At 48.3% G+C, this 57,671-nt stretch carries 56 protein-coding genes, 3 tRNA genes and 1 other RNA gene (1 of these 60 running past the window's edge); 21 read left to right on the top strand and 39 right to left on the bottom strand.

Annotated elements, in window-relative coordinates; genetic code table 11:
* Positions 1-451 carry the 5' end (the start) of a BCCT family transporter gene (locus BZG78_RS08460; protein ID WP_077660941.1) on the bottom strand. 1,187 nt of this gene lie to the left of the window's left edge, so only the first 451 of its 1,638 coding nucleotides appear in the window; the start codon lies at positions 449-451; its stop codon lies off the left edge, out of view.
* Positions 452-1,061: 610 nt separating this feature from the next.
* Here BZG78_RS08460 and BZG78_RS08455 point away from each other — a divergent pair.
* Both BZG78_RS08455 and yjjG read left to right on the top strand, forming a co-directional pair.
* Complete coding sequence (locus tag BZG78_RS08455) at positions 1,062-2,285, top strand: NupC/NupG family nucleoside CNT transporter (RefSeq protein WP_021022502.1); 1,224 nt, start codon at positions 1,062-1,064, stop codon at positions 2,283-2,285.
* Between the two features lie 122 nt (positions 2,286-2,407).
* Positions 2,408-3,079, top strand: coding sequence for a pyrimidine 5'-nucleotidase (gene yjjG, locus BZG78_RS08450; RefSeq protein WP_077660940.1), 672 nt, complete (start codon positions 2,408-2,410; stop codon positions 3,077-3,079).
* 128 nt (positions 3,080-3,207) lie between these two features.
* Here the strand turns inward: yjjG and BZG78_RS08445 are convergent, their stop codons facing one another.
* Positions 3,208-3,513 carry a hypothetical protein gene (locus tag BZG78_RS08445; RefSeq protein WP_021022504.1) on the bottom strand — a complete coding sequence of 102 codons (306 nt, stop codon included), beginning with the start codon at positions 3,511-3,513 and terminating at the stop codon, positions 3,208-3,210.
* Between the two features lie 499 nt (positions 3,514-4,012).
* Here BZG78_RS08445 and BZG78_RS08440 point away from each other — a divergent pair, with 499 nt between their 5' ends.
* Entirely contained in the window at positions 4,013-4,453 is a 441-nt protein-coding gene (locus BZG78_RS08440) for a fasciclin domain-containing protein (protein ID WP_242413004.1), read from the top strand.
* A gap of 98 nt (positions 4,454-4,551) precedes the next feature.
* On the opposite strand, the gene choV is transcribed toward BZG78_RS08440, so the two are convergent.
* The 9 genes from choV to BZG78_RS08395 form a co-directional block, all read right to left on the bottom strand.
* Entirely contained in the window at positions 4,552-5,754 is a 1,203-nt protein-coding gene (gene choV, locus BZG78_RS08435) for a choline ABC transporter ATP-binding protein (protein ID WP_077660938.1), read from the bottom strand.
* A gap of 9 nt (positions 5,755-5,763) precedes the next feature.
* Complete coding sequence (choW, locus tag BZG78_RS08430; RefSeq protein ID WP_021022506.1) at positions 5,764-6,606, bottom strand: choline ABC transporter permease subunit; 843 nt, start codon at positions 6,604-6,606, stop codon at positions 5,764-5,766.
* Positions 6,607-6,660: 54 nt separating this feature from the next.
* Positions 6,661-7,620, bottom strand: a complete 960-nt coding sequence (locus BZG78_RS08425; RefSeq protein ID WP_077660937.1) for a choline ABC transporter substrate-binding protein — start codon at positions 7,618-7,620, stop codon at positions 6,661-6,663.
* A gap of 44 nt (positions 7,621-7,664) precedes the next feature.
* Entirely contained in the window at positions 7,665-9,365 is a 1,701-nt protein-coding gene (gene betA / locus BZG78_RS08420; protein ID WP_077660936.1) for a choline dehydrogenase, read from the bottom strand.
* A 20-nt stretch (positions 9,366-9,385) separates the two neighbouring features.
* Positions 9,386-10,846 carry a betaine-aldehyde dehydrogenase gene (gene betB, locus BZG78_RS08415; RefSeq protein WP_021022509.1) on the bottom strand — a complete coding sequence of 487 codons (1,461 nt, stop codon included), beginning with the start codon at positions 10,844-10,846 and terminating at the stop codon, positions 9,386-9,388.
* Between the two features lie 53 nt (positions 10,847-10,899).
* On the bottom strand, positions 10,900-11,502 hold the full coding sequence (betI, locus tag BZG78_RS08410) for a transcriptional regulator BetI (protein WP_021022510.1): 603 nt from the start codon (positions 11,500-11,502) through the stop codon (positions 10,900-10,902).
* Positions 11,503-12,125: 623 nt separating this feature from the next.
* A complete protein-coding gene (cydB, locus tag BZG78_RS08405) occupies positions 12,126-13,118 on the bottom strand; it encodes a cytochrome d ubiquinol oxidase subunit II (RefSeq protein WP_101494530.1) in 993 nt (330 codons plus the stop codon).
* A gap of 2 nt (positions 13,119-13,120) precedes the next feature.
* The gene (locus tag BZG78_RS08400; RefSeq protein WP_021022512.1) at positions 13,121-14,470 is read right to left on the bottom strand and encodes a cytochrome ubiquinol oxidase subunit I; all 1,350 of its coding nucleotides are present in this window, start codon (positions 14,468-14,470) and stop codon (positions 13,121-13,123) included.
* An 18-nt stretch (positions 14,471-14,488) separates the two neighbouring features.
* Positions 14,489-15,052 (bottom strand): MarR family transcriptional regulator, encoded by a 564-nt coding sequence (locus tag BZG78_RS08395; protein ID WP_021022513.1) that lies wholly within the window; start codon positions 15,050-15,052, stop codon positions 14,489-14,491.
* A 421-nt stretch (positions 15,053-15,473) separates the two neighbouring features.
* On the opposite strand from BZG78_RS08395, the gene BZG78_RS15655 reads away from it, so the two are divergent.
* The 3 genes from BZG78_RS15655 to BZG78_RS08380 all read left to right on the top strand — a co-directional run bounded on the left by BZG78_RS15655 (position 15,474) and on the right by BZG78_RS08380 (position 18,851).
* Positions 15,474-16,769, top strand: a complete 1,296-nt coding sequence (locus BZG78_RS15655) for a PAS domain-containing methyl-accepting chemotaxis protein (RefSeq protein WP_108743375.1) — start codon at positions 15,474-15,476, stop codon at positions 16,767-16,769.
* Between the two features lie 56 nt (positions 16,770-16,825).
* Entirely contained in the window at positions 16,826-18,217 is a 1,392-nt protein-coding gene (locus BZG78_RS08385; protein WP_077660934.1) for an HD-GYP domain-containing protein, read from the top strand.
* A 157-nt stretch (positions 18,218-18,374) separates the two neighbouring features.
* Positions 18,375-18,851 carry a Dps family protein gene (locus tag BZG78_RS08380; protein ID WP_021023831.1) on the top strand — a complete coding sequence of 159 codons (477 nt, stop codon included), beginning with the start codon at positions 18,375-18,377 and terminating at the stop codon, positions 18,849-18,851.
* 95 nt (positions 18,852-18,946) lie between these two features.
* On the opposite strand, the gene BZG78_RS08375 is transcribed toward BZG78_RS08380, so the two are convergent.
* The 6 genes from BZG78_RS08375 to BZG78_RS08350 form a co-directional block, all read right to left on the bottom strand.
* A complete protein-coding gene (locus BZG78_RS08375; protein ID WP_077660933.1) occupies positions 18,947-19,834 on the bottom strand; it encodes a DUF2861 family protein in 888 nt (295 codons plus the stop codon).
* Positions 19,831-20,475 carry a response regulator transcription factor gene (locus BZG78_RS08370; RefSeq protein WP_077460130.1) on the bottom strand — a complete coding sequence of 215 codons (645 nt, stop codon included), beginning with the start codon at positions 20,473-20,475 and terminating at the stop codon, positions 19,831-19,833. The genes BZG78_RS08375 and BZG78_RS08370 overlap by 4 nt, the downstream gene beginning before the upstream one ends.
* Entirely contained in the window at positions 20,472-21,851 is a 1,380-nt protein-coding gene (locus tag BZG78_RS08365; protein WP_236719486.1) for a DUF3404 domain-containing protein, read from the bottom strand. The genes BZG78_RS08370 and BZG78_RS08365 overlap by 4 nt, the downstream gene beginning before the upstream one ends.
* Positions 21,852-22,117: 266 nt before the next feature.
* An RNA gene (ffs, locus tag BZG78_RS08360) (signal recognition particle sRNA small type) lies at positions 22,118-22,214 on the bottom strand.
* A gap of 124 nt (positions 22,215-22,338) precedes the next feature.
* Positions 22,339-23,070, bottom strand: coding sequence for a hypothetical protein (locus BZG78_RS08355; protein WP_077660931.1), 732 nt, complete (start codon positions 23,068-23,070; stop codon positions 22,339-22,341).
* A gap of 41 nt (positions 23,071-23,111) precedes the next feature.
* Positions 23,112-23,531, bottom strand: coding sequence for a YbaY family lipoprotein (locus BZG78_RS08350; protein WP_077660930.1), 420 nt, complete (start codon positions 23,529-23,531; stop codon positions 23,112-23,114).
* Between the two features lie 99 nt (positions 23,532-23,630).
* On the opposite strand from BZG78_RS08350, the gene tesB reads away from it, so the two are divergent.
* Entirely contained in the window at positions 23,631-24,494 is an 864-nt protein-coding gene (tesB, locus tag BZG78_RS08345) for an acyl-CoA thioesterase II (protein WP_077660955.1), read from the top strand.
* Between the two features lie 76 nt (positions 24,495-24,570).
* On the opposite strand, the gene BZG78_RS08340 is transcribed toward tesB, so the two are convergent.
* From BZG78_RS08340 to BZG78_RS08330, 3 genes are read right to left on the bottom strand one after another with little or no spacing between them, the layout of a single operon-like run.
* Complete coding sequence (locus BZG78_RS08340; protein WP_077660929.1) at positions 24,571-26,325, bottom strand: ABC transporter transmembrane domain-containing protein; 1,755 nt, start codon at positions 26,323-26,325, stop codon at positions 24,571-24,573.
* Complete coding sequence (locus tag BZG78_RS08335; protein ID WP_077660928.1) at positions 26,318-28,078, bottom strand: ABC transporter transmembrane domain-containing protein; 1,761 nt, start codon at positions 28,076-28,078, stop codon at positions 26,318-26,320. The genes BZG78_RS08340 and BZG78_RS08335 overlap by 8 nt, the downstream gene beginning before the upstream one ends.
* Before the next feature lie 41 nt (positions 28,079-28,119).
* Entirely contained in the window at positions 28,120-28,587 is a 468-nt protein-coding gene (locus BZG78_RS08330) for an Lrp/AsnC family transcriptional regulator (RefSeq protein WP_077660927.1), read from the bottom strand.
* A 130-nt stretch (positions 28,588-28,717) separates the two neighbouring features.
* Here BZG78_RS08330 and BZG78_RS08325 point away from each other — a divergent pair, with 130 nt between their 5' ends.
* On the top strand, positions 28,718-29,782 hold the full coding sequence (locus BZG78_RS08325) for a PLP-dependent cysteine synthase family protein (RefSeq protein ID WP_108743374.1): 1,065 nt from the start codon (positions 28,718-28,720) through the stop codon (positions 29,780-29,782).
* 812 nt (positions 29,783-30,594) lie between these two features.
* Here BZG78_RS08325 and BZG78_RS08315 read toward each other — a convergent pair.
* Both BZG78_RS08315 and dbpA read right to left on the bottom strand, forming a co-directional pair.
* Entirely contained in the window at positions 30,595-31,089 is a 495-nt protein-coding gene (locus BZG78_RS08315) for a DUF1003 domain-containing protein (protein ID WP_021024566.1), read from the bottom strand.
* 126 nt (positions 31,090-31,215) lie between these two features.
* Positions 31,216-32,598, bottom strand: a complete 1,383-nt coding sequence (dbpA, locus tag BZG78_RS08310; RefSeq protein WP_077660954.1) for an ATP-dependent RNA helicase DbpA — start codon at positions 32,596-32,598, stop codon at positions 31,216-31,218.
* A gap of 245 nt (positions 32,599-32,843) precedes the next feature.
* Here dbpA and BZG78_RS08305 point away from each other — a divergent pair, with 245 nt between their 5' ends.
* Complete coding sequence (locus tag BZG78_RS08305; RefSeq protein WP_021024564.1) at positions 32,844-33,275, top strand: thioesterase family protein; 432 nt, start codon at positions 32,844-32,846, stop codon at positions 33,273-33,275.
* 78 nt (positions 33,276-33,353) lie between these two features.
* Here BZG78_RS08305 and BZG78_RS08300 read toward each other — a convergent pair whose 3' ends face one another.
* The 3 genes from BZG78_RS08300 to BZG78_RS08290 form a co-directional block, all read right to left on the bottom strand.
* Positions 33,354-33,653, bottom strand: coding sequence for a type II toxin-antitoxin system RelE/ParE family toxin (locus BZG78_RS08300; RefSeq protein ID WP_021024563.1), 300 nt, complete (start codon positions 33,651-33,653; stop codon positions 33,354-33,356).
* Entirely contained in the window at positions 33,641-33,898 is a 258-nt protein-coding gene (locus BZG78_RS08295; protein ID WP_025744793.1) for a type II toxin-antitoxin system Phd/YefM family antitoxin, read from the bottom strand. Before BZG78_RS08295 ends, BZG78_RS08300 begins: the two co-directional genes overlap by 13 nt.
* Before the next feature lie 89 nt (positions 33,899-33,987).
* Positions 33,988-34,512, bottom strand: coding sequence for an RES family NAD+ phosphorylase (locus BZG78_RS08290; RefSeq protein WP_077660924.1), 525 nt, complete (start codon positions 34,510-34,512; stop codon positions 33,988-33,990).
* Between the two features lie 181 nt (positions 34,513-34,693).
* On the opposite strand from BZG78_RS08290, the gene queC reads away from it, so the two are divergent.
* Positions 34,694-35,389: a 7-cyano-7-deazaguanine synthase QueC gene (gene queC, locus BZG78_RS08285; RefSeq protein ID WP_021024560.1), complete on the top strand. Its 696-nt coding sequence runs from the start codon at positions 34,694-34,696 to the stop codon at positions 35,387-35,389.
* 81 nt (positions 35,390-35,470) lie between these two features.
* Here the strand turns inward: queC and BZG78_RS08280 are convergent, their stop codons facing one another.
* Positions 35,471-38,620, bottom strand: a complete 3,150-nt coding sequence (locus tag BZG78_RS08280; protein ID WP_077660923.1) for a multidrug efflux RND transporter permease subunit — start codon at positions 38,618-38,620, stop codon at positions 35,471-35,473.
* Positions 38,620-39,741, bottom strand: a complete 1,122-nt coding sequence (locus BZG78_RS08275; RefSeq protein WP_077660922.1) for an efflux RND transporter periplasmic adaptor subunit — start codon at positions 39,739-39,741, stop codon at positions 38,620-38,622. Before BZG78_RS08275 ends, BZG78_RS08280 begins: the two co-directional genes overlap by 1 nt.
* Before the next feature lie 285 nt (positions 39,742-40,026).
* Between BZG78_RS08275 and BZG78_RS08270 the strand changes: the two genes are divergently transcribed.
* The 3 genes from BZG78_RS08270 (at position 40,027) to BZG78_RS08260 (ending at position 40,324) form a co-directional block, all read left to right on the top strand.
* Positions 40,027-40,111: transfer RNA gene (locus tag BZG78_RS08270), tRNA-Tyr, on the top strand.
* Positions 40,112-40,133: 22 nt separating this feature from the next.
* Positions 40,134-40,218: transfer RNA gene (locus tag BZG78_RS08265), tRNA-Tyr, on the top strand.
* Positions 40,219-40,239: 21 nt separating this feature from the next.
* Positions 40,240-40,324: transfer RNA gene (locus BZG78_RS08260), tRNA-Tyr, on the top strand.
* A gap of 61 nt (positions 40,325-40,385) precedes the next feature.
* On the opposite strand, the gene BZG78_RS08255 is transcribed toward BZG78_RS08260, so the two are convergent.
* Entirely contained in the window at positions 40,386-41,354 is a 969-nt protein-coding gene (locus BZG78_RS08255; RefSeq protein ID WP_077660921.1) for a glutathione S-transferase family protein, read from the bottom strand.
* A 212-nt stretch (positions 41,355-41,566) separates the two neighbouring features.
* Between BZG78_RS08255 and BZG78_RS08250 the strand changes: the two genes are divergently transcribed.
* Positions 41,567-41,920 (top strand): DUF4168 domain-containing protein, encoded by a 354-nt coding sequence (locus tag BZG78_RS08250; RefSeq protein WP_158011530.1) that lies wholly within the window; start codon positions 41,567-41,569, stop codon positions 41,918-41,920.
* A 45-nt stretch (positions 41,921-41,965) separates the two neighbouring features.
* Here BZG78_RS08250 and arsJ read toward each other — a convergent pair whose 3' ends face one another.
* The 8 genes from arsJ to BZG78_RS08210 form a co-directional block, all read right to left on the bottom strand.
* On the bottom strand, positions 41,966-43,189 hold the full coding sequence (gene arsJ / locus BZG78_RS08245) for an organoarsenical effux MFS transporter ArsJ (RefSeq protein WP_077660919.1): 1,224 nt from the start codon (positions 43,187-43,189) through the stop codon (positions 41,966-41,968).
* 81 nt (positions 43,190-43,270) lie between these two features.
* On the bottom strand, positions 43,271-44,278 hold the full coding sequence (locus BZG78_RS08240) for an ArsJ-associated glyceraldehyde-3-phosphate dehydrogenase (protein WP_077660918.1): 1,008 nt from the start codon (positions 44,276-44,278) through the stop codon (positions 43,271-43,273).
* Between the two features lie 11 nt (positions 44,279-44,289).
* Positions 44,290-44,631, bottom strand: coding sequence for a metalloregulator ArsR/SmtB family transcription factor (locus tag BZG78_RS08235; protein ID WP_021024015.1), 342 nt, complete (start codon positions 44,629-44,631; stop codon positions 44,290-44,292).
* A 177-nt stretch (positions 44,632-44,808) separates the two neighbouring features.
* A complete protein-coding gene (locus tag BZG78_RS08230; RefSeq protein WP_077660917.1) occupies positions 44,809-45,042 on the bottom strand; it encodes a thioredoxin family protein in 234 nt (77 codons plus the stop codon).
* A 9-nt stretch (positions 45,043-45,051) separates the two neighbouring features.
* Complete coding sequence (locus BZG78_RS08225; RefSeq protein ID WP_077660916.1) at positions 45,052-46,053, bottom strand: permease; 1,002 nt, start codon at positions 46,051-46,053, stop codon at positions 45,052-45,054.
* Positions 46,054-46,154: 101 nt separating this feature from the next.
* Positions 46,155-46,718: a sigma-70 family RNA polymerase sigma factor gene (locus tag BZG78_RS08220; protein WP_077660915.1), complete on the bottom strand. Its 564-nt coding sequence runs from the start codon at positions 46,716-46,718 to the stop codon at positions 46,155-46,157.
* Entirely contained in the window at positions 46,711-47,769 is a 1,059-nt protein-coding gene (arsB, locus tag BZG78_RS08215; protein ID WP_077660914.1) for an ACR3 family arsenite efflux transporter, read from the bottom strand. The genes BZG78_RS08220 and arsB overlap by 8 nt, the downstream gene beginning before the upstream one ends.
* 64 nt (positions 47,770-47,833) lie before the next feature.
* Complete coding sequence (locus BZG78_RS08210; protein ID WP_077660913.1) at positions 47,834-48,166, bottom strand: metalloregulator ArsR/SmtB family transcription factor; 333 nt, start codon at positions 48,164-48,166, stop codon at positions 47,834-47,836.
* Between the two features lie 265 nt (positions 48,167-48,431).
* Here BZG78_RS08210 and BZG78_RS08205 point away from each other — a divergent pair, with 265 nt between their 5' ends.
* The 7 genes from BZG78_RS08205 to xthA all read left to right on the top strand — a co-directional run bounded on the left by BZG78_RS08205 (position 48,432) and on the right by xthA (position 55,231).
* Positions 48,432-49,406, top strand: coding sequence for an ATP-binding protein (locus BZG78_RS08205; protein WP_242413001.1), 975 nt, complete (start codon positions 48,432-48,434; stop codon positions 49,404-49,406).
* A gap of 2 nt (positions 49,407-49,408) precedes the next feature.
* Positions 49,409-50,113 carry a response regulator transcription factor gene (locus BZG78_RS08200; RefSeq protein WP_021024011.1) on the top strand — a complete coding sequence of 235 codons (705 nt, stop codon included), beginning with the start codon at positions 49,409-49,411 and terminating at the stop codon, positions 50,111-50,113.
* The gene (locus BZG78_RS08195) at positions 50,106-51,566 is read left to right on the top strand and encodes a TrkH family potassium uptake protein (RefSeq protein WP_077660912.1); all 1,461 of its coding nucleotides are present in this window, start codon (positions 50,106-50,108) and stop codon (positions 51,564-51,566) included. The genes BZG78_RS08200 and BZG78_RS08195 overlap by 8 nt, the downstream gene beginning before the upstream one ends.
* 15 nt (positions 51,567-51,581) lie before the next feature.
* Positions 51,582-52,235, top strand: coding sequence for a TrkA family potassium uptake protein (locus BZG78_RS08190; RefSeq protein WP_021024009.1), 654 nt, complete (start codon positions 51,582-51,584; stop codon positions 52,233-52,235).
* 1 nt (position 52,236) lies between these two features.
* Entirely contained in the window at positions 52,237-53,601 is a 1,365-nt protein-coding gene (locus BZG78_RS08185; protein ID WP_077660911.1) for a TrkH family potassium uptake protein, read from the top strand.
* 494 nt (positions 53,602-54,095) lie between these two features.
* Positions 54,096-54,296, top strand: coding sequence for a hypothetical protein (locus BZG78_RS15320; RefSeq protein ID WP_077460110.1), 201 nt, complete (start codon positions 54,096-54,098; stop codon positions 54,294-54,296).
* Between the two features lie 131 nt (positions 54,297-54,427).
* A complete protein-coding gene (gene xthA, locus BZG78_RS08180; protein ID WP_077460109.1) occupies positions 54,428-55,231 on the top strand; it encodes an exodeoxyribonuclease III in 804 nt (267 codons plus the stop codon).
* A gap of 119 nt (positions 55,232-55,350) precedes the next feature.
* Here the strand turns inward: xthA and BZG78_RS08175 are convergent, their stop codons facing one another.
* From BZG78_RS08175 to BZG78_RS08165, 3 genes are read right to left on the bottom strand one after another with little or no spacing between them, the layout of a single operon-like run.
* Positions 55,351-56,028: an ABC transporter permease gene (locus BZG78_RS08175; RefSeq protein ID WP_021024004.1), complete on the bottom strand. Its 678-nt coding sequence runs from the start codon at positions 56,026-56,028 to the stop codon at positions 55,351-55,353.
* Between the two features lie 6 nt (positions 56,029-56,034).
* Complete coding sequence (locus BZG78_RS08170; protein WP_077460108.1) at positions 56,035-56,775, bottom strand: ABC transporter permease; 741 nt, start codon at positions 56,773-56,775, stop codon at positions 56,035-56,037.
* Between the two features lie 38 nt (positions 56,776-56,813).
* Positions 56,814-57,590, bottom strand: coding sequence for an ABC transporter substrate-binding protein (locus BZG78_RS08165; RefSeq protein ID WP_077660910.1), 777 nt, complete (start codon positions 57,588-57,590; stop codon positions 56,814-56,816).
* Between the last annotated feature and the right edge of the window lie 81 nt (positions 57,591-57,671).

Here is a 57,671-nt window from a genome sequence, read left to right as displayed (position 1 = left end):
TTTGGAAGTGCGTCAATGGTTCAGACACGCCATAGAACATCAAGCCAATGCCCATACCGGCCGCAAAAAGCATCGCGAACCAGCCAGGATAGCCGTAATCCGGTTTTGCCTCAGTACCACCCAATCGAACTTTACCCAGTGGTGACACAACCAGCACTAGACAAGCAACAACAAAAATATTACCTGCAGAAAGGAAGAACCAGTCTAGATTTGAGGTTAGCCATCCACGCAAATCCCCAAAAACAGGACCGATTTGGTTTTGAAATGCCAAGGTGACAAAAATGAAGGCCAAAATTGACAGCCCGGAAATCATAAATACTCGGTTATGAATATCAAAACCAAACGGGCCGAGTTTCAGCGCTACGTTATCCTGACCGACCTGATAGTCAGTATCGATCGGGTTAACCTTCCCGTCTGGTGTCATCATATCTTCATGGCTTTTATCGCTCACGAGTTAACTCCTTAGTCCGTTTATTCGGAAGCCTGTGAGTGTTGGTAGCGAGCTCATTATTTATTGATGTTTAAGCCATCTTTAACATCAATAAAAGATCAGTCATCACCACACAGTCGGCTACATTAACACATCTCGAAAATTTTTTAATTAGGGGCCTAACTAAATGTTCATTTTGTGACCACCCACTAAGAAAAAATCAGCCCGAATCCCGCGTCCTTACTCGCTCAGCGAGTTATTTGAACTCTTTATTTCAGAACTATAAATAATCGTGTCGCTAAGGAAATAGCACTATCCTTGGCCTATTCGAATCATAGCCGGGTTTTATTCTAGATGCCCATGAAAAATAGACACAGTCACCATCAACACTTTTGATGCAACGCAATCTTCACTCACAATGCTGATAGGAAGAACCCGTCTCGACACCTTTTATAACCAAGATGTCACGCATCATTTACGAGCCACAACACACCTTTTATCAATATAGACACAAATGCAATTAAATGAACACAAATAGGACAAAAAGTGACTCTTGTCACATTATTAAAATCGCGTACAATACCGCCGCAATCGTTTCCCATCCTAAGTTTAACGTTTGCGGAGCAACATCATGCAGTTTGGCATTGGCCTTTTGGGGATTAGTGTCCTCTTCCTTATCGCGGTTGTCTTTTCGGAAAATCGCTCCGCGATTAATTGGCGCACAGTGGGAGGTGCGTTCCTAATACAAATCGTCTTTGCTGGCTTTATCATCTCTGTTCCGCTTGGTCAGCGTATTCTAGCTAACGCATCAGAAGCCGTGTCGGCGATTATTAGTTTTGGCGATATTGGCGCTGAATTTCTGTTTGGTGATCTGGCTAAGTTTAAACTTGGTTTTATTTTCGCTTTTAATGTACTTCCCACCATCGTTTTTTTCTCTGCACTGATCGCTGTGCTTTACCACATTGGGGTCATGACTTGGATCATTCGCCTCATTGGTGGCTTATTGCGCCGCGTACTTGGCACTTCTCGCACTGAGTCCATGTCTGCCACGGCCAATATCTTTGTTGGCTCCGTTGAAGCGCCGTTGGTTGTAAAACCTTTTCTTTCTACCATGACTCGCTCCGAGCTGTTTGCTGTTATGGTAGGCGGGCTCGCCTCAGTCGCCGGCGGCACCATGGTGGGTTACGCAGGCTTGGGGGTAGAGATGAAATACCTGATCGCGGCTGCGTTTATGTCGGCACCTGCTGGGTTAATGATGGCCAAAATAATGGTACCGCAGACCGAATCCCCCATGAATCATGCTCAACACCAAGCGCTCGAAGACGATCAAGATAAACCAGTGAATGTGATTGATGCTGGCACGCAAGGCGCCTTGAGTGGCTTACAAATTGCGATGGCCGTGGGGGCCAGCTTACTCGCCGTGATCAGTATGATTGCGCTGATTAATGGTGGGTTAGGGAAACTGGGGCCTATTTTAAACTTGCCGCAACTAAGCCTTGAGTGGCTATTCGGCTACCTATTTGCACCAGTGGCTTGGCTGATTGGCATTCCCTGGCAAGAGGCGATGACAGCAGGCACCTTGATTGGTAAGAAAATTGCTGTGAATGAATTTGTGGCGTTTGCGGATTTTATGAACCTAAAAGGGGCGCTCTCTCCCCATAGCCAAGCCATTGTTACGTTTGCGTTATGTGGCTTTGCCAACCTCACCTCAATAGCAATGTTAATGGGTGGCTTGGGCGGCATTGTCCCAGAGCGCCGCGGTGATATCGCCAAATTAGGCATGCGCGCCATTCTTGCCGCAACCTTAGCCAACCTCATGAGTGCCACCTTGGCAGGGCTATACCTCTCCCTTTAATAGCAACATTGCTTTGTGTTTTCGTTATTTATCACCATGGACGGTGAGTCGCTTGTGGAGGCTCGCTAGCAAACCTCTGGGTCTGTTACACTCTTTCACTTTACATTAAGAGAGTTAAATCGATGCGATATCCTTGGGTGCTTTTTGATGCGGATGAAACCCTGTTTCACTTCGATGCCTTTGCGGGACTACAACGTATGTTTTCGCGCTACAATGTCAATTTTGACCATCACGCGTTTGCGGAATACTCAGAGCTAAACAAGCCTTTGTGGGTACAATATCAAGATGGTGAAATTGATGCTCATACGCTACAAACCGAGCGTTTTACGCGTTGGGGAGAGCGTCTTAACGTGGCGCCTGCAACATTGAACCAGGGTTTTTTAGATGCAATGGCTGAGATTTGCGAACCACTGCCAGGCGCGCGCGAGCTTATTAGTGCGATCAAGCCACATGCACATATTGGTATCATTACTAACGGATTTACCGCTCTCCAAGATATCCGCCTAGAAAGAACCGGGTTGAAGTCTGCGATTTCAACCTTAGTGATATCCGAGCAAGTGGGCATAGCCAAGCCGGACCCTCGGATCTTTGAACATGCCTTTGAAAAAATGGGAAATCCCCCCAAGGACAAAATCTTAATGGTTGGCGATAATCCACATTCTGATGTGCTGGGTGGCATGCGTGCAGGGATTGATACATGCTGGCTTAATAGCGATAACACACCGTCACCAGCAGGCATTACGCCAACCCATCAAGTCGAGTCACTTTTTGATCTAAAAGCATGGTTGATCTGAAAACGTGGTTGCTCTAAAAACGTGGTTGTGGTTAACCGAAAGGCATAAAAAAAGAGAGCGTAATGCTCTCTTTTTTATGCTCAATGACTCGTGGACAAGATTTGTCCACGATGGCTCACGAACAATGCTTAGCTATGGTCGCCACGTACAAAGGCTGCTTTTTCAGCGTGCTGGCCTTGATCTGTGTTAGCGACATAGTTGACTGAACGGCTGTTCTGGTTTTGTGCATGAATAAATACACGACCAGACTCGTCAGTGACTTTCGCATCCAGACCGGATTCGCTGGTCACTTTCGCACCTTCAACCGCTTGGCCTTGCTCGGTAACGGTTACCCAAGCGCCGCCTTCAGCTGGGGTGACATCGAGGTTTAAACCACCAGCCATTACAGAGGTTGAAGCGAGCGTCAGGGCGAAAATTGCTGCAAGTTTTTTCATGGTTATTTCCTCTTTCGTATCGGGTTGACTGCTATTAAACGCCAATAACGCGGATGCTTTGTCACCTCACTGTCTCTATTTTGAAAAATGGCTATTTTTTGAAAATGCTATTTTTCGCAGAAACTTGCTCACAAAGCATACTCCCTAGAATCGACAGCATGTTCGCGTTATTGCGTTGGAACGAGCACGAGATTACGCCGATAAAAGTGTGCGGACAATCACAATTATGCGAATGAGTTGTTCGAAAAATTTCACGTGAATATCAAGGCAATCAGGCGTAAAAGAAGGAATCGTGGCCAGGAATATTTTTGGCGCTGTGATCGGCTTCATCTCTCTCTTCGTTTTCTACAAGGCAGTCAATTAATCATTCCCAGGAAGTCACCAAGCGTTTGCAATGTTGCATCGCCGTCATGGTGGGGAGTAAAAAATGAAAGGGAGAACAATGATGTTAAAACAAACAATGACTAAATTTGCAGTCACTGCCACGTTCCTCGCAGGCATGGGCTCCGCGGTCGCTGCTCACCACAAGGGTGATCATGATATTGTTGATACTGCGATGAAAAATGATGACTTTTCAACGTTGGTCGCAGCAGTAAAAGCCGCTGATCTGGTTGATACATTGAAAGGTGATGGCCCATTTACAGTGTTTGCGCCGACCAACGCTGCCTTTGATAAGCTCCCAGATGGCACCGTAGAAACACTGCTGAAGCCAGAGAATAAAGACAAACTAACCGATATCCTCACTTACCATGTTGTCCCCGGTAAGGTCACAGCCGAGCAAGTTATGGGTATGTCATCAGCAACCACGGTGCAAGGTAGCGATGTGATGTTCAAAGTCTCTTACGGTGATGTGAAAGTGGACAACGCGACGGTGGTGAAACCCGATGTCATGGCGTCCAACGGCGTCATTCACGTGATTGATACCGTGATCATGCCGTAGTATTAATTCGGTTATCAACAAACTTCGCAATGATCAGAAAAGGCCTGCTCGAAAGCAGGCCTTTTGTATGGCTAGACATGGGGCTGACTCGTGATGAGTTATGCCGCTTGGTCTGTGTCTTTTTTCTGAAATTTACCCAATAAAGCATGATAGAAGTCATGATCAGACAAGGTACCGAGCAATTCACCATTTTCTACCAGCAATACAGGCGTATTGGTGTTATAGCGAATTTCAATCGCGTCACGCATCTCAATATCGGGTGAGGCCACAACAATGGTGTTATCGCCAACTTGTGAGAAATCGAGCGTGTCTTTGTCCCACTCAACCACACGCAATGGTTGATCGCCTGCGGTTGCAGAGAAAGTGCCACCTTGCTCAGCCGTGACCCAGATTTCACGTCGATCACAGATTTTCCAACGATTCTCAACGCGCGTTAAGTTATCAGCCGTTTTCATCATTGAGCGTCCTTTTAAGACATTCAATGGGTTAGTATGAGCCACAAAGTCACGGACGTAGTCAGTTTCTGGACGTAATACAATGTCTTCCGGCTTGCCATGCTGAATCAATTGGCCCGATTCCATAATCGCAATGTTGTTACCAATCTTTAACGCTTCATCCAAGTCGTGACTGACGAACAGAATGGTTTTATTGAGTTTTTTCTGTATTTCTAACAGCTCATCTTGCAACTGGGCTCGGATCAGTGGGTCAAGCGCAGAGAAAGGCTCATCCATCAGCAATATATCGCTGTCCATGGCAAAGGCCCTTGCTAAACCAACACGCTGCTGCATACCACCAGACAGTTCATGAGGATATTGGTTAGCCCACTCATCTAAACCAACGAGCTCCAATTTCTCAAGCGCTTGCTTGCGGCGCTCTTTTTTGCTGATCCCCTTCATTTCCAAGCCAAACGCCACATTGTCGACAACCGTCATCCAAGGCATCAAGGCAAATTTTTGGAACACCATAGAAGCACGACTGGTGCGCAAGTGACGCAATGTCTGCGAATCAACAGTCGCCATATCGACCATTTGATCGCCGTCGCGGACTTCGAGGCTACCACGACTAATAGGGTTTAAGCCGTTAACTGCACGGAGTAAGCTCGATTTACCTGAGCCTGAAAGGCCCATGAGCACACAGATTTCGCCTTCTTTAACATTGAGCGATACATTATCGACACCGACAACTTGTCCAGTTTGTTCAATAATTTCTGACCGAGAAAGGCCTTTATCCAACAGATCAAGTGCTGGCTGTACGTTATCGCCAAACACGACATCTAAATTTTTAATTGCGATTGCGTCCATGGTTACCTCTTATTCGTTGCCTTGGTTGGGTGCTTTACACAAGCGGTCAAGAATGATGGCGACCAATACAATCGCAAGACCCGCTTCAAACCCTTGAGAAATGTTCACTGTATTCAGTGCACGGACAACCGGTTTACCCAGGCCATCAGCCCCCACCAGCGCAGCAATAACCACCATCGACAGCGACAACATAATACACTGAGTCACACCTGTCATAATGCTTGGCAATGCCGCCGGCAATTCCACTTTAAACAACAATTTCATACGAGTGGCACCAAATGCACGTCCCGCCTCGACCAATTCTTCAGGCACCCGCGTGATCCCTAGATACGTCAGGCGGATTGGCGATGCGATAGCAAAGATAATGGTCGAAATAAGGCCCGGAACAATCCCTAAACCAAACAACACCAGCGTTGGGATGAGATACACAAACGGTGGTACAGTTTGCATTAAATCGAGCAATGGCCGCATAAAGGTGTATACCAAAGGCCGGTGCGCCGCCATTATCCCCAGCGGTATGCCAATTAATACGGAAATCGTTGTCGCGGCAAAAACCAGAACAAAGGTTTCCAGCATCTCTTGCCAGTAGCCCAGGTTGAGGATCAACAAGAGCGCACTCACAACAAAGATCACGATAGAAATTCGACGTTGCAGGTACCAAGCAAGGGCCGCGGTCATAAGAATCGGACCAGCTGCTGGCATCCATTTAAAAATATCGACCAATAGTGTGATGCTAGTATCTAACCCAATTGAAATCGCATCAAAAAAACCGGCGGCATTCATGGTCAACCAATCAACACCGCTTTCCATCCATTGACCGAGTGGGATCTTGTTATCTGTAATAATATTCACAATAAAACCTTAGGGGCGGCGTTAACACCGCCCTCTCCTTCTACACTTTTATAGTTACGCTTCAGTCTTTTTTAGGTATTCAGTGACCGCTTCAACAGCGTCTTTACCATCAACTGTGGTGACACCGTCTAGCCACTTGTTCAACACACTTGGGTTGTTGCGTAGCCATTCACGTGCAGCCATTTGTGGCTTCTCACCGTCGTTGAGGATTTTGCCCATCATTTCGTTTTCCATCTTGAGACTAAACTCAAGATTCTCGAGCATTTGACCCACGTTTGCGCACTGCTCGACATAGCCGCTACGTACGTTGGTATGAACCGTGGCACCGCCATAGTTCGGGCCGAAGTACTCATCGGCACCAGATAGATATTTCATATCAAAATTGCTGTTCATTGGGTGCGGGGCCCAGCCGAGGAAGGCAACCCATTTGTCACGACGAACGGCACGTGAGACTTGCGAAATCATGCCCGCTTCACTGGACTCGATTAGGCGGAAATCACCCAGATCAAAGTCGTTGGTGTCGATCATTTTTTGAATTTGCGTGTTGCCATCGTTACCGGGTTCAATGCCATAAATGCGTGAATCAAATTTGTCAGCATATTCCGCGATATCTGCAACACTCTTCACACCGGCATCGTACACATATTTAGGCACAGCTAAGGTGTATTTTGCCCCCGTTAGGTTAGCGCGAACGCTATCGACAGTGCCGTTATCAATGTACTTCTTAATATCGCCTGTCTGTGTTGGCATCCAGTTACCGAGGAATACGTCGATGTCGCCCGACGCCAGTGATGAGAAGGTCACAGGCAGTGACAGTAAATCTGTCTCTGTGGTGTAACCCATGCCTTTAAGCACTTCCGTGGTGATAGCCGTCGTTGAAGTGACGTCTGTCCAACCGATATCCGAGAAACGCACGGTTTCACACTGATTCGCTGCAGCGCCGAACGCCATCATTGAGCTCAAGCCAACGGCAGTCATCAGCGTTTTGGTGGTTTTACGTTTATTCATTGACATATTAGTTTCCTTGTAATGCTTACTAATTAGTTTCTAGTGTGTGCTCACCCTTGGGTGGCATCGTCACTCTGCGCGTTTTGATTGCGTTGCTTGTCTTGCCACTCAGCCGCAATCCATACTGGCACCTGCTCGGCAGGTAAGAGTGGCTTCTCAAGGATCATGTCAGCGGCGCGCTCCGCTACCATGATGGTTGGGGCATTCAGGTTGCCATTAGGAATCGTCGGGAAGACAGAGGAGTCCACCACGCGCAACCCTTGAATTCCACGCACGCGGCATTGCTCATCGAGCACCGCCATTGCGTCGTCTTCGGCGCCCATTTTGCAAGTACACGATGGGTGATAAGCACTTTCCACATTCTCTTTCACCCAACGATCGATCGCTTCATCCGACTGAACATCCTTACCCGGCTGGATCTCATCACCACGGAATGCGTTCATCGCGTTTTGATCCATAATTTCGCGGGTTAAACGAATGGTGTCGCGCCAATCTTGGCGGTCTTGCTCAGTCGTAATGTAATTAAATAAAATTGCCGGCTTAGCATGCGGATCGGCAGACTGAATCCGAACATGGCCGCGACTTTCTGGTTTATTAGGGCCAACATGCACCTGGAAGCCATGGCCATCAAATGCCGCTTTACCGTCATAACGCATAGCAGCAGGCAAAAAGTGATACTGCACGTTTGGCCACTTCAGTCCTTCGCGTGAGCGAATAAAGGCGCAAGATTCAAAATGGTTGGTCGCGCCCAAGCCTTTACGGGTCAGGATCCACTCGGTACCAATCATGCCTTTGCTAATAAGGCCCAGTTTGCTGTTCAGCGTGATGGGTTGCTTACAATGGAATTGAAAATACACCTCGAGGTGGTCTTGCAAATTTTCACCGACGCCCGGCAGCTCGTGCTGAACATCAACACCTGCACTTTCGAGCACGTCACGCGCACCAATACCGGATAGCTGTAAAAGCTGAGGCGACCCAACAGAGCCGGCACTAGAGATCACTTCTTTATCCGCCATCACATGCTCGATGTTGCCGCCTTTTTCAAATTCCACACCGACAGCACGCTTGCCTTCTAGCAAGATACGGCGCGTCACCACGCCTTTTTTCAAGGTGAGGTTGCTACGCTTCAAGGCACGGCGCAGATAGGCGTTTGATGTTGAGGCACGCACACCTTTATCGACGGTCATGTGCATTGGGCCAAAGCCTTCTTGCTGATAACCGTTGTAATCTTTGGTTTCTGGATACCCAGCTTCCACCCCTGCATCAATAAAAGCTTGATACAAAGGGTTTAATTTCATGTCGTTACCGTTGCAAGTGCCGACAGGACCGTTACCACCACGGTAGGTATCTGCCCCGCCTGACCAACTTTCAGCACGCTTAAAGTACGGCAAACAGCTAGCGTAATCCCAGCCATTGGCACCATGCTCAACCCACTCTTCATAGTCACAAGCGTGACCACGGACATACACCATGCCATTAATCGATGAACTGCCACCGAGCACTTTACCGCGGGGACAATGAAGTTCACGTCCGTCAAGGCCTGGCTCTGGCAATGTCTCGAACTGCCAGGCATAGCGCTTGGTGTTCATAGGAATCGACAAAGCCGTCGGCATTTGGATAAAAATACTCTTATCGGTACCGCCCGCTTCAAGCAGTAGCACTTGATGTTGGCCAGATTCGGTCAGCCGATCGGCCAATGCGCAGCCGGCCGAACCCGCGCCGACGATAATATAATCGTAGCGTTGTGACATATTGGTCGCTCCGTTAGAAATTAGGCGTAAGGGCTGGCGAAGTCGCCAAGCTCAATCAGGACACTCTTGGTTTGGGTATAATGTGTGAGGGTTTCGACACCATTCTCACGACCGACACCTGAGTGTTTGTAGCCACCAACTGGCATTTCTGCGGGTGAATCACCCCAGGTGTTGACCCAGCAAATACCGGCTTCAAGCTGATGAATAATGCGGTGAGCACGCGATAAATTCTGCGTAAAGATACCTGCTGCTAAGCCATAATGGGTATTGTTGGCACGGGCAACGACTTCTTCCTCATCAGAAAAACGCAATACCGACATCACAGGGCCAAAAATCTCTTCACGCACGTGCGCCATGTTGTCATCACAGTCTGTAAAGATGGTTGGCGCGACAAAGTTACCCTTATCAAGCCCGTTCTCAGTGACGCGATAACCACCGGTCAGCAAGGTTGCACCGCTTGCTTTTGCCGTTTCAATCGCCGTCATCACTTTATTAAGGTGTTCAGTCGAGATCAGCGCACCGACCTGGGTGTTCATATCGGTTGGGTCACCGATAACGAGCTTTTCTGTACGCGCTTTCAGTTGCTCAACGAAGGCGTCGTAAATGCTGTCGTGAACAAATACACGGGTGCCGTGTGTACACACTTCGCCTTGGGTATAGAAGTTCGCGACCATAGCTGCCGATACCGCATTATCAAGGTCTGCATCATCAAACACGATACAAGGTGATTTACCGCCTAGCTCCATAGTGACCGACTTGAGTGTTTTAGCCGCGTCACCCATGACCGTTTTACCGGTTCCGACTTCACCCGTGAACGAGACTTTGGCAATCTCAGGGTGTGCAGTCAGCATTTGGCCCACACGGTAGTCACCTTGAACCACATTAAACACACCGGCTGGCATCCCTGCTTCGGCAAAAATTTCTGCCAGTTTTAAGGCGGTTAGCGGTGTTTCTTCAGACGGTTTGAAAACCATGGCATTACCAGCGGCCAATGCTGGTGCTGACTTCCACATCGCAATCTGGATCGGATAGTTCCAAGCACCAATGCCCGCACACACGCCAAGTGGCTCACGACGGGTATAGAAGAATTGGTTCTCAGAAAGCGGTTGTTGCTCGCCCTGCATGGACGGGACAAGATTGGCGAAATACTCAATTGCATCCGCACCGGTGACCACGTCAACCTCGACCGCTTCTTGCATCGGCTTACCGGTGTCGAGTACTTCGAGCTTCGCTAATTCATCATTACGCTCACGTAACAGGGCAACGGCTTTTAGTAGAATGCGGCTACGCTCCATCGCTGTCATACGCGACCAAACTGCAAAGCCTTGTTTGGCAGCATCGACAGCCGCTTGTACATCGTCTGCCGAAGCTTGATCAATTTGTGCAAGCGTTTCACCCGTGGCCGGGTTGACGGTTGCAAAGTGCTCGCCACTGGTTGCAGCGGTCAGTTGGCCATTAATAAATAGCGTTTTCGCGTCCATAATTAATCCTGAATTCTTTTGTATTCGAGTGTATATGTCAGGCGTTTGCGGCCTTAGCTCTGAGGACGACCATAAAAGGTCAATTGCTTATCCAAATAATCATTGATAATGGTCCGAGCGTTGTTGGCATCAATACCTTTAGGGTTCAATGCACCGCGCAACCAAATACCATCGATCAACGCCGCAATCCCCTGAGCGACCATCACCGCCTGATCAAGCGGCAATAATGCACGTAGCTCAATGCGCAAATGCGACAGTAGGCGCTTTTCGTTCACGCGTTGTAAACGGTATAATTCATCATCATGCATGGCATACGACCAGAACGCTAACCACGTTTTAACCACATCAGATTTGGCCTGAAACCCTTCAAAGTTGGCGTTAATGATCGCGTTAATGCGCGCCTGATGGTGGTGGCGTGGGGTTTCACGCAATGCGCTAATCACCGTCGCCGATAGCTCACGTAGAACCACGCGCATGGTTTCTTCTAGCAAGCCATGCTTACCACCAAAATAGTGGTTAATAATGCCTGTTGATACGCCGGCTTCCTTACTAATCAAAGAAATCGTGGCTGCATGCAGCCCTACTCGACCGATAACCGTCATCGTGGCCTTAACCAGCTGCGGTTTCCGTACTTCCGGCATCCCTACCTTAGGCATTACGTCTCCATTCGTTTTTTTAATTGAACGATTAGTTAAAGATAATCTTACACGCTAATCATTAGATCTCAAACATTATTTTTAACCAATTCGCTACACCCCACCCCACGAAAAAACAGCTAGATAAAGCAAAAACAATGATTTAAGTCAATTTTAACCTCACTCTTTTGTCACCTAATTGTTTGTACTGATAGCAGTATTTATCACCAAATCGTGCAATAAATGACCACAATTACAACTATCATAAGCGATTATTAAGGGCCATAAACAAGAGAAGCGCTATGATTTAGCCTCACTCATTACCAGCGACATCATTACCAAAAACGCTAGAAAGCGTAAAAAACCAACGAAAACCTGCTCATATCGCCGATCATCAGATAAAATAAGACAAAAATGGAATCGAGTACCAAGCTCTAACGTAATGGTCTCAGAAAAAATTAGGTCTTTGCTTGATAGACAGGAGAGCTAATCCAGCGAGATGTAATATTTAACGCCACCAATGTTTAGGGTGACTACCTTTTTTCGCGTTAATGACAAATATGTAGAGATAAAAAAAGCGCCCAGGCCATCACAAGATGGACTGGGCGCTCATAAAACAGTTAAACGGCTAACGGTGAGAGAGATTACTCGTAGTTAAGATCCGTTGCTTTACCGGAGAACACACGATAGACAAACACGGTGTACAGGAAGATCATCGGCAACACAAACATGGCACCATAACCCACAATCAATAAGGTACCTGGTGCACTCGCTGCCTCTTGTGCTGTCATTACTCCTGGGACGATGTCCGGAAAGAAACTATAGGCCAAGCCAAAAAAGCTTAATGCGAACAAGAATATCGCGCCAATGAATGGGAATTGGTATCCCACGTCATTTTCAACCGGTACATGACGTAAATATCGGTCGACCAGCACCATAATCGCCAGACACACTAATGGAACGGGGGCGAGAAGCAAGATCTCAGGGAAGCCAAACCAACGCGCGGCAACCGTTTCACTTACCAGTGGGTTCACAATACTAATGGCTAAGACGCCTAGCGCGGCTAACCAACCACCACGACGCGACCATTTAGCCGCTCGCTTTTGTAAATCGCCTTCAGTCTTCATCACCAACCAGGTTCCGCCGATATAGATGTAAGCTGCGGTCACACAAAGGCCACTTAATAAGGCAAACAAGTACGCCCCGATGCTTTCATCAAATGCCAACACATAACGGCCTATCATGTAGCCTTGGGTCATCGCTGCAATAAAAGAGCCGGCTTTAAAGCAACGATCCCAGAGATCTTTGCGTTCAGGCCGCACCTTGGCACGGAAATCGAAGGAGACCCCGCGCAAGATTAATCCCGCTAACATCACTGAGGTCGGCAAGTATAGCTCAGTCAAAATCAAGCTATGTGCGGTTGGGAATGCAATCAACAAAATACCAACCGCCAACACTAACCACGTTTCGTTGGCATCCCAAAAAGGGCCAATCGATGCAATCATGCGATCGCGCTGTGCTTGGTTACAGCTCGGGAGCAACATGCCAACCCCGAGATCGTAGCCATCTAATACGGCATACATAAATACCGTAAACCCAAAGAGCAATAGATAGATTTCAGGTAAATGTGGTGTGATGGTCATACGTTCACCTCTTTAGTTGACTGCGCGGTGTTTGCGTCGTCAGATTGATACTCTGGCAAACGTTTTTTCGCCAAGAAGAACAGGGTTCGAATGTAGGCCACCATCAACACGGCATAGAGGGTGAGATAGATGGTTAATGAAATCCCTACATTAGAACTGGCGACTGTCGTCACCGCATCCGCCGTCTTCAATACACCTTGAACAAGCCAAGGCTGACGACCAATCTCAGTGACATACCATCCCGATAAGGTAGCGACCCAGCCTGAGAAGGTCATCGCCACAAGCCCCATCAGATGCCACTTAGGCATTGGCTGGTTTCGCCATACACGGTACGCGGTGTACCAGCTCACCAGCAACATGAGCACACCTACGCCTACCATGATTCGAAAACCAAAGAAGAGTGGTTTCACCGGTGGATGATACTCAAAGCTTTCCAAGCCTTTGATTTCACCATCGAGTTTGTGAGTCAGAATCAAACTGGCCAAATTCGGAATACCGATTTCATAGTCGTTTGAACGTGTTTGTTCGTTAGGTACCGCAAAAAGCAGTAATGGCGCGCCTTGCTCGGTCTCCCAGACCCCTTCCATCGCCGCAATTTTCTGCGGTTGATGTTCTAGGGTGTTTAACCCGTGCATGTCGCCGATAAAGATTTGCAGTGGGATCAAAATAGCGGCCGCTGTAATCCCCACTTTCAGTGGCTTGTCTGATACACCGGACGTGGGTGATTTCAATTTCTGATAGGCGGAAATACCGGCAATTAAGAAAGACGCGGTCAGCCCTGACGCTAATAGCATATGGCTTAAGCGATACGGCATTGATGGGTTAAAAATAACCTCGAACCAGCTGGTTGGGTGGACCACCCCTTCAATGATCTCAAAGCCGGTTGGTGTGTGCATCCAGCTATTGAGTACCAGGATCCAAAAAGCAGAAATCGTGGTACCAATCGCCACCAGCAAAGTTGCTAGCGTATGCACCCAGTTAGGCACCCGATTTTTACCGAATAACATCACACCGAGGAAGGTCGCTTCCATGAAAAACGCCGTCATCACCTCATAGCCCAATAAAGGACCCGCAATGTTGCCAACTTTTTCCATGAAGCCCGGCCAATTGGTGCCAAACTGAAAACTCATGGTAATACCAGAGACCACCCCAAGCGCAAAGGTCAGCGCAAACACTTTGACCCAGAAATAATAGGTGTCGAGCCAAATTTGCTCACCTGTGCGATTGTGTCTGAATTTGAAAAACACCAGCATCCATCCGAGTGCAATCGTGATGGTGGGAAAAAGAATATGGAAGCTGATGTTGGCCGCAAACTGCATTCGCGACAACATTAATGTATCTAACATGACATTACCCTCAGGACGTTACTTACCCGATTCTTCGTTGGACTTGCTGTGAAACAACTTGCCCGACAGCTCAAGAAGCCGACCGACACTGCTACCCAGCTTCATCAAATTTTTCAGATGCTCAGGTTTCATTTGCTGCACATCATCAAACCAATGGTTGAACAGCTCCAAAAGATCGTGGATCTCATGTAACTGCGTCACCGCGTGACTGTCTGCGTCGTCTTCGCTTCGCATAAAATGTGAACGCAACATCGATAAGGTGGGGTCGACTTCTCGCTTTTTCCTTTCAGCAAGCACCTGCTGCGCCAACTCCCAGATAGTGCCATTGGGCACGAAGTAATCCTTTCTATCTCCGGGGGTACGCTGTGAACGGATTAAATTCCAGCCTTGCAACTCTTTGGTTGCCATACTGACGTTGCCGCGAGAAATGTTGAGTGCAGACACAATGTCGTCAGCGCTTAAAGGATGTTCGCTTAGCACAATCAGCGCTAGCATTTCACCGACTGAGCGATTAAAGCCCCAACGGCTTCCCATCTCACCAAAGTGCATCACGACGTTGCGTAATTCTTGTGACAACTCCATTTTGATCTCCCTCACAATGCGTCTGAGGGATAATACGGAGTTTCTTTGCGTGGGATCAATGAAAATTTGGAATTTTCAGAAATTATTGAAAATAGAAAAGCACTTTAGTTACAAACTGTAAGGATGCTTTATGAAAATGTTACACAGGCTGCCATGTGAACATGATCTTAATCACAAAGAATACGTAAGAACGCAGGGAAAAGGAAGCACGGCGACGCATAGATACACATAATTATTGTGTTTCTAAACATGACTCAAAACAGCAAAAATCACAGGCTACGCTAGATTCCATGATGACATGAGAGAAAAGATCAAACGCAACAAACGTTGCACTCTATAATAAGCACATGTGCGTAAACTTTTTGCACAACAAGTTGAATACGCTCATACCTAACCAATGAACAGAAGGAAGTTTGCTGTCATGTTCAAAAAGACACAGCGAGAATTGGATACCTGCCAAACGGAAAAAGCCGCACTCCAAGCTGAGCTCGATGCCATCAATACACATATTGCGACTATTACCTTCTCGCCTGACGGCACCATTACTAGTGTAAACGATAAACTCCTAAGTATTATTGGTTACGGTCGTGATGAGGTTATCGGCCAGCATCACCGCGCGGTTTGTTTCGAAGAAACCGTTAATGACCCAAGTTACCAACAATTTTGGCAATCACTCGCGCAAGGTAAACCACAGAAAGGCATATTTCGTCGCCGCCATCAGCATGGACAAGAAATTTGGATGGAAGCGACTTATGTACCGATCAAAGATACCAGCGACAAAGTAGTCAGCGTTCGAAAATTGGCAGCGGATGTCACTAAACAGCACAAAGAGAGCTTACGACAACAATCTATTCTGGCTGCTATCGATCGTTCATTGGCGGTGATTGAATTTGAACCTGACGGCACAATTGTTCGTGCAAATGATAATTTCCTGGCCGCGGTGGGCTACCAAGCACGAGAAATTGCAGGCCAGCATCATGAGATATTTTGTGATCACGCGTTTTATGAAGATAACCCAAACTTCTGGGCATCACTAGCCAGCGGCCAATTCACGTCTGGCCAATACTTGCGTCGTGATAAACATGGTAATGAAGTTTGGCTCGAAGCAACGTATAACCCCGTTTTTGATGTCAATGGTAAAGTCTACCGCGTGATCAAATTCGCGACTGCAGTCACTGATGCAGTGAAAAAAAATCAAGCCGTTAATCAGGCGGCAGAGCTTGCTCAAGCATCATCAGAACAAACACTCAAGCATAGTGAAAACGGTAGCGCCTTACTACAAGAAGCCGTTCAGCTATCGCAAAACGTCACCGACCAAGCTGTCGAAGCCGCTAATCAGGTAAATCAGCTCAGTGAGCATGCACAGAGCATTGAAAACATCGTCACCACGATCAAACAAATCGCCGAACAAACTAACTTGCTCGCACTCAATGCAGCGATAGAAGCGGCGCGCGCGGGTGATCAAGGCCGTGGATTCGCGGTTGTTGCCGACGAAGTTCGAGGTTTATCACAACGCACCAGCAAGTCCACCACAGAAATTGCCGATGTCGTCGATGAAAACCTACAACTGATCAAAGGGGTGAGTGAGGCAATGGAAAGAGTCACTGAACAATCAACCATGGGGCAAGAAAAAGTCACCGCAGCCGATAACGTGATGAGTGATATTCACGCAGGTGCAGAAGAAGTGTCGGCAACCGTTCGCGGTCTCACACATTAAAAGTAGACCTTCACCACCAACGCGTAATGGACCAATAAAGTGGATGAGAAAATAAGATGCAACCCCATACAAATGACGTGACTTCGTTAAAGTTGTCAGAGCTAATCCTAGCCTTGAGTACGGCGCTCGATATGACTGAAGGACAGCCACCTGAACATTGTATGCGCTGCACGTGGTTAGGAATGAAACTCGCTGACGCCTTAGCGCTCGATGATCAACAACATCATGATCTTTTCTATACGTTGCTGCTAAAAGATGCCGGATGTAGTAGCAATGCGGCACGGATCTGCGAACTGTACCTCACCAATGATTTAGCGTTTAAACAAAGCTACAAGGTAGTAGACGGCAGCTTGTCCAGCGTACTTAACTTTGTGTTAAAAAATACTGGGGTCAAACGCGGTTTCATGCAAAAGCTCTCGACCACACTCGATATCATTCGTCATGGCGACATGTATGCGCAAGAGCTGATCGAAACGCGATGTACCCGTGGTGCCGATGTCGCACGCGATTTACGTTTTAGTGAAACCGTTGCTGAAGCCATCTACGCGCTGGATGAACACTATGATGGTGGTGGGCGTCCTGATCAGTTAAAGGCCGATCAGATCCCCTTGTTTTCGCGCATCGCATTGATGACGCAAGTCATTGATGTCTTCCGAACCGAGTCCGGTGTCGAAGCCGCACTCCGCGAGCTGAAAAACCGTCGCGGCACTTGGTTTGACCCCGACCTCGTCGATACCTTTTTACAGCTGGCTCGCGAACCGCAATTTTGGCAGCAACTGGGTAACCCCACATTAAAAGAAGAAGTCCTGTCGATGACGCCTGCCAACACATGCATTTGGGTCGATGATGATTATATGGATGACATTGCAGCTGCCTTTGGGCGTATTGTTGATGCCAAAAGCCCTTTCACCTCGGGTCACAGTGAACGTGTCGCCGTATACGCTAGCTTAATTGCTGACGAGTTAGCCATTAGTGAACATGATAAAAAATGGCTAAAGCGTGGCGCGTTACTGCACGATATTGGCAAACTCGGCGTAAGCAATGATGTGCTCGATAAGCCGGGAAAACTGGATGACGAGGAATGGGAGCACGTTAAACGCCATGCTGCACTGAGTAAAACCATCTTATCGAAAATCCACCAACTCGATCACCTCGCCAAGTTCGCTAGCGCCCATCACGAAAAGCTCGATGGCTCCGGGTATCCAGACGGCATGCAGGGCGATGACATTTCCCTGCTCACTCGCATTATTACCACCGCAGATATTTTTGATGCTATCACTGCTGAGCGTCCCTATCGTGGCCCTATCCCAATGAACAAAGCCTTATCCATCATGAAAGAAGAAACTGGCACGGCAATCGACGCGCGCTGCCTACAAGCGTTAATCGCAGGTCTCGAGCGTCTTCCTGAGCATTTTATTGTTCATGACGATACATCGATCACATCATAGGCTTAACCTATCAGGTATATAGGTTAACTCCATTTTCCTTTTTTAATTCGGGACGTTATTCTATTTTCATCAATCGAAACAACACAGTTTCCAGTGTTCAATTTTCGCGATAGCGCGACGATTTAACACATTGATTTTGCCACTAAGGAGGCATTAGATGAGTAAACAATCAGCATTGATCGGATTGGACAGCACCAAAGCTGCAGATTTAGCAGCTCGCCTAGATACGCTATTAGCAAACTACCAAGTGCTGTACACCAATGTGCGTGGTTTTCACTGGAACATCAAAGGCGGCGACTTCTTTGAGCTACACGTAAAATTCGAAGAGATCTATACCGATCTGCAAACTAAGATCGATGAAGTAGCCGAGCGCATTCTTACTATTGGTGGTACCGCTGAACACCGCTTCAGTGAATATTTGAAAATCAGTGAAATCAAAGAGCATGCACCAGAGGCGAACGGTCAAGCCGGTCTACGCGCCATTGTTGATGGGTTTAGTGTATTAATTAGCCTACAACGTGACATTATGAGCCTCGCTGGTGAAGCTGACGACGAAGGCACATCAGCACTAATGAGCGATTACATCCGCGAACAAGAAAAACTACTCTGGATGTTCAACGCATACTTGAACTAATCACCTGTTCGATAACGTAAAAATAGCCCGCTTTGTCGGGCTATTTTTTTATATCTCTCGCCTTTAAACACGTTTGATAGATCGCTCGCCTAGCGTCATTTAACTCGCCTGGCGTTAACTGATTCAGCGGTGTAAAGTGTTTCTGGTAAAGGCAAAGCTAGCCGTTCGACGTAATTCACTTTGATAGCGCCTTGGTACTCAAAATGCGTCACGATCGCGCTCAAGTGTTCCGATTTAGCGGGACGTTTAACGGGAAGCGAGACCTTCACCGGGCTCGGCGTGTTTTCCGCGCTACTTGTCACATAAATTGGCGTTTGCTCAATCCATCGGTACGCATCATCTAGCCATAGCCAATAAGCGGCCGCCGGCGCGCAACTGGTTGGCGTGTTGGGTAAATCCACCGTTAATTGTTGATCAGGATGGCCGATTAGTTTCACCCAAGGGCGCCGCGGTAATCCGTAAACGACCAAGCTGTAGTGCTGCCCACCTAAACGCAGTTCGTAAACACCTGGATCTACTTGGGTAAAAAGTTGTCCTGATTCAATTTCTTGAAATCCAGTTTGAGCGCCTAATATTTCACTGATCACCGTCTGACCATTGGGATCAGTGAGCGTAACCAAAGTTGCACGCGATACATACTCAGCCGATAGTTTGATTTCATAACCTAGGCTTGATGCTCCTGCGCGTCGCACAAAAGAAATGGTAAGCCCTTGTGGAATATCCTTTCCATTCGGCTCAGTTAGGCGTTGACCACAATCTGTTTGATTGATGATCGCATGTTTGAGCGCGGCCCAATGCTGGGTAGCAATCTGTTCTTGCGATAGTGCAAAAATAAGCTCCTGCCAAGCAACAGTAGGTCGGTCGGCGGCTAATGCCTGGTAGGTCTGTTGCATGGGCGTATCACCAAACCAGGCTTGCTCAGCGTTTACTTTTACGCTTAGCATCGCGAATCCGAGAACCAGCAAGCGTCCCCATCGTGTCATAGCATCACCAATCGATAGCCCACTCCACGATGCGTCTCTATTGCTAAATCGGGCAATTTTTGTCGTAACCGCAACACATGATTATCCACAGTACGAGTGGTGGGAAACGCTTGATAACCCCAAATCTTGTTGAGTAATTCTTCACGATGAAAAACTCGCCCTGGGTTTTGTATTAACAATAATAACAGGTCAAATTCTTTCGGTTTCAACATCACGGATTCATTCTGCCAATAAACATTCCGCGATCCCGGCTCAACCTTGATCGGTCCATACAAAAGCTGGCTCTCGCCCAAAGGTCGAAGCTGGGCATAAATTCGCGCGAGCAACTCTTGATGTGAAAAAGGTTTAACCACATAGTCTTTTGCTCCTGCCATGAGCCCTTCAACTCGTTGTTCTACTTCAATTTTCGCGGTCAGTACAATAACAGGGAGCGCTTTTAAGGAAAGCCAGTGAGGAAGCTGAATCAAGCTATCACCGTCGGTCAGTTGCCGGTCTAAGATAACAAGATCGGCGTGATACCAGTGCTTCTCTACCTTGTGGCTATCAACTAACCAAGTACATTGGAAACCGTAGCTCTCAAAAAATTGACGTAGGCCCTCACCCAACAAGGTGTCATCTTCAATCAATAGCAAATGGCTCATTGGGGTAACTCCAACATGCAGCAAGTAGGATGACGTCTAATCAAAAGTTTACCCCCCATTTGCCGCATTAACCGCGCGACTAAAAATAATCCAATCCCCATATTGTGCTCAGACTTTGGTGCTTTACAGCGGCGCCAAACGCGTTGCCACCATGAAGGAAAAGCGCCATCATCATAGACACACACTCGAATTCGCTTGCCGACATGTACTCGGATCCAAACTTTATTGCCACCGTGTTGGTGCGCATTTTGTATCAGATTTTTCAAACAAATAGAGAGCCAGTAGAAAGGCAATGTTAATGTCTTGTCTTGGTTTAACGTGTAGTCAATGTCATAGCAGTCACACACGTTATCTAACCACTCGGATAACGAGGCTGTTTGCGTTTTAAACTGCTCGCTTTTATCGGTACTTAAATATCCCTTGCTGGTTTCCGTCAGTTGGTTGAGCCGTTGATGGTCGGCCAATAAACGCCACAACACGTCTTGCGTACAGTCATCCAGCTTATCGAATTGATTGCGCAACATCTCAACCGTCAGACCCAAACTGGCAATGGGTGTTCGCAGTTCATGGGTGAGTAACTGGAGGATAAACTGGCGCTCGCGCCGCTGTTGGTACCTATCATAAACACTGCGCGCTAACCCCAGCACTAGCGCCCCAAAAATAGCCACCAAAATAGCAATCATGACGCCTCGATAAGCGGGATGTAACTGATTACAAATATTACCATATCGGTAGTCACAGCCCGTTGAGTGGGTCGATAGACTCAAACGATAGTTATCGGCGATCGACATCCATTGTGTACGAGGTAACGCTTTCCACCCTTCTTCCCCATTTAACCACAGACGGTCTCCATCCAAATAGGCACGGTAACCGTTAAGCAAGGCATCACGCCCTGACTGACTAAGCGCGGCCAGTGCGTCATGCAACGGGTGATTTTTATTGGCGAGAGTCACGCGCTCTACCAGTTCAGGCGGTGGTGTCTTTATTGCGTAATGGCTTAAATAACGCTCGGCGTAACTCCCCCCAGCAGGATGAAGCAGAGGATTTTTTTCAAACCATTCAACCGGTAAGGGCTGTTCTCGACAAAGCGCAAGCTCGAAGCGCTGAGCAACTAACAGCCTTGGTACCACAATGCGCGGATTAGGTTGGCAGGTTTGAACGACCTGGTAGAGAGCGCTCAGATCTTGCCAATCAAAATGTTCAAAATCTGGATATTGTGCCTGGCTCACTAAAAGCGCTTGAGGATAAGCGTTTAAAGCCGGCTGAGCGACCATCAGGGTCCCTGCTTGCCACGCTTCATCGTAAAACCCCTTAAGCTGCGTTTGTAGATCGCTCGCCATCACTTGGCTACTCACCAAGATAGCTATCCATGCCACCCACATTCGCCTTATCACCACGTCACGCCTCCATTGGGCCCACTGCTGCCTGTATATTTAATGATCATAGTCGAGTCATGCCAGGCTGTGTCACCCAGGTGTCAACAGACGATAATAGAAGACAGACTCTCATATCATCCCAAAAAATCAGTTGGTTGTGCACATATCAGTTTGTTGTGTAAATAGGCGGTGGAATTCACAGGAAAATGATGGTGTATTGTTCGAGAAGCATTTGATTTTAGGGGGGGGAGCAGAAAGGGCGGAGACCTCCCCAGCTACATCCCGGCACACACGTCCCAAGCGCGGGCTGCTTCCTTCCGGACCTGACCCAGTACACAAGATAGTGTTGCGGGAGAACCAAGGAGGCCTCCATCGATATGTCGTTAAGCTTGCTTAACTGCGGGGCATTATGTGGCAAGGCTGGATGCAATGCAAGGAGGATTCGTTTTCTTACCGATTAACTGTTGATCTTATAAGCAATTATCACTTAATTATCGTCTGAGTCTTCCAAGAGTAAATACTCACCTACCCAGATAGCCGCCAGCATAGTGGCCCACGCCACCAGTAACGACATCGTTAATTGATAGGGAACACGCCAAGCAATAACTAAAAACGGCACGCACGGCAAAATGTGCATCGCAAGGTGACGTGAAGCGGCTAAACGCGGTGTAAGCGCCACCCACTGTAACAGCCCAATCATCGCAACTACTGCCACGCTCCACAGCGCGGATGGCCACCCAACCGCCGCGGCCAGAATGAGAAGCACTAGCCAAGCGCCACGGCGAGGTGGTTGGTAGCCCGGCCAATATTGCATCGATAGCCATAACCCGCATAACGCCGCAAGTTGAAGAGCCAAAAACCAGGGAGCTCCGCCTAATTTTGCTTCCGACTGCAGAGCCATTATCCCTGCGAAAATAGCGAGCATCACAGCCCCAAGTAACCACTTAACATGGGGATGTCGGTCAGGATTAAACCATAAAGATAACGCTGGCAAGATCAGCAAAGTACTTGCCGCAAGCAAAGCAGGTAACTGCGGTAAAGAAAGGGCCAAGGCCGCCATTCCCAACAGCAATAACCAACTCGCCAATTTGTCTGGGTAGAAGAAAAACAACGCAGGCGCCATGATCGCTAGCCCATGTAAGGCATCGCCGGCACTGATACTCGCAGCAATAGCAATCGCTAGCACGATCGCGGGCCAAACTAATGAGGAAATCCGCATGCACACTCCTTGTGCTGTGGTCATGATTCCCAGTGTAGCGACTAGTTGTCGGATCGTACCAGCGTAATGGTTGGATCATAGGTGTGATTCGTATCCGTGATCACTTTATTAACCGTATTGGTGATAAATAACGGGCGTTCACTGACATCAATTTGCGCGGTGATCACATAATCATGAGAAGCAGAAATTTGGCTTGGATCGTAATTTAGCGCGAAGTGGAGGGGCACTTGCTGACCTTCAGTCACAAAAGACTGTCGGCTAATCACTTTACCCGGCGAGTCCATTTTTTTTATTTCTACCAAACGCACAGTGACACTGGCAGTCTCGGGTAAAGCAAGGCGCTCACGATAGACCAAAGCACCAGAAATATTCGCTAAATCATTGGTTTGACTATTACCAGAGCAAGCGGTAAACACTAGAGCAGTAAACAAGGCGAACAACAGAAACGTTAGTTTCTTCATTAAAGAATCCTCACCGAAACGCGTTTGAATGCGGCAAAAACGCTAAGGTTATGATAGCTTGAACAATAACAATGGAAGCATAGCATGAATCAAGGACTTATGAGCCAACCACTGACAGAACTCTTACAACTGCTGCAGCTTGAGCGATTAGACACCGGCCTATATCGCGGCCAAAGTGAGAATCTTGGACTGCCACAAGTGTATGGCGGGCAAGTGATTGGTCAAGCGCTCTCTGCCGCGAAAACATCCATCGAAGCCGATCGCTTTTTGCACTCATTCCACAGCTACTTCCTGCGTCCAGGCGACCCGGAACAACCGATCATCTATGATGTTGAGATACTCAGAGATGGAAAAAGTTTCAGTACTCGACGAATAAAAGCCGTACAGTACGGCAAACCGATTTTCTATCTTACCGCATCGTATCAAGAGGAAGAGGAAAGTTTCGAGCATCAAAACTCAATGCCGACAGACGTACCCGCTCCGGAAACTTTGCGCTCGGAGCAATCACTGGTCGCAGATATTGCCCACAAACTGCCCGCCAATGTTGTCAAAGCGTTTGGCAGTGATAAACCAATAGAAGTTCGCCCTGCGACTGTGATCAATCCACTGAAGCCAGAGACGGCCCCAGCGAAGCAATATCTCTGGATCCGTGCTAACGGTGAAGTCGGCGATGACTACCATGTCCACCAATACTTGCTGGGCTACGCGGCGGATTGGGGGTTTTTGGTCACTGCGCTACAACCTCACGGGGTAACATTACTGACCCCAGGCATGAAAGTGGCCACCATTGATCACTCCATGTGGTTTCACCGTCCGTTTAGAATGGATGAGTGGTTGCTGTTTGCAATTGAAAGCCCCTCGGCCAGTGGTGCACGTGGGTTTGTTCGCGGAGAGCTTTTTAACCAACAAGGTGACCTAGTGGCTTCTGCTACTCAAGAAGGGTTAATGCGTAAGCTCCCCTAGCGCTCAGCGACGCTATTCGCTGCAAACAAGGGGCCTGAGCCCCTTTTTAATTTTCTTACCTATGACACGACTAAGCCTACGCTTCTTCCTCAAGCGCCGCCAAGTGAGCGCTGGCTTGTTGAAGCTGGTACATCTGCCAATAACGCCCTTGCTGGCGTAGCAAGCTTTGATGGCGCCCTTGCTCAATCACGCGGCCGCGATGCAAAACCAAGATGTTATCGGCCTCGGCAATAGTCGATAAACGGTGCGCAATCACTACCACTGTCATCTGCTGACGTAACCTATTTAATGCTTGCTGAACAAGCTCTTCGGTACCGGAATCGATATTGGCGGTGGCTTCATCAAGGATCAATATTTTAGGCTGACGGACTAACACCCGCGCTAGAGCCAATAGCTGACGTTGCCCAGCTGAGAACGTCATCCCCCCCTCGCCCAATGGAGTCTCTAAACCAGCAGGTAAGCCTTTCACGTACTCTGCCAATGCTACTTGCTCTAATGCATGCCAAATCACAGCATCGTCCAGTGACTGACCCAGCGCGATATTTTCTTTTAAGCTGCCAGTTAACATGTGCGGATCTTGTTGCACCATCGCCACGCCCTCGCGCAAACTTTGATGGCTTAAGGTTTCAATCGGCAAACCACCCAGCGTTAACGTGCCTTCTCCTGGGCGATAAAACCCCATGAGTAATGACGCTAAGGTTGATTTACCGCTCCCCGTATGACCGACCAACGCCAGAAAGCCGCCCGCAGGAACGTCTACATTCACGTCGGACAACACTGGCGTTTCGCCATCATAAGAGAAGGATATATCACGCAGTGCAATGGCACCGTCAGGAATCGGTGTACTGTCATGACCATATTGCTCAGGCGGCGTATCCATCATCTCAAACAATCGCTCTCCCGCTGAAATCGCCTGCTGCAACAGTGATAATTGTTGCATCATCTCAATCAGCGGCTCAGTGATTCGACCCAGGTAACTCAAAAAAGCATAGAGCACCCCGACGCCAATCACTTCCATTCCACTGACGCCGAAAATTGCCACTAAGGACAGCAAGGCGGCTCCGGAGAGCAAATCAATCAAGGGACGCAAATAAATACCATTGAGACGCTGAATGGTGACCATGGCATCCAAGTGATCCGCGGTCATCGTTTGAAAGCGGGAAGAAAACGCCTGCTCTTGCTGCATCAATTGGATAAGATTCATGCCCTGTACCGACTCGTTCATCACCCCGTTGATATCAGCAAGGCGGTCTCGCGCTCGGCGATAGGCGGGCGCTGAGCGTTTTTGATACCGTACCATTACCAAGATGACACAGGGCAATAACACCAGCACGACTAACGTCAGTTCAATACTGAGCATCAGCATCGCCACCAGCATCACGCTAATCAAGGCGATGTTGCGTAAAAAAGTCGAAAGCACCGACACATACAGCTCTTTCAACGACTCGGTGTCATTGGTTAAGCGCGAGACAATCCGTCCCATCGGCACATAGTCAAACGCGGATAACGGCTGTTTGATCACATTGGCAAACACGGTTTTTCGAATCCGCTGAATAATCGCCACCGCCATGGTGTTAAAGCGTAACTCGTACTGATACTGGAAGCCGGCCGAAACAATAGTGGATACAATGTACCCCACCGCAAGCGCCCACATGATCATCGCCGGATAATGGTCTTTGGCAACATAGCTATCAAGAAAGATTTGCACCAAATAAGGGCCGGTCACTTCCGCCACCGCGGCTACCAATAAGAAAATGGCGGCAATCACAAACTGGCGACGATCGCGACGCATATAGCTTAATAGCCGATATAAAATCTCTCGCTTAGTCATTGCGCGGCTCCTCATCGGCATCCAGTGCCGCTTCCAGCTGCTGATATTGATGCATTTCTTGATACCATCCTGGCTGTTGAATCAATTGACGATGCTGACCGCGCTCGCGTATTTGGCCATGACTAAGCACCACGATTTCGTCGGCGCTTTCCAAGGCCGATAAGCGGTGAGCAATCACGATCGTGGTACGCGTTTGTTGATGCTGTTGTAGATTCTGCAAAATCCGATGTTCGGTGTCACCATCAACCGCCGACAAGGCATCATCCAAAATCAAACACTCGGCACCCACCAATAATGCGCGAGCAATCGAAATCCGCTGCTTTTGCCCACCGGACAGAGTAATCCCCTTTTCTCCAACAGCCGTTTGATAGCCCTGCGGCAACTGACGAATATCCTCGTCAATACAAGCCAAGTGAGCCGCGTGTTCAATCTCCGTTTGAGTTGCGTCGGGGCGACCGAGGGCGATGTTTTCCGCAATCGATCGCGAGAACAAAAACGGTGTTTGCGTCACCACCGCAAAACGTTGTCGCCACGACGACAAATCAGCGTTCGCAATCGATACATCACCATAACGAATATCGCCTTTTTCCAACGTAGTCAGATGCAATAGAAGTTGTAACAAGGTGGACTTGCCGCTGCCAACCGGGCCCGCAATCCCCAGCATTGCCCCTGGCGAGAGGATCACATGGATATCTTTGAGGGCAAAACTGTCATCCGGTTGCCACTTAAACTGCTCAATGGCTAGCGTCAACGGCTGCATGGTGTCTGGCAGCGGCGTGTCACCACCAACAATGTCTGGCTGCTCTTGCATCAGCGCATCAATACGGGTCCACGCCGCTCGGCCCCGTTCGATAATATTGAACAGCCAGGCGATCGCGAGCATCGGCCAAATCATCAAACCTTGGTACAAGGTAAACGCGGTAAGATCCCCTAACGAAATCTCACCGTTAGCAACCAAATAGCCACCACCGGAAACGGTAAAGAAAAACGACGCGCCAATGGTGCCTTGAATCACCGGCGAAAACAGCGCATCGACCCGCGCTACGGCGAGGTTTTTCTCCCCGGTACGATCCGCAACCTGGTCGAACTGATTCATTTGGTGCTGCTCTAGACCAAAGGCACGTACCATTCTAACCGCAGACAGTGAGGACTGACTCACCTCTGACAGCTCAGAAAACGCCGCTTGTGACTCGGTGAAGGTATGATGTAAACGGCGCCCAAACCGATTGACTAAAAAGGCCATCACCGGCATCGGCAACAGCGCTAAAATCGTCAGTTGCCAACTGATTTGGCTGACCATCACAATCAATACCGCCGCACCTGTGATAATGGAATCACCCGCGGTCAGGACTCCCTCTCCGGCGGTCATCACCACCGCTTTCACATCATTAGTGGAGCGCGCCATGATATCGCCACTCGGATAGCGACGGAAAAAATGCGGAGATTGGCGAGTAAAGTGATCATAAAGCCGATTACGCAGCACAGAGCCAAGCTCCGCCGCCGCACCGAAAAGCCACACTCGCCAAACAATGCGCAGCAGATACACCACCCCCCAGATAGCCAGCATGCCCGCTAATAGCCATAACAGTGTTTGCGTAGAAATATCCCCCGCAACCACGCCGTCGACCACATGGCCCACGGCCATCGGTGGGATCAGCTCGAAGACAGAGACAAATACCAAAATAATCATGGCGCCGACATAGCGACGCCATTCACGTTTAAAAAACCAGCCTAACTGCCAAAACACCTTCATGAGGGCTCCTTATTCTCCCCGCCTTTTATTATTTATCTGACCTATCCGATCGGTAGGGCGGTGGTGTATTTAAGTGCTTCCATTGCGAACGTTGATGTCACATTATTCAGACTTGGCACAGAATTGACCAGCTTTTTATAAAAATGATCAAATCGAGTCATATCAGCCACCTGCACCTTCATCATGTAATCATACTCACCTGCCATGCGATAGAATTCCATCACCTCAGGAAACTCAGTCACCACCTCCGTAAAGGTTTTGTACCACTGCTCACTATGGTCATTGGTTTTGATGTGGACGAAGGCGGTAAAGGCTAGGCCAACGGTTTCCGGGTCAAGCAATGCTACCCGCCCGCGGATCACCCCTTGTGATTCCAGCCGTTTCAGCCGCTTCCAACAGGGAGTCGTGGTTAAATTCACCCGTTCGGCCAGCGCGGCCACAGACCAGTTGGCATCTTCCTGTAGCGCTGCGAGTAAAGTGCGATCTATCTCATCTAATGTGACAGCCATAAAAATATATTCTCTTTAATCGTTTTATATGAGTTTTATTTTCTCTTTTGGCGTCATTATAGAGCAAAAATAGCAAGGTTTTTATCCTGCGCTTTGCGTAAACTGGTACTAATCACGTATTCGGAGACGCATGATGACAACCCCACATCCTTGCCATACTTGGGTCGGTAACGCGATTCGCCTCATTGAAGCGGACTTTAAACGCTCTGCAGATACGCATTTAATTAAGCTCGATCTCCCTAGCTTTACGGACATTGATATCTATCTGAAAGACGAAAGTACCCACCCAACCGGTAGCCTAAAGCATCGCTTGGCGCGCTCTTTGTTTTTGTACGGCTTATGTAATGGTTGGATTGATGAGCACACCACCATCATTGAAAGCTCATCAGGCAGTACTGCCATTTCCGAAGCGTATTTTGCTCGCCTACTTGGCTTACGGTTTATTGCTGTGGTGCCCAAAAACACTGCGTGTAAGAAGATTGAGCAAATCCGTTTTTATGGCGGTGAAGCGCACTTTGTCGAGCGGTCAGACCAGATCTATGCCGAGTCTCGCCGCCTTGCTAAAGAGCTCAATGGCCATTACATGGATCAGTTTACCTATGCCGAGCGAGCAACGGACTGGCGTAGCAATAACAACATTGCCAACCGTATTTTTGATCAAATGCAGTACGAGCGCTTTCCGATCCCTCGCTGGATTGTGATGAGCCCAGGCACCGGCGGTACCTCAGCGACCATTGGCCGCTACATTCGCTATCGCTGCCAACCCACTCAACTGATGGTGGCCGATGCTGAGCACTCGGTATTTCACGATTACTTCCTCACCGGCGATAAAAACTTAACGACGGATGAGAGCAGTCGGATTGAAGGGATTGGACGGCCACGTGTCGAGCCCAGCTTTATTCCCGGAGTGATTGATAAAATGACCACAGTACCGGACACTCACAGTATCGCCACCATTCACTGGCTAGAAAGCCAGCTTGGCCGCAAAGCCGGTGCGTCCACGGGTACTAACCTGTACGGCGTCTTAATGCTGGCGAATGAAATGCGCGCCAACGGCGAGAAAGGCTCTATCGTCACCTTGCTGTGTGACAGCGGCGAGCGCTACCTAGACACCTATTACAACCCTGATTGGGTACGCGAACACATTGGGGCGCTCGACCAAGCGACCCATGATTTGCAGACTTTGTTGGGGTAACGCGCCATCGTCTATACAGACGTTGGATAAACAGGCGCGTTAATATATAGATCAGGCGTAGGTCGGCATAAGCGCCTTCTCAATCGCGCAAGCTTGGTGTGATTTCCGCCGCGCGCCCGTTGCACGGCGCCATCGAACATTGTATGCATTCCCACGCAGGAGCGTGGGAACGAGCAATCGTCGCCGATGGCACCACCGATATAGAAACCAGGCGTAGGTCGGTATAAGCGCCAGCACAATGCCAATCATTATCACGATATGGGCCGCGCGCCATCCGACATCAAAGCCAAAGATTAACCTCGATGTCAAATTTGGCACCGATCGTGACAGGCGCCCGTTGACAATGTGCACATACCCATCATCGTGCTGGGGCTTGTGTCACCTACGCCAATGGCACCATCGAAATTAAATATGACCACCGATATATAAACCAGGCGTAGGTCGGTATAAGCGCCAGCACAATGCCAATCATTATCACGATATGGGCCGCGCGCCATCCGACATCAAAGCCAAAGATTAACCTCGATGTCAAATTTGGCACCGATTGTGACAGGCGCCCGTTGACAATGTGCACATGCCCATCATCGTGCTGGGGCTTGTGTCACCTACGCCAATGGAATCATCGACGTTAAATATTAACGCCTTGTGGCATCGTCGCCAATGGCACCACCGAAACATAAATTTCGTGTAGATCGGGCAAGCGCCGGGGCGATATTAATCTTGTCACTCGGTGTAGCCGGCGCGCCCGTTGCATGGCGCCTTCGACATTTGAGCCAAACGATTAATAAAACTCACAACAAAGTGTCAACACGCTAGTCCGTGTCTCTATCTATTCGCGCCTGCAGGGCATCAAACTTGTCGTGCAGGCGCATTAGCTCGAGCTCGAGTTTTAGGTTGATTTCGTAGGTGGCTTTTTGCTCCATCCTATCTTTTGCCGCTTGGCGGTTTTGCGACATCATGATGATAGGCGCTTGGAAAGCCGCCAGACTGGACAACCCTAGGTTAAGCAAAATAAATGGATAAGGATCAAAAGAAGTGTCCCCCACCAACCAAACCGTATTCACGACAATCCAGCCAATAATGAAAGCGAAGAAAAGTCCGATAAACGACCAAGAACCACCAAATGAGGCAATTTTATCCGCCACCATTTGCCCGGGTGTCAGACTTTCGTGAAAGGACTTGTTAACGTTTTCAGAGACAGACGTATTATTGGCAATGCTTTCAATGACTTTTTTCTCACCTGAACTCAGGCTACCAAACGGCTGGCCGAGCAAGGCTTTTGCTAAATTCTCAAAATACTTTTTCATTTTCCACTCCGTGTAAATACGCRCGACACGAAAAACGGTGTCGTGCGTACCTCTTCAATTAAGCGATTGAAATAGAGTAGGTTAATTTAGCAGCTTAGCAAGCTAATCTACAGCTTACGGTAAAGATCAAACCCGGCGGGCGCGAATGGTGCGGCCTTTCACTTTTCCATCATTCAACTTACGCAACGCGGCTTTAACGCAAGATTGTGACACTGCAATAAACGCCACATTATCGAGCACATTGATTTTACCCACCTGTTTACCGTCAATACCATCTTGACCGGTTAGTGCGCCTAAAATATCGCCCGCGCGTACTTTTTGCTTTTTACCCGAGTCAATCATCAAGGTTGCCATCTCAGGCTGGTAAGGCGCAGTGTCAAGCAAGTGCTGCGACGGCAGAGATTCAGGGAGAAAATCGCGGTCATACTGATCGCCAATCATCGCCAGCTTATAGTGCTCAGCATCGTTATACAGCGAACACGCCACCCCTTTTTTGCCAGCGCGACCGGTACGGCCGACGCGGTGCACGTGAGTTTGCGGATCGTGGGCGAGTTGATAGTTGATCACCATATCCATGTCATCAATGTCTAAGCCTCGCGCGGCGACATCAGTGGCCACCAGCACCGAGGCACTTTTGTTGGCAAATTTTACCAAGGTGCGCTCACGGCCACGCTGTTCAATATCACCATGCAAGGCAACGGCGCTAAAACCATCGTTTTCTAAGTTATCGCACACTTGTTGTGTTTGGACTTTGGTCGTACAGAACACCACACAACTTTGCGGCTGAAAGTGTAATAACAGTAGCTTTAACGCTTGGTAACGCTGCGTGTTGTCATCAACTTTATAGACGTGCTGCGAGATTGTACTTTGCGTTTTCACCTCATCCACTTTAACGGAGACAGGATGGCTCAGCACTCGCTGGGCAATAGCGTTAATCGAGCGCGGGAAGGTGGCGCTGAATAATAAGGTTTGGCGATGAGCGGGAACTCGCGCAATGATGGCATCCAAGGTATCTTGGAAGCCCATATCCAGCATCTGATCGGCTTCATCCAACACCAAGGTTTCAACGTCATCGAGACGCAATGTACCTTTGCGTAAATGATCATCGACACGCCCCGGAGTGCCGACAATAATGTGTGCACCATGCTCCAGTGAGCCAATTTGTGGGCCAATCGATACGCCGCCACACAGCGTCAGTACTTTGACATTATGGCGGCCACGCGCCAACTTGCGCATCTCCTCAGCAACTTGCTCGGCCAACTCACGCGTTGGACACAGCACCAAGGATTGCACACGAAAGCGCTTCACGTTCAGTTTGGCTAACACGCCAAGGCTAAACGCCGCTGTTTTCCCTGAACCTGTCTTTGCTTGAGCAATAATGTCTTTACCATCGAGCACAGACGGCAAGCTCTGCGCCTGAATTGGTGTCATTTCGGTGTAACCCAGCGTCGCTAAGTTATCGAGTAAATCAGCAGGTAACGCGAGCGAGGAAAAAGCGGTATCAGTCAAAGTCGTATCCACAGCAAAAGTAAACAAAGCCGCGCCCAAGCACGGCCAAAAAGGGGGCGTATCATACCAGAATCTGGCTGCTGCCACATTAGTCGATTATAGCCACACGCTTTGCTCCCTACTTTGCCACTTTATTCATTCTGTTACGCAATTGTTAGACCAAGCTCCGTATTTACACTTGCCCAGCTTGTCTTGTCATTGTGCTTGGTGTGCAATCAAGGCACACAATAAAGGAGGATTGTCTTGTGGCAAATATCCCGGTAGAAAACTACCCACTCTCTCATACGCAGGCGATTGTTTGGAACGACATGGACGCCCTGCAACACATCAATAACACCGTGTACTTTCGCTATTTTGAAGATGTGCGCGTGGTGATGCTTGAAAAACTGGAAGTGTTCGAGCTAGCCAAACGACTGCATGTTGGCCCGGTGGTCGGCTCGACGCGCTGCGATTATCGCGCCCCTTTGGTGTATCCAGATACCATCACCACCGTGGCATGGGTCGAGGATATTCAAGAGAAGCGCTATGCGATGAAGTATGAAATCTACAGTCACAATCAAGAGCGCTGTGTGGCCGAGGGCGAGGCTTTGATTGTCTATTGCGATTTTAAAACCGGTAAAAGCTGTCCTATCCCAGCTGAAACGCTCGAAGGGTTAAAAGCTTTTGTCGCGAAATAGTAAGCATAGGGACGAACACTGCGCGTTGCCTGACGCGCAGTCAGTAATCAATAAAGATTTTTGAGTGTAATGACAGATTTAACGCGATAGTAAGAACTTACGTAGATCCTGTTCTGAACGCATGACGAATAAGATAAACACCGTGTCTTCTTCTTGCTTATAGAAAATACGACAAGGATTCACCACCACCTCTCGATAATTCAAGTGCGGTAGTTCAGGTGGCACTCGACCAGAATCAGGAAAAAGCACTAACCGCTCCACTGCGGTAAAGGCCGCTTGCACTAGCGCTTTAGCTGCAACCAGGTTGTCCAGTGCAACATATTCAGCAACGTCATTCAGATCTGCCAACGCAGGCTCAGTCCAAACTATTTGAGCCATCTGGACATTTGTTCCTTGGCATCATGGTGACTCAAGAGCTTCTCTTCGGTAATGGCGCGCTCGCCACGCGCGATCCCTTCTAAGATAGCAAGACGGCGCTGCATTAATTCGTAATCATCCACACTTAATAAGTATGCTGAAGGCTTACCATGTTCGGTGATCAAAACAGGCTCTTTATTCGCCTTCAATTCAGACAAAATTTTGGTTGCCTGACGCTTCAGTGTAGTCACAAGTTCTACTTTCATCGCTCGCCCGGATAGTGATATTAAAGTATCAGTATTATAGCACTTAAGTATCACTGAAAAAGTTTTTTGATTCGCCTTACCAGCGACCGTCATTTCAAACTAATCTCTTCAGGCTCGCCCACTCTGGTCACAGACGGCGCGCCTGGGGCGTTCCAGCGAAACAAGGTGATATGCCACGTGCTGGGATCTTTTCGCGACGGGTCAATTAAGCCAATTTCATTACCACTTCTCAGCGTATCGGCCACCAACCAACTAGATGGTGATTCGCCTTTTGCTAAGGTGGCTTGCCAATCAACGCTGGATAAGGTTTTGTATTGCTGGAGTTCAGGATGACGCAAATCCACCAGCTCACAGGGGTCAACCTGATACCGCACGAGCACGCGTGGCGTTATGATCTGGCTGGCGTACTTTTGCATGGCCACACGCGCACTTTCTGCACTCTCGGTCAAATACAGCGCACTTTCACCCTGACGATTATACCGACCGTTCGGTCTGTCTTTGCTTTCTCGCGTCAAGGCAGCGTCGATGTGCTCAGGGTGACACACTCTGACAAAAATACCCGAGATAGGCGTGCGGCACAGGCAGGGGATAGTTTTCGGTTCAAGTCCGTCCATGACTTGTGAATGTCCTTTATAAATCAATTATCAAGGCGTAGTTTAGCAAACAAAGAGGGGACAAATTGCGTACTAACTAACGGATTGCATCATCGCATCTGGCTTGCTGTCGATACCACACAGGGGTACCATCCGTGCTCTGTGTAACACTGGGTGAGCAGCACCGCCAGAGGACAAACCGATGAAAAAAGCCGTTGTGGTATTTAGCGGAGGACAGGACTCAACCACCTGTTTGATTCAAGCGCAGGCAGAGTACGACGAAGTGCATTGCCTCACTTTCGACTATAACCAGCGTCACAAGCAAGAAATTGACGTTGCCCGTGAGATTGCTGCAAACCGCAAAGTCAGTGCGCACAAGGTATTAGATGTTGGCTTGCTCAACGAATTAGCGATTAGCTCGCTCACACGCGACAACATTCCCGTTTCTAACGCGCTTAACGAAAACGGCCTGCCCAATTCTTTTGTGCCGGGACGGAATATCTTGTTTTTGACTTTGGCCGGCATCTACGCCTATCAAATTGGCGCTGAGGCAGTGATCACCGGTGTCTGCGAAACCGACTTTTCTGGCTACCCAGATTGTCGCAACGATTTTATTCAATCGATGCAGCAAGCCCTTGAGCAAGGCATGGATAGACAACTCGCGCTAGTGACGCCGCTGATGTGGCTGAATAAAGCCGAGACCTGGGCACTGGCCGATCAGTATCACGCCCTCGATTTTGTACGCGACCACACCCTAACCTGTTATAACGGTATTAAAGGCACTGGCTGTGGTGAATGTCCAGCCTGTCACTTGCGTCAGCGTGGCTTAGATGACTACCTTGCCAATCAAACGGACGTACAAGCCGCACTGCAACGCAAACAAGCCGAAAACGCGTAACAGCGCGCATCCTTGGTAGCAACAAGAAATAAAAAACCGCCTCATCGCGAGGCGGTTTTTGTATCGAGCATACAACAGCGGCTATTTACGCGGCTCATCATGCGGATGGGTATCAAACTCACCATGACTGGTCCGATGCACGGTTTCCACTGCCAGCTCTTTATCTAATTGCTGCGCCACATACTCAGGCGAATGGGTATGTACCGAGAGCAAGCGATACATCGCTGGGATCACCAGCAAGGTGACAAAGGTCGCAAAGGCCATGCCGGTGAAGATCACCGTCCCAACCGCGATACGACTCTCTGCCCCCGCCCCGGTTGACAGGATCAGCGGGATCATCCCTGCCAAGGTGGTAAACGCCGTCATCAAAATCGGTCGCAAGCGACGGACTGACGCATCGATAATCGCTTTTTCAAATGCAATACCACGATCACGCAATTGGTTGGCAAACTCCACGATTAAGATACCGTTTTTCGTCACCATCCCAATCAGCATGATCAAACCAATTTGGCTATAGATATTGATCCCTTGGTTGGTCAGCCACAAACCTAAAAAGCCACCTAGCATCCCCATGGGCACCGTCAACATCACTACCAAGGGGTTGATAAAGCTTTCAAATTGCGCCGCTAACACCAAGTACGATACCAAGAGGGCTAAACCAAACACCACCAGCACACTGGTTTGGTTATCCCGAAAATCTTTCGACTCGCCCGAGTAGCCCACCGAGATATCAGCTGGCAGCGTCTCGGCCGCCGCGGAGTCGAGATAATCGAGTGCTTGGCCGAGCGTCACATCCTCACCTAAGTGCGCCGATAAGGTGATCGATTTTTGCTTGTTGGTATGGCTTAGACGCTGCGCAGAGGCGGTTTCTTCCACCGTGGTTACCGCATCCAGCGAGACCAATTGACCACTACGACTGCGCATATAGATACGACTCAGATCGCTCTTGCTGCTAAACGCATTTTCATCGCCACGGACATACACATCATATTCTTCACCGCGATCCACATAGCTGGTCTGCGCGCGACCACCTAACATGACTTCCAAGGTGTCGGAGACGTCCCGTACCGAAATGCCAAGTTCAGACGCACGACGGCGGTCTACTTTGACGACTAGCTCAGGCGTATTTTGGCTGTAGTCATAGTCCGGGCTATCAATCATGCCCGCATCACGACTCATTTCACCTAAGGTCTCAGCCCAGCGATGCAACTCAGGGTAGTCTGGGCCGCTGAGTACAAATTGCACCGGCTCAGAGCTTCGACCGCCAAAACCAGGGGCAAACGGGAACACTTGCACATCTGGCACGCCATTCAGTACCTGACGCACTTCTCCGAGAATGGCTTGTGCTGAACGGTCGCGCTCATCCCAATCCGGTAAAAGCATGATCACAAAGCCGGTTTGATCGCCGGCACGACCACCAAACGCGGGCGTCTGCAAGCTCACCGAACTCAAGGTGCCCGCTTCCACCAGTGGCATTAAGCGCTGTTCAATTTGCTCAATGTTGCCCACCATACGGTTATAAGCCGTCCCTTCAGCGCCTTTCACAAAGGCTAACAGTACACCACGGTCTTCTTGCGGCACCAACTGAGACGGTAAAGATTGCATTAACGCCCCACTGCCACCAAGGCAAAGTAGGATTACTACTGGGGCCATCCAACGCCAGCGCAGCACCTGCACTAAAGCGCGCCGATAATAGCTTTCAAGCCGCTCAAACCCACGTGTCACAATGCGGTTGACCGGACTGGATGAAACATTTAAGCGCAGTAACTTACTGCCCAGCACGGGCGTCAGCGTCAGAGCAATCAAGGATGAACACAACACGGTCACGGCCAGCATCACCGCAAATTCTGTGAATAGCTTGCCTATCATGCCGTCCATATAGGTAATGGGTAAGAACACCATCACCAGCACCGCCGTGGTCGCAATCACCGCAAAACCAACTTCTCGCGCCCCGCGGTACGCGGCCACCAAGGGTTTATCGCCTTGCTGTAAATGATGGAAGATATTTTCGACCACCACGATGGCATCATCCACCACTAACCCAATCGCTAAGATCAGCGCCATTAAGGTAAGAAGATTAATCGAGAACCCCAATGCTGAGGCAACGATAAAGGCCGAAATCAATGACACAGGCACGGTCACCGCGGGAATCAGTGTTGCACGCGCTTGGCCGATAAAGATATACAATACCAGCACCACCAACGCACCAGTAATAAAGAGCGTGCTGTACACTTCCTCTATCGATCGCTCGATAAATATGGTGGTGTCATAATCGACCCACAGACGCGTGCCTTCAGGGAGAAACGCCTGCATATCATCCACGAGCTTATGGGCACGATCAGAGATATCAAGCGGATTGGCATCGGATTGTGGGATCAAAGCCAAACTCAAGTTGTTGATACCATTGTTTTTATAGGTCGCATCTTCATTGCGTGAACCAATCGCCACGTCCGCCACGTCCGACAAATAAATCGCGGTGCCATCGGCTGTGGTTCGTATCACCAGCTGTTTAAAATCTTCCGCATCACGATACAAACGATCGCTACGCACCGGCATGGTCATCACGTCATTGCGGATTTCCCCGCCCGGGCTTTCTAGGTTTTCCTCCCGCAATGCATCGAGAATATCTTGGGTCGTGACGCCATGTCCTGCCATCTGCGTCGGATCCAGTTTCACATACATCACTTTATACAGCGCACCGTATAAATCGACCGAGCTTACGCCGGAGATCAAACTGAATCTATCTTCCAGGGTGCGCTGGGCGTATTCGGTGAGCTGGTTGCGATCCATTTCCGATGAGGCAAGATTAATGTATATCGCGGCCTCACCGGTGCCGTTATCTTTATACACAATCGGATCATTGGCATCATCGGGCAGTCCACCTTGCGCACGCGCCACCGCATCGCGCACATCACTCACGCCTTCAGTCAGTGGATGATCGAGGTTAAATTCCACCGTGATACGCGATGAGCCATTACGACTGACTGACGTAATTTCATCAATACCGCTAATGCCGGACAGCTCATCTTCAATCAACTGTGTGACTTGGCTTTCCATAATGCTTGCCGACGCGCCCGAATATCCGGTGTAAATACTCACCACAGGGCTATCAATATCCGGCATCTCACGCACAGAGAGCGTCGAAAAAGACACAGCACCAAACACACATAGCAGTAAACTCAAAACCACCGCCATCACCGGCCGCTTCACCGACACATCAGATAACCACATTAGCTGGCCTCCGTCTCAGATGCGGTCTCATCGACACGGCTTTGATCATCAGCTTGATGTTTAGGCGCTTCTGCATTTAACACTGATACTTGTGCGCCATCGCGCATGTTCACCAAGCCTTGTATGACGATGTTTTGCCCCGGTTCAAGTCCTTTACTCACTACCACTTGGTTATCAATGCGTGCACCGAGGGTAATTTCGGTACGATGGGCGATACCTTCATCATCAACACGAAACACATAGCGACGGGTGCCGGAATACTGCAGCGCTTGCACCGGGACAATCACCGCTTGCTGTTGTGGTAAGGCCAATTTTGCTTCCATCAGCATACCAGGTTGCAGTTGGCTTTCAGGGTTATCCAACGCGACCCGGACACCAACAGATAACGCGTCTTGATTGATACGAGAGTCCACGACCCGAATCTCACCATTGAACGTTTTGTCCGGCCAAGCTTGGGAGGTCACTACCACTGGCATATCAGGATATAAGCGGCTGAAATACTGCTCTGGGACTTGAATATCCAGATTCATACGCGACAGATTATCGAGACTGAACAAGGTTTCACCGATGTCCACACGCTGACCGACGCTAAGATCAAACAAACCGATACGCCCGGAAAATGGCGCGGTTAGGCGATGATCATCTAAATCAGATTGCGCCGACTGCAGACGGGCTTTGGCAATGTTGACGCTGGCTTGTTGTGCTTCCAACTCGGTTTGCGTCAATGCTCCGCGCTGCGCCAGCTTGTTGTATTCTTTAAGTTTACGCATTTCATCATTCAGATAGGCCGACGCTTCCAACACAGCCGCTTGGGCTTTAGCACGGTTAAATGTCACCAAAGGTGCGCCCTTTTCAACCGTTTCCCCCGGCTGCACATGGACGGTTTCAATCCGTGCCGACACTTCCGATTCAATACTGATCTGTTGATGAGCTTTGACGTTTCCCACTAACGACAGAGACGGTGAAACAGACTGGGTTTCTACCGGCGCGGTCATCACATCCACAGAGCGAGCGCCTGGTGGTGGCGCAGATGTCTCGTCGGTCGATGGCGCCGAGTTACCAAACTGCCAGTACGCGATCCCCGCCAACACAGCGACGCCCAATAGCATCCATTTTTTCATTGCATGACACCTTATTATTTGAATAGCACCAGTGTACTGATCTACTTTTTTTTGTCCTTAAAGAATTGTAAAGACGTTGTTTTTTATCGTTATTACATCCAAATTCGAGATTTAGCTACATAGCATTCAGACTGTGAAAACTCAGGCAGGTTTCAAAAAGCGATAAAAACAACGCTTATCGCTGATTTTGGACGCAAGACGTTGAAAAAAACACCAACCGCATTCTGAGATTAAGAAAACCCTTTACAGCTCCAATCGGTTTGGTAAGATTCGCCTCAATCGCGTGGTGGAGTTCCCGAGCGGTCAAAGGGATCAGACTGTAAATCTGACGGCTCAGCCTTCGAAGGTTCGAATCCTTCCTCCACCACCAATTTTACAAAGCAAGACTCCGTGGTGGAGTTCCCGAGCGGTCAAAGGGATCAGACTGTAAATCTGACGGCTCAGCCTTCGAAGGTTCGAATCCTTCCTCCACCACCATTTTATAAAGCAAGACTCCGTGGTGGAGTTCCCGAGCGGTCAAAGGGATCAGACTGTAAATCTGACGGCTCAGCCTTCGAAGGTTCGAATCCTTCCTCCACCACCATTTTTAAAGGGCCAGCATTTGCTGGCCCTTGTTCGTTGTGCGAAACAACACATTCTATTCGTTATCCAGTCAAGGCCGCCCGCCCATGCGGCGACCACAAATCTTGCTCTGGCCCTTTAGGCACAATGCGCGTCGGATTAATGTTGCCGTGGCTGTAGTAGTAATGGGTTTTGATATGGTGCATATCGACCGTTCCTGCCACGCCTGGCACTTGAAATAACTCTTTCATATAGCAGAACAAATTGCAGTAGTCGGCGATACGTTGTTTGTTACATTTAAAGTGACCCACGTACACAGGATCAAAGCGGATTAAAGTGGTAAATAATCGCCAGTCTGCTTCTGTGATCTGATTCCCAGCCAGATAGCGGTTGCGACTCAGATGATCGTCCAATACCGTCAATGCACTGAATAGCTGATCAAAGGCGTCTTCATAAGCCGCTTGTTCGGTGGCAAAGCCACATTTATACACGCCGTTGTTCACGTTCGGATAAACAAATTCATTCCACTGATCTACCGCTGCACGCAGGTTTTCTGGGTAATAATCGTCATCATTCCCCGTAATGGCATTAAAGGCCGAATTAAACATCCGAATGATATCGGCCGATTCATTACTGACAATGGTCTGGGTTTTCTTATCCCACAAAATCGGCACAGTGACCCGGCCGGTATAGTCAGGTTTGGCTTGCGTGTAAAGCTGGTGAGCGTACTCAAACCCGTATAAAGGCTCGGGCTCGGAAAACGTCCAGCCATACTCCAACATTTCGGGCGCAACGACAGTGACATCAATGTGAGGCTCAAGCCCTTTCAAATGACGCATAATCAAGGTGCGATGTGCCCACGGGCAAGCGAGAGATACATAGAGATGATAACGATCGGACGCTGCTTTAAAGCCAGCATCCCCGCTTGGGCCGGCTTCACCGCTCGCGGTTATCCAATGTCGGAATCCAGCATCTTCACGAACAAAGCGCCCGCCTGATGCTTTGGTGTCATACCACACATCGTGCCAAATACCGTCAATCAGTTTTCCCATAGGTCCTCCTTTCTTTCTATGTGCAGTATATGAAGCAACAATAGAAATGTCGGCAGACCCGATTGTTGGAGTTATTCGAAAAAGCTGAGCAATGGCTCCGACATTGAGAATGTCATGATTTTGTTAGAACTTTCTTAATCGCCTTTTTCGCGTTTGACCTTCACTCACCATGTCCTCTACTGTGAATAGCGATGAATAAAAGGAGAAAATTGATGAAACGTTTATTAGCGACCCTATCTTTTGCGTTTGTTGTTGCAGCCAGTCTGCCAAGTTTCGCTGCCAATGAGACAACCGAAATGTCGGCAGATCAGCTGACTGACCAAGTGGTGAGCAGCTACGCTGAAGCGGCTGAACAGGTTGTTTCAATATCTAAAGACTATCAAAGTAAGCTCGAGAGCATCAGTGATGAAGAGCAAGCTAAAGCACTAATGGCGGAGACGCAGAAAGAAATGGCGCAAGCCATTGAGGCAACAGGCCTATCCATTGAAGAATATAACAATGTCTTTCGTCAAGCGCGTGAAGATAAAGAACTGCAAAAGAAGATCAGCAACATGATCAATGAGTAAATATAGCTTGGAACAAGGGCAAGTGTATTCTCTTGCCCTTATTGTTTAGGTTTGAGCCACCGAGACGTGCGATCTAGGTAGCCACAGCGAAATCACCGTCGTAATGAACAAGAAGACGAACGAGACCCACAAACAGGCCGCTAATCCCCATACTTGGAAAACCCAGCCCGACAACACCGTGCCAATTAATCGCCCCATCGCGTTGGCCATATAGTAAAAGCCCACGTCCAACGACACGCCATCGCCTTTGGCATAGCTCACAATCAAGTAAGAATGCAGCGACGAGTTAACCGCAAAAATAACGCCAAACAGCATTAATCCGACAATGATGACCGCTTGTGGGTACCATTGCTCGCCAATTGCGTAAGCAATAACACCCGTCACCACGGCCAATAAACCTGCCCAACCTAACGCTGCTTTACCACCCGGTGAGTGCCCTGCTTGACGCCCAGTAATTTTTGGGGCAATCCCTTGCACCACACCATAGGCAATCACCCACAGCGCAAGAAAGCCACCGACCATACTATGGCTCCAACCGAATGTGTTGCCCAAATAAATCGGTAAGGCGACGACAAACCACACGTCTCGCGCACCAAAGAGAAACATGCGTGCCGCTGAGAGGATATTGACGCTGCGCGACTTGGAAAATATTTCTGAAAACTTAGGCTTACTTTTGGCTTTACCTAAATCCGCTTTTAGTGACACCACACTGCCAATAAAGACCACAGTCAGCACACCGGCCATGGCTGCCACCGCGTATTGAAAGCCAATGAAAGACAGCAGTGCGCCACCGACAAAAAAGCCTGCCCCTTTGAGCGCGTTCTTAGAGCCGGTGAGGATCGCAATCCACTTAAACAGCGCACCCTGTGCATTATCGGGCACCAGGGTTTTGATCGCACTTTTCGCACTCATTTTATTGAGATCTTTCGCAATCCCAGATAGCGCTTGTGCCGCCATCACCCAAGGGATGGTGAGCCACGCCGCGGGTACCGCCAGCATAGTAAGCGCCACAATTTGCATGCCTAGGCCAATATTCATGGTGCGGTTAAGCCCTAATCGAGCCCCTAACCAGCCGCCGACAAGATTGGTCACTACCCCAAAGAATTCGTAAAACAAAAACAGCGAGGCAATTTCTAAGGTGCCGTAGCCTAAGTCATAAAAGTACAGCACCACCAACATGCGCAATGCGCCGTCGGTGATGGTGAAGTTCCAATAGTTAAAGGTAACCAGCATGTACTGGCGCACAGATTGGCTTAATTGAGCAAACATAGTGGCCATCTATTTAGGTTTGATAAAAGCGGTAAATAAAGGCGATGCACTGTATGCACCGCCACCGTTAACAAGCATCACTTACTGATCGATAAGACCGACGTTGCGCACCAACTCAGCGGTGCGCGTGGCATACCCCATTTCGTTGTCATACCACGCATAGATTTTGACCATACGCTTACCCACCACCATAGTGGACAGCCCATCGACAATGGTAGAGCGCTGATCGCCACGATAATCAATCGAGACTAAAGGACGCGCCTCAAAGCCAAGAATGCCTTTAAGCTCGCCGTCCGCGGCCTGTTGCAACAGTGCATTCACCTCGTCGGCGGTGGTATCGGTTTCCACATCAAAAATCACATCCGTCAGTGACGCATTGGCGAGCGGGACACGCACTGCATGGCCATTAATCTTGCCTTTTAGATCCGGGAAAATTTCCACAATGGCCGTTGCTGATCCTGTGGTGGTCGGGATCAAGCTCATGCCACACGCACGGGCGCGACGTAAATCTTTGTGCGGCGCATCTAAAATCGTTTGGGTATTGGTTAAATCATGAATGGTGGTGAAGGTTGACTGCGCAATTCCCAGTTTTTCATGGATCACTTTCACAATCGGTGCCAGGCAGTTCGTGGTGCACGACGCCGCAGTAACAATTCGATGTTTGCTCGGATCAAAAATCGCGTCATTAACCCCCACCACGATATTCGCCACACGCTCATCTTTGACCGGTGCAGAGACCACTACGCGCTTCACGCCTTGGTCCAAGTATTGTTGTAGCAAATCCGCGTCACGGTGTTTTCCGGTTGCCTCAATCACCACATCACAACCTGACCAATCGACTGCATCAATCGCTTTCTCTTGGCTTGTCGTTAATGTTTGGCCGTTAATCTGCACGCGATTGCCTTCCGCACTCACCGCGTGATGCCAACGCCCTTGTACCGAATCAAACTCCAGCAAATGCGCCAGCGTTTCGGTATCACCGGCCACATCGTTAATGTGCACAAACTCGAGCTCTGGCCAATCAAATGCAGCCCGTAATGCCAAACGACCAATTCGACCAAATCCATTAATCCCGACTTTAATTGTCATTACTCTCTCCTTTACACGCAGCAGGTGGGGCGTGACGCCATCTTGGCAAGCCGCGTGATATCTTCTTGATAAGTGTCTTTTAGGCAGTTGGAATCAACTAAGCCCTGAATTTGTTTGCGCATCCAGCCCGGTAAATCAGCGGCTAAGCGATAAAACACCCATTGCCCTTGGCGCGTATCAACCAACACCCCACTGGCCCGCAGTTGTGCCAAGTGGCGTGAGATCTTAGGCTGTGAGGTATCCAGCGCTTCGGTGAGCTCGCACACACATAACTGCCCTTCACGAGCAATGAGCAGCAAACACCGCACGCGCGTTTCATCCGCTAACAATTTGAAAAACTGGTGAGGCAACATAGGCTCTCTCATTACGCTTTATTAAATGAACATATGGATATACGTATATTATAATTCACGCGCAGAAATGCAAGCACCGAGGAAAACTGTCATAAAAACTTCACAGTTTTTGTGGATCAATAAAAAGCAGCCCATTAGACTGCTTGAGTACCTTAAAACGCGTTAGTCTTCCATTGACTAGATAAGCCATTGTTTAATGGTATCGTCACTGGGTACACCACCTGCGTGTATGACTTGCTCATCCATCACTACCGCCGGTGTCGACATCACGCTATAAGCCATCATGGTTTCAAGATCGGTGATTTTTTCAACTGAAACGTCGACGCTCTGGTCTGCCGCAATCGCTTCGATCTTTTCCGCTGTATGGGTGCAATTGGCACAGCCTGATCCAAGAACTTTAAATTGTTTCATTGTTTTCTCCTAAAATTGCCAAAAAGGTAAATTAAATACCCATCCTGTAACCGTGAACCCGGTCAGTAAAAGAGCAAACAGGATCGCGAGTAAGCGCCACTGCATCACCTGCTTTAACATCACAAACTCAGGGACACTGGCCGCAACAGTGCTCATACAAAACGCCAGGGTCGTTCCCAGCGGCAAGCCGTTGCGTAGTAAGCTTTCCATGATTGGGATAACGCCTGTCGCATTCGAGTACAGTGGGATCCCGATAAAGACAGAGGCAGGTACCGACCACCATTGTCCGGCCCCTAAATGGGATTCGATCCAGCCATCAGGCACAAAGCCATGCAATGCGGCACCAATGCCCACACCAATAAACACCCATTTCCAAATGCGGCTAACAATGCCTTTCATTTCTTGCTTAGCAAATTGATGGCGAGCATTCAGCGTTATCTCCGATGTGTTAGAGGGCTGAGTATGCGTCGAAGTGTCAGGTTTTGCTTGCGCCTTTTCCATCGCATTAGCCGCAAATGGCTGTAACCAGCGCTGCGCGCCGATGGCATCTAAAAAACAGCCACTAACGATGCCAATAGTGATCCCCAATGCGACATATGCAAGCGTAAACTCCCATCCCAGAAGACTAAATAAAAGCAAGATGGCCACTTCGTTAATTAATGGTGAAGTAATTAAAAAGGCCATAGTGATGCCAAGCGGGATCCCTGCGGAGGTAAAGCCAAGAAAAACAGGAATGCTCGAACATGAACAAAAGGGTGTTATGGCGCCGAAAAAGCTTCCCGAGGCATAACCGAAGAAACGCTTTTTACCGGCTAAATAGTCACGGACGCGCTCAACATTGAGCGACGCGCGCAAAAGCGCAATGAGATAAATCATCACGATCAATAGAGCGAGGATTTTGGTGGTGTCTTCAATAAAAAAGTGAATCGCCTCACCCAGTCGAGTATCTGGTGATAGCCCAATGAGTTGATAAACGAGCCAATCGGCAAAATAGGTAAAGACTTCAAACATAATGCGTCCTCTTATCGCTTGTTAGCGCGCCGGTGGTTTGAAGGTCATCAGCGCTCGTTATGGATAAGACGGACACGGGCTAAAAAGGATGCAAAAAAAAATCAGTCTGAATCTCGCAAGTGGCAACATACCCGATTGTGATCATCAAACTGAATATTACACTGTACCAGCAGTATCTCACGTAAGTGCTGTCGCGCACGCTGAATACGTGATTTAACAGCTGGCAGTGAAAGTTGATGAGCATCGGCATAATCACGCTGAGTGACGCCGCCGAGATCACATTGCTCTATCACATCACGTTGATCGTCTGGTAAGCGCCGCAACGCTTTGGGTAAACACGCCATGAGTCCAGTAATAGCTGGCGGCGCATCGTAGCTCTCGGGAAGTGGTTCAGGATCCGCAACAAGTAATGTTTTACTTTGTTTTCTATATCTGTCGATCAACAGATGATGGGCGGTGCGATACAACCAGGCGCGCGGCTGTTGCACCGCGCAAAATTGCTCATTTTGTTGCAATGCCTTGAGGAAGGTTTCCTGTAATACATCCGCACTCAACACGTCATCATGCGTTTGTTTAATCAGCCAGCGATAGAGCAACGACTCATAATCACGCCATGCTTCAAGCAAGCATGGCGTCGTAGACGTTGAAGACAACTGACTAGTCATAGCGCCGTTTCATTCTTAGCGCTACATTCACTAAGGCAATCAACACCGGTACTTCCACCAGCGGCCCAATCACTCCTGCAAAGGCTTGATCAGAGTGAATGCCGAATACCGCAATCGCCACCGCAATCGCCAGTTCAAAGTTATTACCGGATGAGGTAAACGCAATTGATGCGTTGCGGTCATAGGGGATCCCCAGTTTTTTACCCACAAAGAAGCTAATAAAGAACATCAACACAAAGTAAGTTACCAGCGGTACGGCGATACGTAACACGTCAAGCGGCAACGCAATAATCGCCTCCCCTTTTAGGCTAAACATCAACACAATGGTCGCCAACAAAGCGATTAACGTTATCGGGGAAATACGTGGCAAAAAGACGTCTTCGTACCATTGTTCACCTTTTTTAGCGACCAGCACGGTACGTGATAGATAGCCCGCCAAAAAAGGGATACCCAGATAAATCAGCACACTTTGCGCGATGTCCCCCATGGTCACATCCACCACATAGCTTTGTAACCCCAGCATAGGAGGTAAAACGGTGATAAATAGCCATGCCATCACACTGTAGGTCAGGATCTGAAATAAGCTATTCAGGGCCACTAGGGCCGCGCCATACTCTTTATTGCCACCACTGATGTCGTTCCACACCAAGACCATGGCAATACAGCGTGCAAGGCCAATTAATATCACTCCCGCCATATACCCTGGCTCATCACGTAAAAACAGCACCGCCAGTGTGAACATCAGAATAGGACCCACCACCCAGTTCATGATCAGCGACAGCGTAATGGCTTTTTTATCGCGCGTGACCGAGCCTAGTAAACGATAATTTACCTTTGCCAGTGGCGGGTACATCATGAAAATCAAGCCAATCGCCAGCGGTACATTGGTGCTCCCGACCGATAAGCGTTCACTGATGGTCGCAACGTCGGGAAAAAGCCATCCCACACTGACCCCAATGGCCATGGCGAGAAAAATCCACACGGTTAAATACCGATCGAGCCATCCCATTTTTTGCGCGGCCGACGGTGCACAGGTTTCAGATTGAGACATAAGACAAATCCTTGGTTATTGCTGACGTTGAATCACTCGTGTTGCTGATGGGACACGCTACCTATTAATGATGTCCACAAGCCGTATTGCCCTGCATTACAGGCGTGACAGAGCTCAGAAGCGAGGGGTTATTGATGGCTGTGGTGCGCAAAACACCGCGCATCCACTCAGGTAAGGTTGGGTGTAATTGGTAATAGACCCACTTACCACGACGCTCTCCGACGACTAACTGATGCTTGCGTAGCTCGGCCAAATGTCGAGAAATCTTGGGTTGACTCAGGGCTAACGCCTCCATCAGATCACATACACATAACTCACCATGCTGTGAGAGCAGCAATAGAGAGATCAGCCGAGTGGGCTCAGATAAGGCTTTATAAAATGTTAGGGTGTCACACATCGCTATAGTCTACTTTGCATACATATGGCATATCATATATATGGAGTTCCATATGTCAATCTGGGCACTGGTAAATAATGATTAATTAAAAAGAGCGTGGTTTCGTCGAAAAATTCTACCTCTTTGCCATCACTCGAATAGACTTTACGCTTTTTTTACGCGGCGAATGGCGACGTTTTTGATACATTACGGGCCTTCGTGAATGGTGTGAGCTTCGAGAATGTTACAGTCTCTTCGTCGATACCCTGTGTGGGCATCTTTTAGTATGCTCGGCGTCACTCTCCTACTTTGCTGGGGATTGAATGCCTTCTTCCCAGTGACGATTGCCGTATTACTGCTTCTTCAACTCGCCGTGGCCATTGTTGCCCTGCAATCCGGCCCCTCTCTGGCTGTGCCGATATCTTTAGTGGCAGCACTGAGCTTTAATTTTCTTTTCACCGCCCCGCGCTTTTCTTTACAAATGAGCGACGTCACTGACGTCATTAATTTGGTGGTATTTATGTTGGTCGCTGGCGTGACAAGTTACATAGCACACTTTTACCGCCAACAACGTGATGAATTAGAGCAAACCCGATTAAGAAATAGCATCTTACTCTCCGTTTCACACGACTTACGTACCCCGTTAGCGACAATTATTGGTACCTTGACAACGTTGCAAGCGTATATGAATAAACTGTCGCATACAGAAAGAAATGAGCTACTCGATAGCGCGACGCAAGAAAGCCACCGCCTACATCACTACATAGAGAACTTGCTGCAAGCAACTAAATTGCAACACGGTAGCTTAGTGATCAATAAAAACGCTGAAAACATCATCGATGTTATCAATGTTTCTGTCTCTCGGTGTCATGAGCCTGAACGAGTAAAAATTACCAGCACTGAATCTCCTACTGTGCCGGTCAGCCGTGCACTAATAGAACAGGCCCTGTTTAATATTATTGATAACGCCTTAAGATATTCTCCGGCAAACACCATTGTGACTATCCATGTATATAGTCAATCAAATAGTATATACATCGATATAAAAGATCAGGGTGAAGGGATCCCCCTAAAACATGCACATAAGATATTTGATCTTTTTTATACAACGCACGAGGATAAAAAAAGCGACAGTGGATCAGGGCTGGGGCTGGCGGTTGCTAATGGAGTTATACGGGCACATCAGGGCAGGATTGAGTTAGCACACTCAGAAATAGGCTGTTTAATGAGAATTCGTTTGCCTGTGGATGGTGGAGAGTAATGATGGCATACCGCGTATTATTGGTTGATGATGAAAAACAAATCCATACATTTGTACGAATATCACTGAATGCAGAAGGGTTTGATTATCTCGGTGCATATTCATTAGAGAGCGCATTAAGTGTTATTCAGCATCAGTCCCCCGATGTGATTGTTTTGGATTTAGGCTTACCCGACGGAGAAGGTGTTTCTTTACTCAATTACATTCGAGAAAAAGGACATACAACACCGGTTATTATTCTCACCGCGCGCGATCAGGAAGAAGAGAAAATTACGTTACTCGAAGCTGGTGCGAATGATTATATAAGCAAACCATTTGGCGTGAAAGAGCTCATTGTCAGAATAAAAGTACTCGTTAGAGATTTAATCGCGCCTTCAAAGAAAACCGAGGACCTCATTCAGTGTGGTGAGTTAAGTCTATCTTTGTCAAGCCATCAATTTTGGTATCACTCTCGTTTAGTCTCGTTAACGAAGAAAGAGTTTCATTTTATGAAAATACTGATGGAAGGAAACGGCTGTTTAGTAAAACAAGATGACCTTCTCATCTCAATTTGGGGTGAGACACACAGGCAAGACAACCATTATCTGCGTGTTTTAGTCAGTCAAATAAGAAAAAAGATATGTAAGGACGCGAGTCAACACAACATAATAAAAACGGAACCTGGCATTGGTTATCGCCTTTGTGTTAACGAGGATGACCATGATTAACCCTAAAAGCACCATTCGTTTATTATCGATGCCCATTCTATGGATGGGCATTGTCCAGTTTGTATTTGGCCTGTTGTCGCTTTTTTTATTTAACGATCATATATCTAAACTTTTTTTTGGCCCAGCCATCGCAATATTGTTTATGTCGTTTTTGATCTCATTCTTCTTCAGAAGAGAAACACTAGATAATGTAGCATTTAGAGAAGCACTTATTTTTGCAACCTTGACTTGGGTTGTCACTGGTATTCTCGGTGCATTACCCATTTATTCAGTGACCGGCGTTAACTTTACTGATGCGGTGTTTGAATCTATCAGTGCATTAACCACAACAGGTGCTACGATTTTATCAGGCCTAGACGCAATGCCGCCTTCTTTTTTAATGTATCGTCAATTTCTACAATGGATGGGTGGGCTCGGTGTTGTTATTTTTGTTGTGGCGGTCTTGCCGATGCTCAATGTCGGCGGAATGCGTCTCCTTAAAGCAGAAACACCTGGCCCAATAAAAGACGACAAGCTTTCTCCTCGGATCACAAAAACCGCCCATTATCTATGGGGAGTCTATTTATCTATTACGGCATTGTGCGCTCTTTCTTATTACGTATCAGGCATGTCTCTCTTTGACGCCATAGGCCACAGCTTTACAACCGTCTCTACCGGTGGCTTTTCAACGCATGACGCTAGCATGTGGTACTTTGAAAGCCATAGCATTTTAATGATTGCTAATGTTTTTATGCTATTAGGGGCTATCAACTTTGGTTTGCATTTTCGTGTTTTTCAGCGCGGTGCAAGAGGCGTGAAGTTATACATTCAAGACGAAGAAGCCAGAATATTCGTACTCATTGTTCTTTTTTTGGGGAGTGTGTTAGGCCTCTATCTCTATAAAACCGAAACTTACCCATCATTGGCATCCTCGGTAAGCTTTGCACTTTTCCATGTCGTGTCTTTTATTACCAGTACTGGTTACGGCGCTGCTGATTTAGGTGCATGGCCGGCAGCAACTGCATTGTTTTTAGTTTTCTGTGCTTATCTTGGCGGCTGCTCTGGCTCAACAGCAGGTGGTAATAAAATCATTCGAGATATCATCACATTTAAAGTGATACGTCGTGAAATCCAACAGCTTTCACATCCGCGTGCAGTGATCCCAATTCGATACCAAAATAAGGCCGTGTCGTCTGATGTTACCAATGCCATTATGGCGTTTATGTCATTGGTAGTATTAACCACGGTTGTGTTTACGATTTTAATGATGATGACTGGGCTTGATTTTTGGACATCGTTCACTGCTGTTGTCGCTTGTATTAATGTATTAGGCCCTGGTTTTGGTGATGTAGGTAGCAATTTCCAGCCTGTAAGTGATATTGGGATATGGTTGCTTAATTTGGCAATGATTCTTGGTCGGCTAGAGTACTTTACGGTTCTAGCTATGTTATTACCCCATTTTTGGAAAATATAATAAGGTTATCATGCTATGGCACATTTTACTGTCATTGGGTTAGGTCGTTTTGGTATCGCAGCGAGCCTCGAGCTTATTCACCTTGGTCATACCGTTACCGGTGTCGATAAAGATTCTAAAATGGTTGAGCAATATGTGGAAGATTTGACCCAAGCGGTTATTTGTGACTCCACAGACGAAAATGCACTACGCGAACTTGATTTAGCAAATAGTGATGCTGTGCTTGTCGCGATTGGAGAAGATATGCAATCCAGTCTCTTGTGTACGCTTGCGTTAAAGAACCTAGGTGTCAAAGAGATTTGGGTTAAAGCCAGTACCAAAGCGCACCATACGATTGTCTCTAAATTGGGCGTGTCTCGTATTATTCATCCTGAAGAAGAAATGGGCATACGTGTTGCCCAGTCTTTAAACTATCCAATGGTTAATAATTATCTTGCCATTGGTCATGGCTTGTACGTTGTAGAAATTGAGATAAAACCCAAACTTCATGATAGGACAATTGCACATGCACTTGGCGATGCGCGGACCAGCATCACGCCATTGCTGGTTAAGCGCGGTCAAGAGGTAATCACGGGGTTAGATACAGGCTTTGAATTGCGTAAAGGCGATCAATTACTTTTGTGTGGAACCCGAGCCGAACTGAAATATATTGCCCCGAGGTTAGTGTGACATGGTGTTATGGCATCCCTCTGTTAGCCCCGTAGAGCGTAAACCGAAAGCGGGTAAGAAACTGTTAGGTGCACCACCGCTGATTCTAAGTGGTAGCTTTGCATTGTTGATTCTATTAGGAACATGTCTTTTAAAATTGCCTTTCGCAACGACTGCGCCTATCTCTTGGATTCAAAGCCTATTTACAGCAACCTCAGCAGTGACAGTCACTGGGCTTGTTGTTGTTGATACAGGTACCCAGTTCACTATGTTTGGGCAAACGGTGATTGCACTGCTTATCCAGTGTGGTGGGCTGGGTTTAATGACCTTTGCCATTGTGACGTTAATTGCGTTGGGCGGACGGATAGGTTTTTTACAACGAACCGTCGCGCGTGAAGCGTTCAATCAGACAGATGCCTCAACGTTAACGTCAACAGCTAAGTCGGTACTTGTTTTCGCGCTACTGGTTGAAGTGATTGGGATGGCAATACTCACACTGCGCTGGCAGGGCGAGCTAGGTTGGAGTGACAGCTTATTCCACGGTTTTTTTTACACCATTAGTGCATTTAATAATGCAGGGTTTGCCCTCAGCGCCGATAGCCTAATGCCATATGTCGATGATATTACAGTCAATCTGACCATTACTGCGCTCTTTATTATCGGGGGCTTAGGCTTTACCGTATGGATCGACTTGCGGCGTCATCGGCGTTGGTCAAAACTCACGGTGTACAGCAAAATGATGATCATAGGGACATGTTTAATTAATGGTGTAGCGTTAATTGCCATTTACCTCATTGAATACGACAACCCCAATACACTGGCTCCCTTGAGTGAATCTGGAAAATGGCTTGCTTCGTGGTTTCAAGCAGTAACACCGCGTACCGCTGGCTTTAATACATTGGCTATTGATCAGCTCGAGGATGCAACCACCGCCATTATCTTGGTGCTAATGTTTATTGGAGGAGGATCGCTAAGTACCGCTAGTGGCATAAAAGTCGTCACCTTTATGGTACTTGTTTTGGCAACATATGCATTTTTACGTCGTGATGAAGCGATTTACGTCTATAAGCGTGAAATAGCCAGAGACACCGTCAGTAAAGCGTTAGCACTGTCTCTTATCTCGATAGGGATGACTTGGTTCGCTATTTTTTGCTTGTTGTTGAGTGAAAGCGCAGAAATGACGGATGTGGTGTTTGAAGCCGTGTCCGCATTAGGAACGGTAGGCCTTTCACGAGGACTCACTGGGTCATTATCTGATGTAGGTGAGTTTATTATCATTTTTATGATGTTTGCTGGCCGACTGGGTCCGCTAACTTTGGCTTACTTTTTAGCCAGCCCAAGAAAGAAAAAGCTACGCTATGCCGAGACAAAGCTGGCGATAGGATAAGCGAGCGCTAGAATCATTAACGCGGTGCTGATGTGCCGCGTTGGTGGTCGTCAATACCAAAGAATTATTGGTTAAAACCCTTTACATCGTAAAAAAATGCTGTAGTGTGGCTAAAGCTCTAGATACGGAGCATCATAAGACATCAAGTCAAAGTCGAGACAGACCACGCTATTTCCCGCATAGACTCTCTGCAGTATTCCACTTTCGCTTTTTTCCTACATTGATAACCCGTTAACTTGAACACTTTATTTGCTACCACGCTGTTTATTTGCAAAAACCGATGCGCTGGTATCACTTTACTTGTGGTAATAGCTTGACTGACAACGTGCTGACTTATTAAGCAGCACAAACTGTAAAGCACCACGATCTGTTAAATATATGGAGATCCAATATGGCTGCAACAAACGGCAGACTGCGTCACTGGTATCATTTGCGCCGTGCGCAAACACAACCACAAACACCATCAACCACATTTAAATCAGTAAGGAACGCCATTGATAGTTAATTTTGCTCTTCCTAATCTTGCCAACTGGCAGGTCGTGATCCATCAGTTTAACGGGGATATTATCCTCAAGCATTTGCTTCATCGTCTTCCTGTTTTGTCTCAACCTACCCTGCGTTTTGACCCCTGCACCCAAGAAGGCGCGATTTTTAGTCAAGGTGAGTGCTTAGGCGCCTTTTCGATCGCAAGCTAATTTCCCCCCATTACGTACCACGCATCCTCGTCACCATACGCCGAGCATTGCATTGAGGCCGCCTTTCCGTTCATTGAACGAAGCTGGTAAAGTGTCTTACTATCAATAAGACAACAAAGGCAGCCTCACACGTGAAAATCATCTCTTTTAATATCAACGGTATTCGAGCGCGTTTACATCAACTGCAAGCCTTAATTGAAAAACACCAGCCTGACGTGATCGGGTTGCAAGAAACCAAGGTGCACGATGATGCCTTTCCACTCGCCGATGTCGAAGCCATGGGCTATGAAGTACACTTTCATGGCCAAAAAGCGCACTATGGTGTGGCGATGCTATGCAAAAAGTCGCCAATCAGCGTACAAAAAGGGTTTCCAACCGATGATGAAGACGCCCAACGCCGTATGATTATGGCCACGTTTGAAGGCGAAAATGGCCAACCTGTCACCGTTCTCAATGGTTACTTTCCCCAAGGGGAAAACCGTAGCCACGAAACCAAGTTTCCTGCCAAGCGTAAATTCTACCAAGATTTGATGACCTATTTAGAGGGTCGTGATCCCAGCGAACACCTGGTGGTCATGGGCGATATCAACATCAGCCCTAAAGACGACGATATTGGTATTGGCGATCACAATGCCAAGCGCTGGCTACGCACCGGTAAGTGCTCTTTCTTACCTGAAGAGCGTGAGTGGTTAGAGACGTTGATGAATTGGGGCTTCGTGGATACCTTCCGCACCCTACATCCAGCGGTGAATGATCAGTTCTCGTGGTTTGACTACCGTTCGCGCGGTTTTGATGATAACCGTGGCTTACGCATTGATGTGGTGTTAGCCACCCAAGATCTTGCCAGCCGCTGTATTGATGCGGGGATTGATTACGAGCTGCGCGGCATTGAAAAACCCTCCGATCACGCGCCAATTTGGGCCACCTTTAAATAAGCCCTCGAATTGGCCGCGCAAGCGCGCTTAACAATATCGCTTAAGACGCCGCTTAATATTATTACGCCGCAGCATGGCTATGCTGCGGCGTTTGTCATTTTGTGATATGCCTATAACAGCTAGCTCAAAGGCCGCATATGACGTAAAAAGCGACGCTCTGCTAAGCGGAACATCCATAGGATGCTAAATGTCAGCGCCATATAGAACACACCCGCGGTCAAAAAAGATTCAAAGGGCGCATAATAACGCGAATTTACAATCCGAGCCGCCCCAGTGAGATCAACAATGGTGATAATCCCTGCCACCGCTGAGCCGTGAAGCATAAATACCACTTCGTTACTGTATGCCGGTAAAGCACGGCGCATCGCACTGGGTAGAATGATCCGCGAAAAGGCTTTATACGGGCTCATGCCATAGGCAATCGCCGCTTCCACTTCTCCTTTGGGTAAGCCATTGATGGCGCCACGAATAATTTCAGCGGTATACGCTGCAGTGTTGAGGACGAATGCGACGAGCGCACAAAACCATGCATGTTGCCACAACGAATCTTCAACGTTTACCACTTGGCTTAGGCCGTAGTAAATCAAATACAGTTGGATCAGTAGCGGCGTCCCCCGAAAAAAGTAAATAAACGCCCACGCCGGATAACGCCAAAGGGGAAACTGTGCATTGCGCGCCACGGCGACAGGCACGGCCACCAGCAAACCAATCACTAACGCGGAGGCCACCAGCCATACGGTCGTCCAAAGGCCATCGAGATAAATCGGCCATGTTTCGAGTACAAGTGAAAAATCCATAGTCACCTACCGCGTATGAATACTAAAGCGACGCTCCATCCAACGCAGCCCGGTGGTCGAGATGCTGGTAAAGAGCAAGAAAATAAGCGCGACGGTAAAGTAAAACGTAAATGGCATTTGGGTCGAGCCGGCTGCCAACGCGCCTTTACGTACCATGTCATCCAAGCCAATAATGGACACCAGCGCGGTGGTTTTTAACAGTACCAACCAGTTGTTACCAAATCCTGGCAGCGCATGGCGGATCATTTGTGGCAACAAGATGCGGCGAAACGCCAAACTACTGCTCATACCATAGGCGCGCGCGGCTTCCATCTCGCCGGCGTCGACCGCCATGATGGCCCCCCGAAAGGTTTCAGCCATGTAAGCACCAAAAATAAAACCAATGGTTAGGATCCCGGCGATAAACGGGCTAACGTCGATATAGTCGGGTAAATAGGCAGTCCAGTCATGATCGGGATTTTGTCCTGCCATGTACTCATTGAGCCATTCATTCATGCCATATAAGCTGTTATTGAGCAGCATTTGACCGCCGTAAAAAATCAGCATCATCAGTACCAAATCAGGGATCCCACGAATCACCGTGGTATAAACGGTCGCAATGCCACGCAACCAACCCAATTTAGATAATTTGGCAAGCGCCCCGAGCATCCCGAGTAACATGGCCAAGCCCAGTGATAATAGCGCAACCTGAAGGGTCACCCATGCGCCTTCAAGCAGGGACCACTCGTAACCTTTCAAATCAATCATATGATTCGGGCAGCACTTTCATGCTGCCCGCCTGCCTTTTACTCGCCGTAAACGTCGTAGTCGAAGTATTTGGCAGCAATCTCGTCATACACGCCTTWTTCACGTAATGAATCAATTGCTTGATTAAGTTTCTCAGTCAGCGCTTTGTCTTGTTTGCGTGTCGCAATCCCAAAGCCCTCGCCAAACCACTCAGGGTCAGTCAAAGAAGGACCGATAAATTCAAATTCATCACCACCCTCTTTATCGAGAAGCCCTTGCTGCAAAGCGGAAGCATCCCCCAAAATGGATTCAATACGACCCGCTTTTAGATCAAGATAGGCCTCATCAAACGTACCGTAACGGACGATATCAACCGCGTCGCCATAGTTGTCGGTAAGATATTTGTCGTGTGTGGTTGCACGCTGTACACCAATTTTCACCCCGTCGAGTCCTTCTTTGGTGAAGGTGAGATCCGTGCCCTTTTCGGCCACAAACTTGTTCGGGATTAACGCGTATTTATTGGTAAAATCTACCTTTCTTTTACGCTCTTCTGTGATCGACATCGCTGCGATAATGGCATCGTATTTACGCGCCAACAGTGACGGAATGATCCCATCCCAATCTTGCGCGACGATCTTACACTTGGCCTGCATTTCCTCACACAGCGCATTGGCCATATCGACATCAAAACCTTTGAGATCACCTTCGTTTGTGGTCCAGCTAAAAGGAGGGTAGGCGCCTTCAATACCAAAACGTACGACCTTCCAATCCTTGGCTGCAACGGAGGTTGACCCAACTGCGGCCATCACGGCGGCGGCAACTAGCCATTTTTTCATCTTCCTTTCTCCTGTCGTTTAACGATGTTGTGTGGGCAAAGGCCCTATTGCATGGTTATGCTATTGATAATTATATTTAAT

Source organism: Salinivibrio sp. MA351 (assembly GCF_001996065.1).
In the GTDB taxonomy this organism is placed as follows: Bacteria; Pseudomonadota; Gammaproteobacteria; order Enterobacterales; family Vibrionaceae; genus Salinivibrio; species Salinivibrio costicola.
This window is presented reverse-complemented; position numbering and strand designations above follow the sequence as displayed.

Excerpts from the sequence above, each read along its gene's own strand:
- BZG78_RS08455 (WP_021022502.1), top strand. The coding sequence starts at position 1,062 with ATGCAGTTTGGCATTGGCCTTTTGGGGATTAGTGTCCTCTTCCTTATC.
- yjjG (WP_077660940.1), top strand. The coding sequence starts at position 2,408 with ATGCGATATCCTTGGGTGCTTTTTGATGCGGATGAAACCCTGTTTCAC.
- BZG78_RS08445 (WP_021022504.1), bottom strand. The coding sequence starts at position 3,513 with ATGAAAAAACTTGCAGCAATTTTCGCCCTGACGCTCGCTTCAACCTCT.
- BZG78_RS08440 (WP_242413004.1), top strand. The coding sequence starts at position 4,013 with ATGGGCTCCGCGGTCGCTGCTCACCACAAGGGTGATCATGATATTGTT.
- choV (WP_077660938.1), bottom strand. The coding sequence starts at position 5,754 with ATGGACGCAATCGCAATTAAAAATTTAGATGTCGTGTTTGGCGATAAC.
- BZG78_RS08425 (WP_077660937.1), bottom strand. The coding sequence starts at position 7,620 with ATGTCAATGAATAAACGTAAAACCACCAAAACGCTGATGACTGCCGTT.
- betA (WP_077660936.1), bottom strand. The coding sequence starts at position 9,365 with ATGTCACAACGCTACGATTATATTATCGTCGGCGCGGGTTCGGCCGGC.
- betB (WP_021022509.1), bottom strand. The coding sequence starts at position 10,846 with ATGGACGCGAAAACGCTATTTATTAATGGCCAACTGACCGCTGCAACC.
- betI (WP_021022510.1), bottom strand. The coding sequence starts at position 11,502 with ATGCCTAAGGTAGGGATGCCGGAAGTACGGAAACCGCAGCTGGTTAAG.
- BZG78_RS08400 (WP_021022512.1), bottom strand. The coding sequence starts at position 14,470 with ATGTTAGATACATTAATGTTGTCGCGAATGCAGTTTGCGGCCAACATC.
- BZG78_RS08395 (WP_021022513.1), bottom strand. The coding sequence starts at position 15,052 with ATGGAGTTGTCACAAGAATTACGCAACGTCGTGATGCACTTTGGTGAG.
- BZG78_RS15655 (WP_108743375.1), top strand. The coding sequence starts at position 15,474 with ATGTTCAAAAAGACACAGCGAGAATTGGATACCTGCCAAACGGAAAAA.
- BZG78_RS08385 (WP_077660934.1), top strand. The coding sequence starts at position 16,826 with ATGCAACCCCATACAAATGACGTGACTTCGTTAAAGTTGTCAGAGCTA.
- BZG78_RS08380 (WP_021023831.1), top strand. The coding sequence starts at position 18,375 with ATGAGTAAACAATCAGCATTGATCGGATTGGACAGCACCAAAGCTGCA.
- BZG78_RS08375 (WP_077660933.1), bottom strand. The coding sequence starts at position 19,834 with ATGACACGATGGGGACGCTTGCTGGTTCTCGGATTCGCGATGCTAAGC.
- BZG78_RS08370 (WP_077460130.1), bottom strand. The coding sequence starts at position 20,475 with ATGAGCCATTTGCTATTGATTGAAGATGACACCTTGTTGGGTGAGGGC.
- BZG78_RS08355 (WP_077660931.1), bottom strand. The coding sequence starts at position 23,070 with ATGCGGATTTCCTCATTAGTTTGGCCCGCGATCGTGCTAGCGATTGCT.
- BZG78_RS08350 (WP_077660930.1), bottom strand. The coding sequence starts at position 23,531 with ATGAAGAAACTAACGTTTCTGTTGTTCGCCTTGTTTACTGCTCTAGTG.
- tesB (WP_077660955.1), top strand. The coding sequence starts at position 23,631 with ATGAGCCAACCACTGACAGAACTCTTACAACTGCTGCAGCTTGAGCGA.
- BZG78_RS08340 (WP_077660929.1), bottom strand. The coding sequence starts at position 26,325 with ATGACTAAGCGAGAGATTTTATATCGGCTATTAAGCTATATGCGTCGC.
- BZG78_RS08335 (WP_077660928.1), bottom strand. The coding sequence starts at position 28,078 with ATGAAGGTGTTTTGGCAGTTAGGCTGGTTTTTTAAACGTGAATGGCGT.
- BZG78_RS08330 (WP_077660927.1), bottom strand. The coding sequence starts at position 28,587 with ATGGCTGTCACATTAGATGAGATAGATCGCACTTTACTCGCAGCGCTA.
- BZG78_RS08325 (WP_108743374.1), top strand. The coding sequence starts at position 28,718 with ATGATGACAACCCCACATCCTTGCCATACTTGGGTCGGTAACGCGATT.
- BZG78_RS08315 (WP_021024566.1), bottom strand. The coding sequence starts at position 31,089 with ATGAAAAAGTATTTTGAGAATTTAGCAAAAGCCTTGCTCGGCCAGCCG.
- BZG78_RS08300 (WP_021024563.1), bottom strand. The coding sequence starts at position 33,653 with ATGGCTCAAATAGTTTGGACTGAGCCTGCGTTGGCAGATCTGAATGAC.
- BZG78_RS08295 (WP_025744793.1), bottom strand. The coding sequence starts at position 33,898 with ATGAAAGTAGAACTTGTGACTACACTGAAGCGTCAGGCAACCAAAATT.
- BZG78_RS08290 (WP_077660924.1), bottom strand. The coding sequence starts at position 34,512 with ATGGACGGACTTGAACCGAAAACTATCCCCTGCCTGTGCCGCACGCCT.
- queC (WP_021024560.1), top strand. The coding sequence starts at position 34,694 with ATGAAAAAAGCCGTTGTGGTATTTAGCGGAGGACAGGACTCAACCACC.
- BZG78_RS08280 (WP_077660923.1), bottom strand. The coding sequence starts at position 38,620 with ATGTGGTTATCTGATGTGTCGGTGAAGCGGCCGGTGATGGCGGTGGTT.
- BZG78_RS08275 (WP_077660922.1), bottom strand. The coding sequence starts at position 39,741 with ATGAAAAAATGGATGCTATTGGGCGTCGCTGTGTTGGCGGGGATCGCG.
- BZG78_RS08255 (WP_077660921.1), bottom strand. The coding sequence starts at position 41,354 with ATGGGAAAACTGATTGACGGTATTTGGCACGATGTGTGGTATGACACC.
- BZG78_RS08250 (WP_158011530.1), top strand. The coding sequence starts at position 41,567 with ATGAAACGTTTATTAGCGACCCTATCTTTTGCGTTTGTTGTTGCAGCC.
- arsJ (WP_077660919.1), bottom strand. The coding sequence starts at position 43,189 with ATGTTTGCTCAATTAAGCCAATCTGTGCGCCAGTACATGCTGGTTACC.
- BZG78_RS08240 (WP_077660918.1), bottom strand. The coding sequence starts at position 44,278 with ATGACAATTAAAGTCGGGATTAATGGATTTGGTCGAATTGGTCGTTTG.
- BZG78_RS08235 (WP_021024015.1), bottom strand. The coding sequence starts at position 44,631 with ATGTTGCCTCACCAGTTTTTCAAATTGTTAGCGGATGAAACGCGCGTG.
- BZG78_RS08230 (WP_077660917.1), bottom strand. The coding sequence starts at position 45,042 with ATGAAACAATTTAAAGTTCTTGGATCAGGCTGTGCCAATTGCACCCAT.
- BZG78_RS08225 (WP_077660916.1), bottom strand. The coding sequence starts at position 46,053 with ATGTTTGAAGTCTTTACCTATTTTGCCGATTGGCTCGTTTATCAACTC.
- BZG78_RS08220 (WP_077660915.1), bottom strand. The coding sequence starts at position 46,718 with ATGACTAGTCAGTTGTCTTCAACGTCTACGACGCCATGCTTGCTTGAA.
- arsB (WP_077660914.1), bottom strand. The coding sequence starts at position 47,769 with ATGTCTCAATCTGAAACCTGTGCACCGTCGGCCGCGCAAAAAATGGGA.
- BZG78_RS08210 (WP_077660913.1), bottom strand. The coding sequence starts at position 48,166 with ATGTGTGACACCCTAACATTTTATAAAGCCTTATCTGAGCCCACTCGG.
- BZG78_RS08205 (WP_242413001.1), top strand. The coding sequence starts at position 48,432 with ATGCTCGGCGTCACTCTCCTACTTTGCTGGGGATTGAATGCCTTCTTC.
- BZG78_RS08200 (WP_021024011.1), top strand. The coding sequence starts at position 49,409 with ATGGCATACCGCGTATTATTGGTTGATGATGAAAAACAAATCCATACA.
- BZG78_RS08195 (WP_077660912.1), top strand. The coding sequence starts at position 50,106 with ATGATTAACCCTAAAAGCACCATTCGTTTATTATCGATGCCCATTCTA.
- BZG78_RS08190 (WP_021024009.1), top strand. The coding sequence starts at position 51,582 with ATGGCACATTTTACTGTCATTGGGTTAGGTCGTTTTGGTATCGCAGCG.
- BZG78_RS08185 (WP_077660911.1), top strand. The coding sequence starts at position 52,237 with ATGGTGTTATGGCATCCCTCTGTTAGCCCCGTAGAGCGTAAACCGAAA.
- BZG78_RS08175 (WP_021024004.1), bottom strand. The coding sequence starts at position 56,028 with ATGGATTTTTCACTTGTACTCGAAACATGGCCGATTTATCTCGATGGC.
- BZG78_RS08170 (WP_077460108.1), bottom strand. The coding sequence starts at position 56,775 with ATGATTGATTTGAAAGGTTACGAGTGGTCCCTGCTTGAAGGCGCATGG.